Annotated in this window: 51 protein-coding genes (1 of these 51 running past the window's edge); 19 read left to right on the plus strand and 32 right to left on the minus strand. The window is 54.7% G+C overall.

The genetic code is table 11. The annotated features are described in order from the left end of the window. A protein-coding gene (locus tag CIK78_RS17065) for a glucan biosynthesis protein G (RefSeq protein ID WP_096282097.1) crosses the window boundary here: on the minus strand, positions 1–586 show its 5' end (the start). Its footprint begins 998 nt before the window's first position; 586 of the gene's 1,584 nt are visible here — the first part of the coding sequence; the start codon lies at positions 584–586; the stop codon falls past the left edge of the window. Between the two features lie 377 nt (positions 587–963). On the opposite strand from CIK78_RS17065, the gene CIK78_RS17070 reads away from it, so the two are divergent. Next, positions 964–1,596, plus strand: coding sequence for a class I SAM-dependent methyltransferase (locus CIK78_RS17070; protein WP_096282098.1), 633 nt, complete (start codon positions 964–966; stop codon positions 1,594–1,596). Positions 1,597–1,690: 94 nt separating this feature from the next. Continuing rightward, positions 1,691–3,058, plus strand: a complete 1,368-nt coding sequence (locus CIK78_RS17075) for a PepSY-associated TM helix domain-containing protein (protein ID WP_096282099.1) — start codon at positions 1,691–1,693, stop codon at positions 3,056–3,058. Positions 3,059–3,092: 34 nt separating this feature from the next. On the opposite strand, the gene CIK78_RS17080 is transcribed toward CIK78_RS17075, so the two are convergent. The 8 genes from CIK78_RS17080 to CIK78_RS17115 all read right to left on the minus strand — a co-directional run bounded on the left by CIK78_RS17080 (position 3,093) and on the right by CIK78_RS17115 (position 12,784). Then, the gene (locus tag CIK78_RS17080) at positions 3,093–3,296 is read right to left on the minus strand and encodes a hypothetical protein (RefSeq protein ID WP_096282100.1); all 204 of its coding nucleotides are present in this window, start codon (positions 3,294–3,296) and stop codon (positions 3,093–3,095) included. Between the two features lie 123 nt (positions 3,297–3,419). Continuing rightward, positions 3,420–3,977, minus strand: a complete 558-nt coding sequence (locus CIK78_RS17085; RefSeq protein ID WP_096282101.1) for a histidine phosphatase family protein — start codon at positions 3,975–3,977, stop codon at positions 3,420–3,422. 3 nt (positions 3,978–3,980) lie between these two features. Then, positions 3,981–5,030 (minus strand): ABC transporter ATP-binding protein, encoded by a 1,050-nt coding sequence (locus CIK78_RS17090; protein ID WP_096282102.1) that lies wholly within the window; start codon positions 5,028–5,030, stop codon positions 3,981–3,983. A gap of 16 nt (positions 5,031–5,046) precedes the next feature. After that, positions 5,047–6,777 (minus strand): iron ABC transporter permease, encoded by a 1,731-nt coding sequence (locus CIK78_RS17095; RefSeq protein ID WP_096282103.1) that lies wholly within the window; start codon positions 6,775–6,777, stop codon positions 5,047–5,049. 69 nt (positions 6,778–6,846) lie between these two features. Then, positions 6,847–8,169 (minus strand): extracellular solute-binding protein, encoded by a 1,323-nt coding sequence (locus CIK78_RS17100; protein WP_096282104.1) that lies wholly within the window; start codon positions 8,167–8,169, stop codon positions 6,847–6,849. A gap of 162 nt (positions 8,170–8,331) precedes the next feature. Further along, positions 8,332–9,606 carry a sigma-54 dependent transcriptional regulator gene (locus tag CIK78_RS17105; RefSeq protein ID WP_096282105.1) on the minus strand — a complete coding sequence of 425 codons (1,275 nt, stop codon included), beginning with the start codon at positions 9,604–9,606 and terminating at the stop codon, positions 8,332–8,334. Continuing rightward, positions 9,594–11,552, minus strand: a complete 1,959-nt coding sequence (locus tag CIK78_RS17110) for an ATP-binding protein (protein ID WP_217990298.1) — start codon at positions 11,550–11,552, stop codon at positions 9,594–9,596. The genes CIK78_RS17105 and CIK78_RS17110 overlap by 13 nt, the downstream gene beginning before the upstream one ends. A 38-nt stretch (positions 11,553–11,590) precedes the next feature. Further along, the gene (locus tag CIK78_RS17115) at positions 11,591–12,784 is read right to left on the minus strand and encodes an ABC transporter substrate-binding protein (protein ID WP_096282106.1); all 1,194 of its coding nucleotides are present in this window, start codon (positions 12,782–12,784) and stop codon (positions 11,591–11,593) included. 450 nt (positions 12,785–13,234) lie between these two features. On the opposite strand from CIK78_RS17115, the gene zigA reads away from it, so the two are divergent. Further along, the gene (gene zigA / locus CIK78_RS17120; protein WP_096282107.1) at positions 13,235–14,461 is read left to right on the plus strand and encodes a zinc metallochaperone GTPase ZigA; all 1,227 of its coding nucleotides are present in this window, start codon (positions 13,235–13,237) and stop codon (positions 14,459–14,461) included. Positions 14,462–14,531: 70 nt separating this feature from the next. On the opposite strand, the gene CIK78_RS17125 is transcribed toward zigA, so the two are convergent. The 6 genes from CIK78_RS17125 to CIK78_RS17150 form a co-directional block, all read right to left on the minus strand. Further along, entirely contained in the window at positions 14,532–15,845 is a 1,314-nt protein-coding gene (locus CIK78_RS17125) for a TRAP transporter large permease (RefSeq protein WP_096282108.1), read from the minus strand. Continuing rightward, positions 15,845–16,351 (minus strand): TRAP transporter small permease, encoded by a 507-nt coding sequence (locus CIK78_RS17130; protein ID WP_096282109.1) that lies wholly within the window; start codon positions 16,349–16,351, stop codon positions 15,845–15,847. The genes CIK78_RS17125 and CIK78_RS17130 overlap by 1 nt, the downstream gene beginning before the upstream one ends. A 65-nt stretch (positions 16,352–16,416) precedes the next feature. Next, a complete protein-coding gene (gene dctP / locus CIK78_RS17135; protein ID WP_096282110.1) occupies positions 16,417–17,415 on the minus strand; it encodes a TRAP transporter substrate-binding protein DctP in 999 nt (332 codons plus the stop codon). A 247-nt stretch (positions 17,416–17,662) separates the two neighbouring features. Further along, complete coding sequence (gene leuD, locus CIK78_RS17140; protein WP_096282111.1) at positions 17,663–18,301, minus strand: 3-isopropylmalate dehydratase small subunit; 639 nt, start codon at positions 18,299–18,301, stop codon at positions 17,663–17,665. After that, complete coding sequence (leuC, locus tag CIK78_RS17145) at positions 18,301–19,740, minus strand: 3-isopropylmalate dehydratase large subunit (protein ID WP_096282112.1); 1,440 nt, start codon at positions 19,738–19,740, stop codon at positions 18,301–18,303. Before leuC ends, leuD begins: the two co-directional genes overlap by 1 nt. Positions 19,741–19,884: 144 nt before the next feature. Beyond that, entirely contained in the window at positions 19,885–20,691 is an 807-nt protein-coding gene (locus CIK78_RS17150) for a GntR family transcriptional regulator (protein ID WP_096282113.1), read from the minus strand. 226 nt (positions 20,692–20,917) lie between these two features. On the opposite strand from CIK78_RS17150, the gene CIK78_RS17155 reads away from it, so the two are divergent. From CIK78_RS17155 to CIK78_RS17175, 5 genes are read left to right on the plus strand one after another with little or no spacing between them, the layout of a single operon-like run. Then, positions 20,918–21,835, plus strand: coding sequence for an oxaloacetate decarboxylase (locus CIK78_RS17155; RefSeq protein ID WP_096282114.1), 918 nt, complete (start codon positions 20,918–20,920; stop codon positions 21,833–21,835). A gap of 26 nt (positions 21,836–21,861) precedes the next feature. After that, a complete protein-coding gene (locus CIK78_RS17160; protein ID WP_096282115.1) occupies positions 21,862–22,530 on the plus strand; it encodes an isochorismatase family protein in 669 nt (222 codons plus the stop codon). A 12-nt stretch (positions 22,531–22,542) separates the two neighbouring features. Beyond that, entirely contained in the window at positions 22,543–23,496 is a 954-nt protein-coding gene (locus CIK78_RS17165; protein WP_096282116.1) for a polysaccharide deacetylase family protein, read from the plus strand. 4 nt (positions 23,497–23,500) lie between these two features. Then, positions 23,501–24,463: a polysaccharide deacetylase family protein gene (locus CIK78_RS17170; protein WP_096282117.1), complete on the plus strand. Its 963-nt coding sequence runs from the start codon at positions 23,501–23,503 to the stop codon at positions 24,461–24,463. Further along, positions 24,463–25,884 carry an FAD-dependent oxidoreductase gene (locus CIK78_RS17175; protein ID WP_096282118.1) on the plus strand — a complete coding sequence of 474 codons (1,422 nt, stop codon included), beginning with the start codon at positions 24,463–24,465 and terminating at the stop codon, positions 25,882–25,884. The genes CIK78_RS17170 and CIK78_RS17175 overlap by 1 nt, the downstream gene beginning before the upstream one ends. Here CIK78_RS17175 and CIK78_RS17180 read toward each other — a convergent pair. The 5 genes from CIK78_RS17180 to CIK78_RS17200 all read right to left on the minus strand — a co-directional run bounded on the left by CIK78_RS17180 (position 25,881) and on the right by CIK78_RS17200 (position 30,956). Next, positions 25,881–27,914, minus strand: a complete 2,034-nt coding sequence (locus CIK78_RS17180; protein WP_096282119.1) for a RecQ family ATP-dependent DNA helicase — start codon at positions 27,912–27,914, stop codon at positions 25,881–25,883. The two genes, CIK78_RS17175 and CIK78_RS17180, sit on opposite strands and share 4 nt — an antisense overlap. Before the next feature lie 116 nt (positions 27,915–28,030). Continuing rightward, positions 28,031–28,939: an MBL fold metallo-hydrolase gene (locus tag CIK78_RS17185; RefSeq protein ID WP_096282120.1), complete on the minus strand. Its 909-nt coding sequence runs from the start codon at positions 28,937–28,939 to the stop codon at positions 28,031–28,033. A 177-nt stretch (positions 28,940–29,116) separates the two neighbouring features. Then, positions 29,117–29,335, minus strand: a complete 219-nt coding sequence (locus CIK78_RS17190; protein ID WP_096282121.1) for a DUF1653 domain-containing protein — start codon at positions 29,333–29,335, stop codon at positions 29,117–29,119. Next, positions 29,332–30,171 carry a tRNA cyclic N6-threonylcarbamoyladenosine(37) synthase TcdA gene (gene tcdA, locus CIK78_RS17195; protein WP_096282122.1) on the minus strand — a complete coding sequence of 280 codons (840 nt, stop codon included), beginning with the start codon at positions 30,169–30,171 and terminating at the stop codon, positions 29,332–29,334. The genes CIK78_RS17190 and tcdA overlap by 4 nt, the downstream gene beginning before the upstream one ends. 11 nt (positions 30,172–30,182) lie before the next feature. Beyond that, positions 30,183–30,956, minus strand: a complete 774-nt coding sequence (locus CIK78_RS17200; RefSeq protein WP_096282123.1) for a pseudouridine synthase — start codon at positions 30,954–30,956, stop codon at positions 30,183–30,185. Between the two features lie 406 nt (positions 30,957–31,362). Between CIK78_RS17200 and sodC the strand changes: the two genes are divergently transcribed. The 6 genes from sodC (at position 31,363) to CIK78_RS17230 (ending at position 38,918) form a co-directional block, all read left to right on the plus strand. Next, a complete protein-coding gene (gene sodC / locus CIK78_RS17205; RefSeq protein WP_096282124.1) occupies positions 31,363–31,899 on the plus strand; it encodes a superoxide dismutase family protein in 537 nt (178 codons plus the stop codon). A gap of 212 nt (positions 31,900–32,111) precedes the next feature. Beyond that, on the plus strand, positions 32,112–33,581 hold the full coding sequence (locus CIK78_RS17210; protein WP_096282125.1) for a carbon starvation protein A: 1,470 nt from the start codon (positions 32,112–32,114) through the stop codon (positions 33,579–33,581). 198 nt (positions 33,582–33,779) lie between these two features. After that, a complete protein-coding gene (locus tag CIK78_RS17215; protein ID WP_096282126.1) occupies positions 33,780–34,610 on the plus strand; it encodes an ABC transporter ATP-binding protein in 831 nt (276 codons plus the stop codon). Beyond that, positions 34,611–35,504, plus strand: a complete 894-nt coding sequence (locus tag CIK78_RS17220; RefSeq protein ID WP_096282127.1) for an ABC transporter ATP-binding protein — start codon at positions 34,611–34,613, stop codon at positions 35,502–35,504. 122 nt (positions 35,505–35,626) lie between these two features. Further along, positions 35,627–37,141, plus strand: coding sequence for an ABC transporter substrate-binding protein (locus tag CIK78_RS17225; protein ID WP_096282128.1), 1,515 nt, complete (start codon positions 35,627–35,629; stop codon positions 37,139–37,141). A 13-nt stretch (positions 37,142–37,154) separates the two neighbouring features. Continuing rightward, on the plus strand, positions 37,155–38,918 hold the full coding sequence (locus tag CIK78_RS17230) for an ABC transporter permease subunit (RefSeq protein ID WP_096282129.1): 1,764 nt from the start codon (positions 37,155–37,157) through the stop codon (positions 38,916–38,918). A gap of 214 nt (positions 38,919–39,132) precedes the next feature. Here CIK78_RS17230 and CIK78_RS17235 read toward each other — a convergent pair whose 3' ends face one another. From CIK78_RS17235 to lptF, 10 genes are all read right to left on the minus strand, one after another. Next, positions 39,133–40,080: a 2-hydroxyacid dehydrogenase gene (locus tag CIK78_RS17235; protein WP_096282436.1), complete on the minus strand. Its 948-nt coding sequence runs from the start codon at positions 40,078–40,080 to the stop codon at positions 39,133–39,135. A 60-nt stretch (positions 40,081–40,140) separates the two neighbouring features. After that, complete coding sequence (locus CIK78_RS17240; protein WP_096282130.1) at positions 40,141–40,836, minus strand: GntR family transcriptional regulator; 696 nt, start codon at positions 40,834–40,836, stop codon at positions 40,141–40,143. Then, positions 40,833–42,326, minus strand: coding sequence for a tripartite tricarboxylate transporter permease (locus CIK78_RS17245; protein WP_096282131.1), 1,494 nt, complete (start codon positions 42,324–42,326; stop codon positions 40,833–40,835). The genes CIK78_RS17240 and CIK78_RS17245 overlap by 4 nt, the downstream gene beginning before the upstream one ends. Continuing rightward, positions 42,320–42,811, minus strand: coding sequence for a tripartite tricarboxylate transporter TctB family protein (locus CIK78_RS17250; protein WP_096282132.1), 492 nt, complete (start codon positions 42,809–42,811; stop codon positions 42,320–42,322). Before CIK78_RS17250 ends, CIK78_RS17245 begins: the two co-directional genes overlap by 7 nt. A 74-nt stretch (positions 42,812–42,885) precedes the next feature. Continuing rightward, a complete protein-coding gene (locus CIK78_RS17255; RefSeq protein WP_096282133.1) occupies positions 42,886–43,860 on the minus strand; it encodes a tripartite tricarboxylate transporter substrate binding protein in 975 nt (324 codons plus the stop codon). 394 nt (positions 43,861–44,254) lie between these two features. Beyond that, on the minus strand, positions 44,255–44,737 hold the full coding sequence (gene bfr / locus CIK78_RS17260; protein ID WP_096282134.1) for a bacterioferritin: 483 nt from the start codon (positions 44,735–44,737) through the stop codon (positions 44,255–44,257). Between the two features lie 204 nt (positions 44,738–44,941). Next, positions 44,942–45,148 (minus strand): (2Fe-2S)-binding protein, encoded by a 207-nt coding sequence (locus CIK78_RS17265; RefSeq protein ID WP_096282135.1) that lies wholly within the window; start codon positions 45,146–45,148, stop codon positions 44,942–44,944. Positions 45,149–45,340: 192 nt separating this feature from the next. Then, positions 45,341–45,814 (minus strand): RDD family protein, encoded by a 474-nt coding sequence (locus CIK78_RS17270; RefSeq protein ID WP_096282136.1) that lies wholly within the window; start codon positions 45,812–45,814, stop codon positions 45,341–45,343. A 4-nt stretch (positions 45,815–45,818) separates the two neighbouring features. After that, positions 45,819–46,883: an LPS export ABC transporter permease LptG gene (gene lptG, locus CIK78_RS17275; protein WP_096282437.1), complete on the minus strand. Its 1,065-nt coding sequence runs from the start codon at positions 46,881–46,883 to the stop codon at positions 45,819–45,821. 11 nt (positions 46,884–46,894) lie between these two features. Then, positions 46,895–47,974, minus strand: a complete 1,080-nt coding sequence (lptF, locus tag CIK78_RS17280; protein WP_096282137.1) for an LPS export ABC transporter permease LptF — start codon at positions 47,972–47,974, stop codon at positions 46,895–46,897. A 146-nt stretch (positions 47,975–48,120) separates the two neighbouring features. Here lptF and CIK78_RS17285 point away from each other — a divergent pair, with 146 nt between their 5' ends. The 3 genes from CIK78_RS17285 to CIK78_RS17295 all read left to right on the plus strand — a co-directional run bounded on the left by CIK78_RS17285 (position 48,121) and on the right by CIK78_RS17295 (position 51,462). Beyond that, entirely contained in the window at positions 48,121–49,641 is a 1,521-nt protein-coding gene (locus CIK78_RS17285; RefSeq protein WP_096282138.1) for a leucyl aminopeptidase, read from the plus strand. A gap of 161 nt (positions 49,642–49,802) precedes the next feature. Next, a complete protein-coding gene (locus tag CIK78_RS17290; protein WP_096282139.1) occupies positions 49,803–50,942 on the plus strand; it encodes a branched-chain amino acid aminotransferase in 1,140 nt (379 codons plus the stop codon). An 88-nt stretch (positions 50,943–51,030) separates the two neighbouring features. Continuing rightward, complete coding sequence (locus CIK78_RS17295) at positions 51,031–51,462, plus strand: DNA polymerase III subunit chi (protein ID WP_096282140.1); 432 nt, start codon at positions 51,031–51,033, stop codon at positions 51,460–51,462. An 87-nt stretch (positions 51,463–51,549) separates the two neighbouring features. On the opposite strand, the gene CIK78_RS17300 is transcribed toward CIK78_RS17295, so the two are convergent. After that, positions 51,550–52,005: a Spy/CpxP family protein refolding chaperone gene (locus tag CIK78_RS17300; RefSeq protein ID WP_096282141.1), complete on the minus strand. Its 456-nt coding sequence runs from the start codon at positions 52,003–52,005 to the stop codon at positions 51,550–51,552. Positions 52,006–52,175: 170 nt separating this feature from the next. On the opposite strand from CIK78_RS17300, the gene CIK78_RS17305 reads away from it, so the two are divergent. Both CIK78_RS17305 and CIK78_RS17310 read left to right on the plus strand, forming a co-directional pair. After that, positions 52,176–53,336 (plus strand): MFS transporter, encoded by a 1,161-nt coding sequence (locus tag CIK78_RS17305; protein ID WP_096282142.1) that lies wholly within the window; start codon positions 52,176–52,178, stop codon positions 53,334–53,336. A 61-nt stretch (positions 53,337–53,397) separates the two neighbouring features. Then, on the plus strand, positions 53,398–56,244 hold the full coding sequence (locus CIK78_RS17310; RefSeq protein ID WP_096282143.1) for a valine--tRNA ligase: 2,847 nt from the start codon (positions 53,398–53,400) through the stop codon (positions 56,242–56,244). A gap of 114 nt (positions 56,245–56,358) precedes the next feature. Here the strand turns inward: CIK78_RS17310 and CIK78_RS17315 are convergent, their stop codons facing one another. After that, the gene (locus CIK78_RS17315; protein ID WP_096282144.1) at positions 56,359–57,669 is read right to left on the minus strand and encodes a serine hydrolase; all 1,311 of its coding nucleotides are present in this window, start codon (positions 57,667–57,669) and stop codon (positions 56,359–56,361) included. Between the last annotated feature and the right edge of the window lie 2 nt (positions 57,670–57,671).

The following is a 57,671-nucleotide window of genomic DNA, read 5'->3' on the forward strand; positions in this document are numbered from 1 at the left end:
GCAGCCCCGTATCAACCGCAAGCCCGCGCCCTGAAACACCGTAAACCTGCCCTCTACCTACGGCACGAAAATAGCTTGCGCCTAGAAACACCATGACTTCATCTTTGCGATCAGCATCATTCATCGCATAGTTAATTCTCAAGCCGGCGATACCCAGGTCGTCGCTATTTTTAACGCCGTCAGGGATATTTAAATCACCGTAGGTAAAATCGTCAGCGTTGTAAGCAAAGCCATGAACGTCGCCCTGCTGATCAATACTATTTAACTGGATCGCACTGTTGTAATGCATTCCCTCGTGGAAAAAGCTAAGCGTAAACGGCGAACCAGTACCGCTCCAAACATCGCGATCCCGCTTATATTGGATTTGCGCATACTCCGCATAGCTGAGTTCTTGCAGCTCATTTGGCATGGCCGTTTCTGGCGCGCTGTAACCCTGCTGAGCCAATTCCTCGGCTTGTCTGGCAACATCATCAAAACCGAAGGCGAAAGCTTCAAGAGGAATGCTGCCAATCAGCAGCCCGCCTAGAACGGCGACAGAGCGAAAGCCTTTGCGGCTTAAGATGTTTCGTGGGGTAAATCCTCTCATTTAGCGTATTGCTCCTGGACAATCCTTTGACTAAGTTCAAATTCGCTTATGTGCCGAATTGGCATACCATCATGCTCATTCGATCAGTTGAATGCGCCGTATTCAAGCACAACGAAGGCATCAGTCGCCAGCAGCTTAAATCAGCTACCCACCCCGATATCCTTGTAAGAGAACATTATAGACTGGTTATGGGCTAGGTGGTTCTTAAAGCTTCGGGCCGTAGCGACAGTCTCGATAAAACAGTCTCGACAAAACAGTCATCATAAACCTGTAACGACAAAACAATGCAGTGGGGGTTATTCGCAAACGCTTAGCGCTGCAGCCTGACGTGGTGTACAACAGAGAGTACTCAAAACGGCTCGCTTGGAGTATCTCACGTGTTCAATACTACCGCATGGAATCGCCTACGCTATACCGCCTACGCCCCCTTTTATGACACCGTCGCTAACCGCGCATTTCGTAAACCGCGACGCATTGCGCTCGGCCAAGTGGACTGGGAGCCAGGCATGCGAGCACTCATGGTCGGTGCGGGTACGGGATTGGACCTGCCCTTTCTACCGCATGATATTGAGCTGCACGCCACCGACTTGGCACCCGCTATGGTTAAGCGTACAGCCCAACGCGCTGAAGCACTTCGCCGCGACGTTGAATGCCGCGTTATGAATGCTGAGTCGCTCAACTATCCCGATGAACACTTTGACGTCGTGATCATGCACCTGATCATTGCGGTGATGCCTAACCCGCAGCAAGGGCTTAGCGAAGCGCATCGCGTGTTAAAAACGGGTGGACAGCTGTGCGTGATGGACAAATTCCAACCGGATAGCCAGCCTTCGGGAGCGGGCCGGCGCTTGCTGAATCAACTGACATCGGCCATTGCCACTGATATCACCCGCCAAGCGCAGCCGCTACTCACGACGGCAGGTTTTTCCATTCGTCATGACGAACCCGTGCTGATGAACGGGGTATTTCGCGCCCTGCTCGCCACCAAGCCTATGCACTCAACTGCTTAATTATGCGTCCTTTAACCGCAGCCTGCTGACTAGTGATCGATAACGATACTGTATAATCTGATCAGCTACTTAGTCGATTAAGCTCGGAATAAAAATGACAAAACGCCCATCTGTTCGCACTAGCAAACTACTGTTCACGCTGCTTAGTCGCCTGCACTTATATATTGCCCTCTTCGTTGGGCCGTTTATCCTCATCGCTGCGCTATCCGGAATTGCTTATCTGCTGAGCCCGCCGCTGGAAGAGTGGCTTTATCACGACACGCTATATGGCGTCAGCCAGGGCGAGGCTCAGCCGCTGGCCGCCCAGATTGATACGGCCCAACGCTACTTAGACCAATCGACATTGCCAAACGCCGTGCGCCCCGCACCACAGCTCGGCGACACTACTCGGCTGATGTTTAACGCGCCTGATCTTGGACCCTCGGAACACCGTGCGATCTTTGTTGACCCTATTTCGCTGGTCGTCACGGGTGACACTACGGTTTACGGCACCAGCGGTATCTTACCGTTACGCACCGCTATTGATCACTTTCATCGCCAGCTATTAATGGGCGATGTTGGCCGTCTTTATAGCGAGCTGGCCGCCTCGTGGCTTTGGCTAGCCGCGCTCGGGGGGATTCTGCTATGGGCTTGGCAGCGTCGCTCGCTAAAAATGCTTTCCGGACGCCAGTCAACGCGACGGCGCCATGCAACGCTAGGGGTGATCTTGTCGCTAGGACTGCTCTTCTTTTCGGCAACCGGGCTTACCTGGTCCCAATGGGCGGGCGGCAACATTGGAGAGCTGCGCAATGCCTGGGGCTGGAGCACGCCAAGTGCCTCGACGGCACTAATCGACACCGATAGCCAGCCACACGATGAACACGCAGAGCATCACGGTCATTCGGCTCCCGTTACCACCAGCGTACAGCTGCTGCCCGAGGATTTTGACCGCGCGCTAAATGCCGCTCGGGCAGCCGGCTTAAAGGCCCACCGTATTCAGCTCTCTCCACCGACAAATGAAAACCAAGCGTGGCGGGTAGCGGAAATAGACCGACGCTGGCCAACACAGGTCGATCAAATCGCACTACATCCACACAGCATGGCCGTGACCGATCAAACTGATTTTTCTACCTTTCCCTTAGCCGCCAAGCTCACTCGCTGGGGCGTTGATCTGCATATGGGGGTACTGTTTGGTATCGCCAATCAGCTAGTGCTAGCGCTAATCGCCGCGGGGCTGGTCGCACTGATCGCACTGGGCTATGTAACGGCATGGCGACGGCTGCGCGCAGCGAGCGGCCAGCGCTTTCCCACCATTGCAGAACCCTGGCTCATGCTACCGCTCACTGCCAAACTCAGTGTGAGCGTGATCGCTATCGCTCTAGGCTTAGCGCTACCGGTGCTTGGCGTGAGTCTGGCGGTCTTTATCGTGATTGATGCGCTGCGCTGGTGCATAGCCACTAAGAGGCATGCGCGTAATCGCTGAGCGCTGGGTCGCTATAGTGTTCTCACCATAACGCTTACGCCAAGGCGATATACAAGTCTTCCAGAAAGTCGGCCACTCCTTTAGGCAGCGTACGCCCAGCTAACGTTTGCACCTCAATAGTGCGGGCACTCATCTCATGATCGCGAATAGGTAAGGAAACCAGCTCGGCGTGAGTGGGGCCATAATTCGCATTTCCACTTTGATATTCTGTTTCGGTGGGGGCAAGATCGTCAAACAAAGGATTACCCCTTAGCAGAAACTAGCCTATATGGCCTTAGCTATATTTTTGAAGCCCTCTAAAAATGTGGGCATTATCCTACCACCACCGCTACATTCAACAATGATGATGACATTTATATTGCTACCGCATTTTTTGGTTGGATGCCAGATTCAACCTGAGGAGCGCTCCATTACCTAACAGTTGCCGCGATAGTCCTTTCTCAGAATCTTCGTTGAGAAGCCGCTGTAAGCCTCCTAGCCAAGCGCCATGGCCAAAGGCCAATACCGGACCGGGCGTTGCAAGCACTCGCTCATAAAACCGCATGATCCGAGCATTGAATGCCTCGAACGGTTCCCCCAGCACCAACCTATGCGGTGCGCTTTGCCAGATACCGGGATGTTCAGATTCGAGATCATCCCATGTACAACCTTCCCATGAGCCAAAAGCTATCTCGACTAAGTCGGGATCTGGCTCAGCCTCTGGAAACCCGTGCAACGCTGCCGTTTGCCACGCCCGTTGCAATGGAGAGGTCACTACCAGTGCGAACTCTTGGCCCATTATTCTTTCAAGGTTACCCTGCAATGTCTTTGTATCCTGATCGCTTAGAGGGTCATCTAGCGCAATGTCCCGCTGGCCCTGTAAACGGCCAGCACTGTTCCATGATGTACGAAAATGGCGGATAAACCACAGCTCTTCCATAGTTTAATCCACTAGCAGCGGTGCGGTGCGACTATCGATAGACATCGAAATCGACGCCCCGGGCTCAAACGGTGGCTGTCCAAAGGAGTGAAGCATGTCTATAACGATACAACCATCAGGCGTGTCGACTAAATAGCGAATCTGACTACCTAGAAACTCTCGATGTGCCACTTGACCAACAATGTCACCATCTGCCCCAGCGTCGGCTAAGCGAATGTTCTGCGGGCGCAATACAATGCGGTTGGCTCCCAGCACATTCTCGCTCGTAGGTAGACGCTGCCCAGCTTCAGTGACAAACGTGCCCTCCTGCATGGTGCCTTTAAGGATATTCGCAGTACCGAGAAACCCAGCTACGAAGGCATTTTCAGGGTAATCGTAAAGCTGCTGGGGCGTACCAATCTGCTGGATCACGCCTCGATCAAGCACTGCCATGCGATCAGAAGTGGTATTGGCTTCCTCCTGGTCGTGTGTCACGAAAATCGTAGTTAGGCCTAGCTTTCGCTGTAGGGCTAGCAATTCACGTCGCATCTGAACACGTAGTGCAGCATCCAGGTTCGAGAGCGGTTCATCAAGCAGCAACACCTGCGGCTCAATGGCGATGGTACGAGCTAGTGCGACGCGCTGCTGCTGCCCACCCGACAGTTGTGCGGGCATACGGTCAGCCAGGTGCAATAGGCCTACAGTTTCGAGGGCTTGTTCAACCTTAGTACCAATCTCGCGTTTGGGAATACGGCGTTCCTCCAGTCCAAAAGCTACGTTTCTGCGTACCGACATATGTGGCCACAACGCATAGGACTGAAACACCATCCCCACGTTACGTTTCCATGGTGGCAGGCTGGCGATATCGTGCCCACCAATAAGGATGCGGCCACGCGGCGTTGGACCAAATCCTGCAATCGCGCGTAAGAGCGTTGACTTCCCCGAACCGGAGGGGCCTAAAAAGGCAAAGAACTCCCCCGGCTCAATCACCATGTTAATACCTTCCAGCACCTTGGTTTCGCCAAAGGACAGGTGCAAGTCCTCGATCTGTATACCGGCTTTGGTCTGGCTCATCTATACTCTCCGAATCTTAATGCTGGTCGTTGGACATGGTCTGACGGACACGCTCACGCTCAATGATGCGTTGCGACAGGTAGGTACCCAGCGCTACGATCACGACCGCCAGAATACCAAGCGCGGCACCTGCTCCACGTCCAGCGGGCGACTGCATGTATAAGTAGATTCCATAGGCAAGTGGTGCATCCGAAGCGCGCCCAACTAGCATGATCGTCGCAGAGAGTTCTACTGCGGCGGTGGCAAAGCTAGTGACAAATCCGGCCAGGATGCCTCCAGTCATCAGCGGCACGACAATGCGCCGGATTGTGCTGGTACGCGAGGCGCCAAGACTGGCAGCCGCCTCCTCTAGCGATAGGGAGACTTGCTGCAACGCCGCCATGCAAGCACGTAGCGCATAGGGAAGGCGTCGTACTGCAAGCGCGATGATGATAATGCCCCAGAAACTCGAGAGTTGGCCAAGCCCAAACGGTAATTGGACACCGTGGAACATACGCAGGTAACCAATACCCAGCACCACCCCCGGTACCGCCAATGCAGCGGTGGCCATGTAGTCCAGCCATTTGCGGCCCGGCAATCCTGTACGGATCACAATATAGGCGATCGCAGTACCCAGCAGCACGTCGATCAGGGCTGCTGACCCAGCATAGATTAGCGTGTTCCATACATATTGTGAGGACTGGGTAAAGATCGTGACGAAGTGCTCCATTGTGAAGCCATCAGGCAGCGGAGAGAACGACCAAATCGTACCAAAGGCTAGTAGCAGCAGCCCTAAGTGGGGGGATAGCACCAATGCCAGAATCAACAGAATCACGCCCCAGGCCAGCCATTTCTCACGTGGTTTAAGGTCGCGGCGCGATAGACCTCCGCCGCCTTTTTGAACGGTGGCATAGTCCTTTCCGCGCATGAACAAAAACGATGCCCATAGAGAGAAGATCGAGAAAACCACCAAAATGAACGAGATCACGTAACCCATCGGGTCGTTAATCCCTACTCCGGTGATACGCAGATAAGCCTGCGGCGCCAACATATTGTTGACGTTAAGCAGTAATGGCGTTCCCAGGTCGTCGAATACTTTGATGAATACCAGCGCTGCACCGGCCAAATATCCGGGCATTGCCAGCGGGAACACAATGCGCCGAAACATTCGCATTCCGTGCGAACCCAGGTTCTGCGCTGCTTCTTCCATCGAGCGGTCAATATTTCGAAGGCTCGCCGACAGGTTGATCAAGATGAAAGGGAAATAGTGTATAGATTGAACGAGTATGACCCCGTTGAGCCCCTCCATAAACGGTATGCGGAAGCCGAAATACTGGTTCAAAAGCAGGTTGACAGAACCATTGCGGCCAAATAACAGCGACATGGCAACCGCTCCTACGAACGGTGGCATGATCAAGGGAATAATGCCCAATGCCTGAATCGCCGCAGTGCCAGCAAAGTTGAACCGCGTGGTGATATAGGCCAGTGGTAGCGCAATCAATGTTGCAAACACGACTGACATGACCGAAACGTAAAGCGAGTTAACGAAACTTTCGCGAAAAAGGCTGGTATTAAAGAAATCTTGAAAGTTCTGTAATGTAAAGCCCCCAGTGCGTGAGTCCAAAAAGGCCACATAGAGCACTTGCGCAACTGGCAAAATCAGAAAGGCCATAAGGAAAATGGCGATCAGAATTCCTGAGATGGCAGCACCTGACAGACGGGGAAACAGGGTGAACCCGCGTGAAGCGGTCTGATATGAATCAGGCATTATAACCTCGGAGTGTCGTCAATTACCGCGCTGACGAGGCAGCGCGGAACTCTACTTGTTTCAGAGCACTCAGTTCAGCGCGATTGCTTGATCGGCGAGCTCTTTTGCCTGGCGATAGTTCTGGACAGCAAAACTGTCCCAGGACTGCTCTATCTCGGACTGACGCCCTACAACTTCAGTGTCAGCATCGGCACTTGAGGAAGTAAAAACGTTCGTTAAGGAAGGGTTGAGTGCCTCTTCCTCGGTCACTGGCATCGCTTCGATCAATGCACGTGCTTCAGCGATAAGAGCCAGGGCTTCCTCGTTACCACTTTCTGCATGCGCTGCCTCGGCTTGCTGGACGGCAGCTACTGCGGCTCGCAAGTCATTGAGGCGGTAGGTTATTAGCACATCAAAGAGAGAGTTCACCAGGTTATAACGCTCTCCGGATACATCGACATCAAACTCGATTGCATTAGGAGCAAACTCTTCCGAGAACGGATTGGGGAAATCCTCAGGCGCGTTAGCATAAGCATCTGGATTGACCGGCAAGCGCATGATGGCGGGACTCAGTAGGACTTCCTGCCCCTCAAGTGAGAGTAGAAACTCTACAAACTGCTTGGCCCCCTCCTGATTGGGAGCATTCTCGATGATACCGATATTAGCAGGAACGATGGCTGTCACACTTGGATAGGCTAATTCGACGGGGAAGCCAGATGCCTTGGACGCCAAGCCGAAGAAGTCGATGACGATTCCGAAACCAGTGGCCCCTGAATTAACTGCATCAGGCACCCCAAAGCTACGCTCGGTAACCGTATTCATATTACCCGCGATCCATTTCCATGTTGCCCAACCCTCTTGCCAACCTTCGCCCTGAAGCACGGTTTCGACCGTCAGGTGAGTAGTGCCAGAACGCGAGGGGGCAGACATCGCTACGTGCCCATTGTATTCGGCACGCTTGAGATCTTCCCATTCTTCAGCCACAGGTAAGTCGTTGGCCTGAATATAACGAGTGTTGTACATGATCCCGTATCCCGAGGCTGCAAAACCATAGTAGGTGCCATCGGGGTCATGAATCGGATAGCCACCGATTTCATCAGGGATACCTTCATACTGTACATCTACGGCAGCCAGTAGCCCTTCCTCTTTGAGTACTTCGAAGGCATCAGGCGCCGACGCCCACATAAGGTCGATACTATTGGCACTGCGGGTTTCTTGTAGATACGAAACGGCGGCATTCGTATTACGGCTGACTACTTCTAACGTCGTGTCGGGGTAGGCGGATTCAAAGGCAGCCTTGAAGGGATCAGTCAAATCGCGCGGGAATGAAGTCACTACAGTCACCGTATCGGCAAAGGCAGCGGAGGAAGTCATTATTAGTGCAAGTGCACTAATCGTCATGGTTTTGTTCATTTTATACTCCCATGGTCGTCAGACGAGCACCGGTAAAAGCTCGGCGTGCTTTAACACACAGGAACTATGCAAGATAGAAAAAAACCTTTCAACCTATTGTTTTATTTAATTTTTAGGGTCAAAACCGACACACCAAATGGGTCATAAATGTCCCATTTTTCATTACAGCAAATCGTGGTGGCGCAGGCGCAAATAAAGACGTTTTCGGGGAATATCCAAAAGAGCAGCGGCTTCGGCTTTTCGGCCTCCAGACTGAAGCAGAGTAGAACGCAGTAGACGGGCCTCAAACTCTTCCATCGCCGCGTCGTACCCCTGGCCCTTTCCCTTACCGGCATAGCTAGTCATACACAAGCTAGTATCCAGACCGATGACTAGCCGCTCAGCCAGATTGCGGGCCTCTCGAACATTGCCTGGCCAGTCGTAGTAGGCAATGCGGCGACTTAGGGCACTATCTATATGCATCTTCGGCAAGTTATGGCGGGCCGCAGCCTCTACAACAAAATGGTTGACCAGCAACAACGCATCATCTTCGCGCTCGCGTAGTGACGGTAAAAAAAGCGTTCCTGCGTTAAAGCGATGCAATAGGTCAGCACGTAGTCTGCCTTCGGCCACTAGCTGCTCGGTTGGGTGTTTAACACTACCCAAAATACGCAGATCGACCGACCGGGGTGCTGCTCCCAGCGGCGTAATTTCGCGCGTATCAACCACGCGCAGCAAACGCACCTGCAAGTTATCAGGCATTGACTCAAGCTCGTCCAGGTAAAGCACGCCGCCTTGCGCTCGCGCGATGAGCCCAGGTGAATCGCTGGTACCGAATAGTTCGCGATCTACATCAGCCTCGCTCAACGCACCGCAGTTTATGGCTACAAAGGGAGAAGCGCCCCGCGCCGATAGATGATGTAGTACCCGTGCAACCAGCTCTTTGCCGGTACCGGTCTCTCCGGCAATCAGCAGGTCGACATCAAGGCACGCTAGGCGTCGCAGTTTTTCTCGTAACTGCCGTATGATGGCAGAACCTCCGATTAATCGATCCTCAATGCCCGTTTGACGCAGTCGTTCGTTCTCCAGATACAAATCACGCATGGCCTGAGCCCGCTTTAGCACGTCCAGCATCAACTCTGGAGAGCAAGGCTTTTCCAAAAAATCATGCGCGCCATTGCGCATGGCGCGCATAGCGGCGGGCACATCGCCATGGGCCGTGATCAAAATGAAGGGGACTTCCGGCGCGAGTTCCCGCACGCAATCGAGAAAATCCAGCCCGGATAAGCCAGGCATGCGCATATCAGACAGGATCACACCTGGAAAATCTGCCGTCAGCTCGTTCAACGCCTCTTGGGCAGCCATATATCCATGAACCTGGAACCCTGCTCGTTCCAACGTTTCGGTGGTCGCCTGGCGAAGGTCCTCGTCATCCTCGACCAGCATCACTTCGGGCATTTCATCACCTCTTTTTCTTTATCCTGCCAACGGTTCAGGCGTAGTTTTACCTCGGCTCCACCCTGCGAGTTCTGCTCAATTTGCAAGTGTCCGCCCATGTCCTGCATAACATTGAATGCAATGGAAAGACCCAAACCTAGCCCTTTACCTGGTTCTTTGGTGGTTACGAAAGGATCGGTCAACGCTAGTCCACTTTGCCCCCCTAGGCCTACACCGTTGTCACAAATCACCAGAAGAACGGGGTTGTGCTGAGTCAGCTCGATACGGATAAGGCCTGGTTCGGCCACGTTTTCCCGCGATTCAATTGCATCTAGTGCGTTGCCCAAAATATTGAGCAGCACTTGCTCTAATAAAATATCGTCACCAGAAACATCTATTCCTGCCAGATCATCACACTCTACATGCACACTCTCGCTACGCAGGCGATGATCCAGCAGCTCCAATGCGGCCTGGATGGGGTCAGCCAGTATGACGCGGACATTCCGATGAGCCGAGCGACGTGCGATACGACGCAGATGGCCGATAGTGCGGGTAATACGTTCCAGCAGCGCTTCAATACGTGCAATAGCGGGATGCGTCTCGGGGTGGGCCATACCTAAGTTGTGCAGGCGATGCCCAATAGCGGCAAGTGGCTGATTGATTTCATGGCTGATCGCAGCCGACATCTGACCAAGCGCTGCCATTTTACCCGCTTGTACCAGTTCACGCTGAGTCAATTCTAAACGCTCAATTGCCTGCTGACGCTCATGAACTGAAGCGCGAAATACTTTGACCGCACGTGCCATATTGGCGATTTCATCTCCCCTTGCCACATTGCTAGCTTTATCGTGCAAGGGATAATCGCCTTGCGCGATAAGCGTTAAATCAGTGGAGAGCCTTTCAATCCTTAGCAAAATACGCTTGTGAACAAAGATGGCCAAAATAATGGCCGTCGCCACAGCTCCCAACAGCGTTACCATTCCCAGCCATAACGAGCCTTGCATGATCGTCGTCGCGGCGGTGTCAGCGCGCCGCTGGGCACCGATTCGCTCAGCACGCCCTAAATCGGTCAAGCGTGCTTGCATGTCGGCCAGAGCGGCCTGAGCACTATGCAACTCATTTACAGCAGCGTGGTGAAGCGCTAGACGCTGGCGTACCTGCGCGAAAATACTATTGGGCTCCAAAGCAAGCCCCTTCAGCTGTTCTAGCGCTTGTAGCAGTAACGCCACATCAATTCGTTGTGGCAAGTTCAGCTCCGCTAGCTCTAGCCGGTCTAATGTGTCACGCCCTAGTGTGGCCGCCTGCTCTATTGCCTCTAGACGGTCACTTGAACGTGCTTGTAATAGCAGAGCCGTTAGGGTTGCGGCCTCGGAGCCAATTTGCTGTACCCGATCGCGCAGCAGCCAATCTTGAGATAATGCCTGCTTAGCGCCCTCGCGAGCCATCAACCCACCGTTATCCACTAACGTCGCTAACTGCGTGTCCATGTTGAAGGACAGATCACTTAGGATTCCTTGCACCTGGCCCTGCACATCAGCGTGGGCCCAACGCAAGCCCGCACCTGTCCGGGTGTCTTCTTGCCGGAGCATTTCAAGTTCAGCACTAAGACGGCCAAATTCAGCGAGCGCACGACGTAGATTACCTTCAGCGGTCTCGATGGAGGTGCGGACGGCATAGCGCCCAGATGCTGCCAACCAAATTGGCGATCCCAGTACCGCCTCTACCGCTGCAGAAGCATTGTCTATGGACCGCTTCATACTCTCATCATGCATCTCTGGGGCGGCGACCACTTGCATCGTTAGTGCGGCCAACTCGCCAGTGGCCTCAGCCAGCTCACCCGCCAACGCCACAGCGGGAATGCGCTCCTCCGCCAGCACACGAAAGTCATGCTCGGCGCGCAGCATCACCATCATGCCTACTGCCAGCACTCCCGTCGCGACAATAACAACCAATATGAGTACTGCCACCAATTGTCCACGGATTGAGCCCCTATACCGCCAGCCCATCATTGACGCTCCAGTTCACGGATAAGCGCTTCCACATCACGTAATATCCCATAAGATCTCTCGGCCCATTCCAACAGCGTCTCGCGATCCTGAGGGGCAGAGCGCGCCTGATGCTCGGTTATCGGCATCCATGTCAGCAGTTGACGAACTCGGTCAATCTCGAACGCCGGAACATTATTTACCGCGCGCAGCCGTCGCCAGAGCTCTCGGCGTAGCAGTAAATCACGTGCAACAAAGGCCTCAAACAGCTGATTAATCTGCCAGTAGCGGCGCGCAGCCAGCTCAGGATCATAGCGCGACCAACTAAAGTTCAGGGCCGCGCGAATGGATGGGTCCAACGATTCCGATAGCTCGGCTCGGACTTCAGAATTCACAGGAATGCGGCGGATATCGGGATTCAGCAAAATACGCTGTCCTTCGGGAGATAGAATAAACTCCATGAAGGCGTGCGCTGCAACGGGCTGCGCGCCCCCTTGAAGAGCAGCAATACGCGCGGGGATAACGATAACGGGGCGACCATAGCGAAACACCAATCCGCGTTGACTGCGCGTCAACGCCAGGAAGTCGATAGTCAAACCGATAGAAAAGTCACCGTTCTCGATACCTTCTAATACGCCATAGCTACGTGCTGAAATAGTATTTAGCTGGCCTGCTAGCTCAAGAATCCAGGCCCATCCTGCTTGCCAACCACGATCCTGTAAAATCGTCTCTAGCAATGAGTGCGTTGTGCCGGAGCGTAATGGGTGTGATATGGCAATATCTTGCACAAGAACTGGATCTAACAGATCGTTCCACTCTTGAGGTACATATCCATCATATGGGGTACGCCATGTCCACCCTACGGCTGAGTATGCAAAATCCACGAACGCCCCATGCCCTATATCATTAAGCCGCTCGCCTTCATCTAACACTACGAAGGCCTCAGGTGCTGAGGCCCAAATAAGATCAAAGTGGCGCTCATTTCCGGCTAGTACTTCATCAACGGCTGCGTGAGTGTTCTTATTCAAGAGACGAATAGAGAGGTCAGGGTGGCGAAGAACAAATGCTTGGACGATAGGATCGACCATATCAGATTGATAAGAAGTGATAATCCTTAACTCATTTGCCGATGCTGGCGTCATTACTAATGCCGTAGTTACCCACATGACGACCAGTATGTGCTTCAAGTATTTATTCTGCATTCCCCAGTGCATACCCGCCCCCTTACAACAGCCGCTATCTATTTAATTGTTATAAGGCATCATATTGACCCCTCCTGACTTTTTAATAAACAGCTATGGAACTTTGTTTGGGCTTAACCACATCGCCTCATTAAACAGATGCTTACTTTTTTAATCGCTCTCTATATTGGATTGCCGATCGCCAGGAATGGCAATACAACAACGTATGAACGCAATACATTGAGTAATGAAGGCAATGGACTACAAGCGTTAGGAAATACTTACACCAAACGTTAACTGCCTCTAAATCCAGGCAGAGTAATGCACTGCCCCAATGGCTAGAGCCTACCTCACGGTGTTAATTGCGGCAGTAGTACAGTTTCAATATCACCATCTTTAGAAATGAGAATGTGACGTCGATGACATCATGAATTTATTGTTATATTATCACATAACATAAACCCGTTTAGAGGTGATCTAGCAATGACTGCGTTCTCCCCCTTACCCGTCACCGTGCTCTCCGGCTTTCTGGGCGCTGGTAAAACCACTGTGCTCAATCATATTCTTGCCAACCGTGAAGGCCGCCGCGTGGCGGTGATCGTCAACGATATGAGCGAGGTGAATATCGATGCGGCCTTAGTGCGCGGCGGCCCTGGTGAATCGACGCTAGATGGTGAGGTCGTGCTTAACCGGTCAGAAGAGCGCTTGATAGAAATGAGCAACGGCTGCATTTGCTGCACTCTTCGCGAAGATCTTCTTGAAGAAGTCAGCCAGCTGGCAAGGGAAGGCAGATTTGATTACTTGGTCATCGAGTCCACCGGTGTTTCCGAACCGCTGCCCGTGGCGGAAACCTTTACCTTTGAAGATGAAAGCGGCCAGAGCCTTTCCCACGTTGCGCGGCTGGATACGCTGGTCACCGTAGTCGATGGCGCTAATTTCCTTGAGCAGTATCGCGAAGCGCAAAGCCTCGCTGACGCTGGCGAAAGTCTGGGCGAAGACGACGAGCGCAACGTCGCGGACTTACTCGTCGATCAAATCGAGTTCTGCGATGTGCTGCTGATCAGCAAGACCGACCTGATTAGCGATCGAGAGCTGGAAGCCTTAAAGGCCATACTACGTTCGTTAAACCCTGATGCCGAGCTGGTGCCCATCACGCAAGGCGGCGTACCGCTCGATAAAGTGCTCAACACCGGAAAATTCAACTTTGAGCGCGCTCAGCGGGCCCCCGGCTGGCTAAAAGAAATGCGCGGCGAGCACGTGCCTGAAACCGAAGAATACGGGATTGGCAGCTTTGCCTATTACGCCCGCCGCCCTTTCCATCCTCAGAAATTCCACGACCTGCTCAACCAAGAGTGGTTCGGCAAAGGGCTATTACGCTCGAAAGGCTTTTTCTGGCTCGCCACCCGCCCTCAGGCCGCAGGTCAGTGGAGCCAGGCAGGCGGCATCGCTCACCACGGCCCCGCCGGCATGTTTTGGAAAGCCATACCGGAAGCCAACTGGCCGGAAGATCCTGAGACGCGGCACTTCATTATGGAAAAATGGCAGGAGCCGTTTGGCGATATGCGCCAGGAGCTGGTGTTTATCGGCCAGAACCTGGATCAAACCCAAATGCGTGAAGCGCTGGATGCCTGCCTGCTAAGCGAGGCAGAACTGCTGGAAGGTATGGCGGCATGGAAGCAACTGCCCGATCCTTTTCCCGCCTGGGAGTAAGCCACTGCGGCGAGGTACGCATAAAAAAAGAGAGGCAGACGCCTCTCTTTTTTCATTAACCGTAACGCCGTTACTGCAGCATGCTGGGCAACCAGGTCGCCAGGCTGGGGAATACAATCAGCAGGGCCACTAGCAGCATCGAACACAGAATGTAAGGAATAGCGGCCGAGTAAATCTCACTCATGGTTGTGCCGGGAGGCGCCACCCCTTTCATAACAAACAGCAGCAGTCCTAAAGGCGGCGTTGAGAAGCTGATTTCCAGTGCCAGCAGGACAATGATCCCGAACCACACCAGATCAAATCCTAACGCCTGTGCTAATGGGAAGAAGATCGGCACCGTTAGCATCATGATGGAAATCTGCTCCATAAACGTGCCCAGCACCAGCAGCACCGCAAACATTGCCAGCAGCATCAAGATCGGCGACAGGTCAAAACCGGTTGCCCAGCCGATCAAACCGCCGGAAGCGCCGGAAAAGCCCAGCAGCTGGCTAAAGGTAGCCGAGCCAAACACGATTAAATAAGCCATCAGCGTGACCTTCAACGCGCCGGTCACCGAAAGCTTAAACGCTTCCCAGGTCATGCAACGGAAGATAAACGCCAAAATAATCACACCCAACGCGCCAAAGGCGGCGGCCTCTGAGGGCGTAGCAAAACCGATCAACATCAGCGCCACAATAATGACCATAACGCTAAGCATGGGCAAAATATCGGTAATGATCAGGCGGAGCTTAGCTTTAAGCGAAACTGGTTCCAGCTCATAGGCCGGTGCAGCTTCAGGGTCCAGCTTGGTTTGGATAAAGATGGTGGCGATATAAAACCCCGCCAGCGTCAGTCCCGGCAAAATACCGGCAATCAGCAGCGCGCCAATATCCACTTTCGCTAGCGTCGCCAGCAGCACCGCCAGCGCAGAGGGCGGAATAATAATCGCCAGGCCGCCGGTGCCAAGGATGGGGCCAATCGCCATTTTCTTCTTATAGCCGCGACGCTCCATTTCAGGCACCAGCAGCGACCCCATCAGCGCAGTGGAGCCCATCGAAGAGCCGCTCAGCGTGGAAAATGCCGTTCCACCCACCACCGTCACATAAGACAAACGCCCGGGCAGCTTACCCATTAGCTGGTCAACGGCATTGAACATCTTCATACCCAGCCCGGTGCGAAAAAATAGCTCCCCCATCAACAGGAACAGCGGAATAGGCACCAGATTAAAGCTGGAAAGCGCGCCAAAACCGTTGTTGAGCATCTGCAAAATGCCGGTTTGGCCGCCCATAAAGTGCCACGCACCAATCACGTTGGCGGCCAAAAACGCTAGGGCGATAGGGGTGCCAATCGCCATAAAGATAAGAATCAGCGAGAGCAGAAACGCGAGCGCAAAGTACCATTCCATTATTCTTTAATCCCCGCTTCGCCGCTGTGAAGAATTTCATGGCCCACTACAAAGCGGCCAAACTCGATCGCCATTAAGGTAAAGCTGATCGGAAACACAATGGTCAGCATCCATTTCGGCACAAAGAAGGCACGCACGTCATAGTCGGTGCGTTCTATATTGAGCAGTAATAAATCCAGCCCTTTCCACGCCAATACGCCGCACACCACGACACATAGCAGCGACACGCCTCGGCTAAGAATATTAAGCACGGGCAGCGGCAGCACAGAGGTCAGCAGTTCAATATGTACGTGCCCTTTTTGGCGCACCAGCCAGGGCGCACCCAGCAGGGTGAGATAAAACATGGCGTATTCGGTGGAAAGGAAAAACCACGCCGAGGGCTGCAGGCCCAAATTTCGAATAACCACCGAGAGCACCACTGCCACCATCAGCCAGACCAGCATGATAGCGGCCAGCAAAGCCATGCCATTAAGTAGCAGCAAGTAGCCGCGTTGTGCGTAGCGCATAAGAGACCCTGAAAAAGAATCACACCAAAGGGGCGCTTGATCGCTCAACGCCCCCCTTTACGTTTCTATAAGTCGTTAAACTTCTCGATCAGCTCGTCATAGTGCTCAAGACCAGAAGGATGACGCTCCATCTGACGACGCATACGCTCCCACGTCGAGTCACGGGCAGCCTCTGAAAAGCGCTGTGCGGCCTCACCTTCTAGCGTCACGACCTGCATGCCGTCTGCTTCAAGCTGAGCCTGCTGTTCTTGGGCTAAGTCGGCCAGCTTCTCGGCGCTTTCGCGCTCATGCTCAATGGCAACTTCCTGAAGGATTTGCTGTGACTCTTCGCTGAGCTGGTTCCACTTATCCAGATTAACGATCACGCCCATATCGGTAGAAAAGAAGGCAGGATCAACGCGGTAGTTAAGAAAGCGATCCCAGTTGAGATCTTTCAGGCCAATTTGGGTCCAGCCGGTAGCGTTCACCACGCTGCGCTCAAGGGCGGCGTATACGTCGGTGGTCGGCAAGCTGATCGGCTGTGCACCCAGATAATCTTGGAAGAAGGCGTCATATACCGGGTTGCTGCGCAGGCGCAGGCCCGAAACGCTCAGATTACCTGCTTCATCAATGCTAGGCTCTTCAATCGTATAGAAGTTGTAGCTGACGCCGCTGTCGAACCAGCCTAGGTAGTAGGTGCCCATCTTTTCCTGATGGATTTCATTGAGCAGGTCGATACCGCCATTTTCACGCGCATAGATAGCGTTGGTATTTGACGCCACCATGGCATCGCGCTCAGGCACGGTACCGGCATAAAAGCTTGCCGCGGTATAGGCCATATCCACTACGCCGTTGCGCACGGCATCGGGCTGCTCGGAAAGGCCGATTACCTCAGGGCCGCCGCGCACGTTGATTTTCACAACGCCTTCACCGCGCTCATTCACCTTATCGACAAACTCGAGGAAACTTTGGGTATAAATCAGCGAAGGAGGAAACGCGTGTACCGCATTAATCTGATCTACTGCCAGCGCTTGCCCTGACGCTAAGGCCGTGAGCAAGCCTAGGGTTATGGTTACTTTTTTCATCGTTCTCTCCTGCACAAGATAGTCTGCTTTTATAGCGGTTGTTATGTCTGATCTACTGTTCATAAACGCTGTCGGATGTTCATAAACCTATGTTCATAAACCTATGTTCATAAAACTATGTTTATAAAACCGTGTTTATAAAACCGTGCTCATGAACCGTTGGTGCAAGCGTGCGTGCTGTTTTTATAGATATGGCCGATTTAACGATGGCTAAGATGCCGGCTTGAGCCGCTATCTTTTACTAACCCTATCCTTTACTAATCAGTGATGCGCTCGGCGGCGTCGCGATTACCCACGGAAACTGCTTAACGTAATCGCTCGAAAATTGCGTAATGGCTTCTGCATGCTGGCGGGTCATATCAATATCATCCCACCCATTGAGCAACTTGATCCGCCACACGGGGCTAATTGAAAAACTAACCTCTACCTCGGCAACGCGGATGATCTGTTTCTCCAGGTCGACGTTGATGGCGGCTGTTGTATCGCCCAACGCTGATAACAGGCGCTCGGCGTCATCTTCTTCCACAACGGCGGGCAGCAAGCCATTATTAACGGCGTTGGATGAAAAGATATCGCCAAAGCTCGGCGCTATTACGCAGCGGAATCCGTAATCCACCAGGGCATACACTGCGGCCTCCCGGGACGAGCCCGCACCGAAGTTACGGCGGCTCACCATCACCTGGGCATCACCGGCGTGAGGGCGATGTAAAATAAATTCAGGGTCGGGGTTATCGCGTTCATCGTGACGAATGTCATAAAGCAAAAACTGCCCATAGCCGACGCTGCGCGGCTCTTTCATAAAGCGCGCAGGAATCAGTTGATCGGTATCCACGTTAGCGGCAGCCAGGGCAACACCAAGGGTGTCTAATACGGTAATCGGTTGCATTAATACGCTCCTGAAGCCTGAACGTTTGAACCAGTGCCAGCAGGCAGCGCACGTATATCGGCTAGCCGCCCACTGACGGCCGCCGCCGCCACCATCGCAGGCGACATCAAGTGCGTGCGCGCGCCAGGCCCCTGGCGACCTTTAAAGTTACGGTTGGTCGTCGAGGCACAGCGCTCACCGCTGGCCACCAAATCACCGTTCATACCCACGCACATGGAACAGCCCGAATGGCGCCACTCAAGCCCTGCATCGATAAAAATTCGGTCTAACCCTTCAGCTTCAGCCTGGATTTTGACTAGCGTTGAGCCCGGCGACACCATGCCCGGCACGAGGCTTTTATGGCCGGCGAGAACCGCCGCCGCTGCGCGCAGGTCTTCAATACGCGCATTGGTGCATGAGCCAATAAAGATTCGGTCAATCGTGATATCAGTCAGCTTTTGCCCTGGCGTTAACCCCATGTAGGCTAAGCTTTCGCGAGCTTGGCGTGCTTTTGCCGGGTCGCTAAGCTGCTCAGGATCCGGCACCGAGTGATCAATTGGCAGCGCCTCTTCGGGCGAAACGCCCCAGGTGACGGTCGGTGCGATGTCATCGGCGTGTAGCGTTACTTCAAGATCAAAGTGAGCATCTGAGTCGCTATAAAGCGTTGACCAATAAGCGCAGGCCTGGTCGAAAGTGTCGCCTTGTGGGCTCCACGGACGATCGCGCAGATAGTCGAATGTCGTTTGGTCCGGAGCAATCATGCCGCAGCGGCCACCGCCCTCAATGGAAAGGTTGCACAGCGTCAGACGCGCTTCCATTGAAAGCGAGCGGATCGCTTCGCCCGCGTACTCAATGGCATAGCCGCGGGCGCCGTCAGCGCCCAGGCGCGCAATCCAGGTCAGCGCGATATCTTTGGCGGTGATGCCCTCTGCTAATTGACCTTCAACGGTAATCCGCATCACCTTGGGCTTACTTTGCCACAGGGTTTGCGTCGCCAGTACATGGGCCACTTCCGAGGCACCAATGCCAAACGCGATGCTGCCAAAGGCGCCATGGGTGGCGGTGTGGCTGTCACCGCAGACCATCACCATGCCCGGCTGGGTAAGCCCTTGCTCGGGGCCCAGCACGTGCACAATCCCCTGGCGCGGGTCGTCCAGGCCGAACAGCGTCACCCCATGCTGCTGAGTATTGTGAGACAGCTGCTCAATCATTGAGCGCACTTTGGGATCGGCAACCCCGGCCAGATCGCGAGCCAGCGTTGGCACATAGTGATCCGCAATACCAAAGGTTAAATCGGGCCGCGCAACGGGTAGCTGGCGCTCAGCGAGCTTATTGAAGGCGTGAAAGGAGCCCTCATGAACAAAGTGGCGGTCGATCCACAGCAGGCTTTGACCGCTTTCACTGCAGTGCACCTCGTGGGCGCGCCAAACTTTGTCAAACAGCGTTGTTGGGGTACTCATTATCGTCGCTCGTTGCCTCGGCCTTCGTTGGACTTATCTTAACCACCCCAATACAACTAGCGCAATTCAATAACACTGGTCAAATGTATTTTTTACAATTTTAAATCTGTATTAATTTTAATACATTAAAATTAAACCGCTTCTTTACTCATCTTTTCCGCCCGTTGGCATCCCACCCACCTTTGGCTCCCAGTAGCGAGAGTTATCGTCACCGTTACGCTCTAGATCAATCTGGAAGCGATAGCGATCTGGACGATACAGCGCATCCAAGTGCTCCACACCCTGCCCCTGCTCATCGTAAACCACGCGGGTGAGCGCGATCAGCGGCGAGCCCACGGCTACGTCCAGCGCCTCTGCGACTTCGTGGCTGGCCAGCGTCGCGGAAATAGACTGGGAAGCGTGATCAACCTTCACACCGCTGCGCTCTAACAGCACAAACAGCGGCGTATGGGCTAAGTCCATTTCGTTGTAGTGCAGGGCAATAGCTTCTGGCACATGGGTCACCAGGTGCGAAAACGGCTTGCCGTCAACCATGCGTACACGTACCGAGCGCTGTACTTTGCCGCTCTGCGCCATACCCAGGCGTTCACGCACCGCCTCAGGCGGCAGCACATAGGCAAACTCCAGCAGCCGCACTTGGGAGGCCTGGCTCATCTTGACCATGTTGGGCATCAGGTTAGACACGCTGGCGGTCATCACCGTGGCATCCAGCGGCTGCTCCAACACCACCGTACCCACCCCTGCCTTACGCTCGACTAATCCCATCGCCTGCAGCGCCTCCATCGCTCGCCGCACGGTTACCCGCGAAACGCCATGCTGCTCGGCCAGCTTGTTTTCACCCGGCAACTTACTGCCCGCTGACAGCCGACCGCTCAAAATTGTGTCTTTCAACAGCAAGTAAATTCGGTGTGATTTAGTGCCGCCCACCGCAGAGGGTTGTGTCTCACTCATCCACGCCTCTCCTCAGTATATTGTTCAAAAAAATCATATTAGGCTTGACGCAGGGATAATAATAGACATAAAAGTGTATTACATATAATACATATCAAAAGATGATCAGTAACACCTTTTCGGTCGTTTGAACGCTATTATTACAGAATCTGCGACCGTAAGTATCGCTAGCCATGTGATCTTAAATAGGCCGAGCTGACGCTTATCCAACAACCACGAGACCGCTATGACACGCCAACCCAGCTCTTCAAGTCAGGCTCCACAACAAGCTTCACGCCAACCAGCTAAGCTTAAACAGCAGCTGCAAGATACCCCGATTGTGGTCGCCCCTGGCGTGTTTGATGCGCTCGGCGCGTCTCTCGCCGAGCAGGCAGGCTTCGAGAGCGTTTATCTCTCTGGCGCCAGCCTGGCCTATACCCAGCTGGGACGCCCGGATATTGGCCTGCTCAGCATTACCGAAATTTGCGCGGCGATGTCGCATATCCGCGAACGGACCAATCTTTCGGTAGTGGTCGATTGTGATACCGGCTTTGGCAACGCTATGAATGTGATGCGCAGCGTGCGCTTGTTGGAGCGCTCGGGCGCCAATGCCATTCAGCTTGAGGATCAAACGTACCCGAAACGCTGTGGCCACTTGCGCGGTAAAACGCTGGTCTCCAAAAGCGAAATGGTCGGCAAATTGCATGCAGCGCTAGATGCCCGTGAAAGCGATAAAACGCTGATCATCGGGCGTACCGATGCGCTGGGCGTAGAGGGTACCGACAGCGCCATTGAGCGCGCTCAGGCCTATTATGAAGCGGGCGTCGATATGCTATTTATCGAAGGCATCCGCAGCGATGAAGACATCAGCAAGATCATGGCGCGGTTCAAAGGCAAAGTGCCGATTATGGCCAATATGGTGGAAGGCGGGGATACGCCGCTGCAGAACGCCCAGGCACTCGAAGCACTCGGCTTTTCGCTGGTGATTTTCCCTGGCGCATTAGTCCGGGCAATTACACACATGGCTAGCCGCTTCTTCGCCACGCTTAAGCAGGATGGCACTACCGACGCCTTTCGCGACCAAATGCTGGATTTCAAACAGCTTAACGATTATTTAGGCACCGAGGCGATGCTCGAACTTGGCCAGCAATACGATAATCGCTAAACGCTAATAATTAACAGGAAACGACGATGCAGACCACCGACAAAACGGCGAAAGAAATTTTTAACGACGTCATGGCCAACCCACAGCGAGTACCGTTTGGCTTTGGTAACAAAGCGGTACTGGTGAACGTCGATCCGCAAAAAGCCTACACACGCACGGACCTGTTCAAAACCGCTTACGAAACCGACCCCAAGCAGCTGGAATACACTAACCAGCTTGCCAACGGCTTCCGGGCAAGGGGTTGGCCGGTGGTCTGGACCCACGTCGCGTTTTTGGATTCTGCTGACGATGCGGGCGTGTGGGGCACACGTACCGACACGCCGGATTCGCTGCAGAATATCAAATACGATTCTGAGCGCGCCGAGTTTGACGAGCGCTGCGAGATCGACCGCAGCCGCGACGTGATCTACACCAAACGCATGCCGTCGGCCTTTTTCGAAACGCCGCTGCAGTCACTGCTAGTGTGGCATCAAGTTGATACCGTGATTATCACCGGCGGATCCACCTCTGGCTGTATTCGTGCCACAGCGGTGGAAAGCTTATCGCGGGGCTATCGCACCATCGTGCCAATGGAGTGCGTATCCGATAAACACGAAAGCTACCACTACGCCAACCTGACCGACCTGCACCTTAAATATGCCGACGTACTGCCCGTCGCTGAGGTATTAGCGTGGCTGGAAGGTAATGAGCAATAAGAGGAGCCGGTTATGAAAGAGTCATTAGGCGTTTACGATTACTGGGCCTACGACCAGCGACCCAAAATCGAGTGGCCGGGAGGCGCCAAGGTGGCCTTCTGGGTAGCCCCTAATATTGAATATTACGAGCTTGATCCGCCACTGAATCCGCAGCGTAATCCTTGGCCGCACCCGCATCCATCGGTGCCTGGCTACAGCATTCGCGATTACGGCAACCGGGTGGGCCATCAGCGCCAAATGGCGCTGCTTGAGAAATACGGCATTCGCGGCTCGGTGTCACTTTCCGTGGCGCTATGTGAGCACCATCCTGAAATTATCCAGATGTGCAAAGAGCGTGACTGGGAGTTCTTCAGCCACGGCATTTACAACACCCGCTACACCTACGGCCTCAGCGAAGACCAAGAGCGGGCAATGATCCGCGACAGTATGGAAACGATTCATCGCCATACCGGCCAGGCCTGCGCAGGGTATCTGGCACCGGCACTCTCCCACTCGGAACGCACCCTGGACCTGTTTGCCGAAGTGGGCGAAGAGCTCTTCGGCGACAAAGGTGGGATTTACACCTGCGACTTGTTTCACGACGACCAGCCGACGCCGGTCAGCGTTCGCTCCGGCAAGCGGTTTATCTCCATGCCCTACTCGCTGGAGATGAACGACACCATCGTCTATGCGGTGAATAAAGTAGAGCCGCGCCAGTATGCCACCATGCTCAAGCGCCACTTTGATCGCTTGTACGCCGAGGGCGCGGAGTCCGGCACGGTGATGTGCATTCCCACCCACAACTACCAAGTGAGCTGCCCGCACCGAATCAAGGCGTTTGAAGAGGCGCTTGAATACATCACCGGCCACCCGGATGTGTGGGTTGCCACCGGGCGCGAGATTGCCGATTACTATCTAGCCAATTATTACGACGCCGCCCTCGACAGCATGAAGGCCCAGGCCGCCACCGCACGCAAACAGGGGTAACGCTATGGCGCTTAACAACGACTATCTCGACTACCCTCTGCGCCGCCACGGCTACGACCACGAGCACTATGCGTGGTCGATGCTGAGCGACCGCGCGCCGGTCACTTGGCCCGAGGGCAAAACCCTTGCGGTGTGGATCAACATTTCACTGCAGTTCTACCCGTTAAATCAGCGCGGCAAACCGTTCAAAGTCCCCAACGGCATGACCATGCCCTACCCGGACCTACGCCATTTTTCACTGCGCGATTACGGCAACCGCGTGGGGATCTATCGCGTTCTCAAGGCGCTGGCAGCGCACAACATCACACCGACTTTTGCGATGAATGCGCAGTTGGCCGAGCAGACGCCCTATTTAGTGCAGCGTCTAAAAGAGCACGGCGGTGAATTTATTGCCCACGGCTGGAACATGGATCATCTGCACTACGGCGGCTTACCGATTGAAGAAGAGGCCGAGCTGGTCAAGCGCTCGGTTGAGACGCTGCAGCGTGTGACCGGCCAACCTGTACGCGGCTGGCTGAGCCCTGCCAAGCACCAGAGCTTCAACACGCTCGACCTGCTGGCCGAAAACGGCATTGAGTACTGCGCCGACTGGGTCAACGACGATATGCCCTATGTTTGTCACCAACAGCCTGGCCATAACAGCGCGGGCAGCGTGACCATGATGCCGCTGGCCACCGAAATCGAAGACCAGTTTGTGATGAGCCAGAACCTGCACTCAGAAGATGCCTGGGTGACGCAGGTCAAAGATGCGTTTGACTTTCTGCTGGAAGAATCTCAGCAGCAGGGTGGGCGCTTATTTGCCCTCAATCTTCATCCTTGGCTTGTTGGCCAACCCCACCGCATTGCCTGTTTAGAAGAAGTGCTGGCCCATATCAGCGGGCATTCAGCGGTGTGGCAAGCACCGGCGGGCGACATTCTCGATGCGTTTAACGCCGCTCAATGCCACGCAAAGGGAGCAACCCGCTGATGGCGATCCTTCCTTACGCCCACGATACGTTTGACGCCCACCTGCCGCTGGTCATTATTGGCGCAGGCGCCTGCGGCCTAGTCGCAGCGCTGGCGGCGCAAGAGGCGGGCGTGGAGCTGATGGTATTGGAGCGCGACCCGCTCCCACGTGGCAGCACCGCGATGTCATCAGGCTTTATTCCCGCTGCTGATACGCACTTTCAGCACGCACTCGGGGTAAGTGACTCGCCCGACGTGATGGCGGAGGATATTCAGAAGAAGAATGGCTTCGAAGCAGACCCTGCCATTGTCGAGCTGCTCGCCCACCAATCCGGCCCCACCATCGAGTGGCTCGCCGACCAGCACCATATACCGTTCGAGCTGGTGGACGGTTTTCTCTACCCAGGCCATAGCCAGCTGCGCATGCACGCCACGCCACGGCGCACAGGCGAAGAGCTGATGGGCGCGCTGCTCAACGCCAGCGAGGCGGCGGGCATTGATATTGTTACCCAGGCACGCGTGGTCGATCTGCACGTTGATAGCACTCAACGGGTGCGCGGCATAACGTTAGAACGCCCGGACGGCAGTCGTGAAAGCATCGGCTGCGACGCGTTAATTTTGGCCTGCAATGGCTATGGTGGGAATGTGGAGCTCGTGGAGCGCTACCTCCCGACGCTCAAGAATGCACTTTACTACGGCCATGAAGGCAACCAGGGCGATGCACTGCTGTGGGGCCAGGCGATGAGCGCCAGCACCAAAGACCTAGGCGCTTGCCAAGGGCATGGATCGCTGGCAACGCCCCATCAGATTTTGATTAGCTGGGCACTCATGATGCAGGGTGGTATCCAGGTTAATATAAACGGAGAGCGCTTCTCCAATGAGCACGGCGGCTACTCCGAACAGGCCGCCAAGGTCTTGGCGCAGCCCGAGAAAATAGCCTGGAACCTGTTTGATGCGCGCATTGACGAATCTGCCCAGGCCTTCGAGGACTATCGCAACGCGCTTGAAAGCGGCGCGGTCAGACGCTTTGCAAGCCTGGAAGAGCTAGCAGAAGATCTCAAGCTGCCCCTCAATGCGCTCCAAGCGACGTTTGCTGACATGCACCAACTGGCGAAACAGCAAAGCTCTGATAGGTTTGGCCGCCGCTTTGAGCCTACCCACTTGCTCAAGCCACCCTACTACGCCATCCGCGTCACCGGGGCGCTGTTTCATACTCAAGGAGGGTTAGAAGTCAATTCCACCGCACGGGTGCTCAATACCCAAGGCCAAGCGCTTCCCAACCTATTCGCCGCCGGCGGTGCCGCTCGCGGTGTTTCAGGTTCAAACGACAGCGGCTACCTTTCCGGCAATGGGCTGCTTAGTGCGGTGGTGCTGGGTGCAGTGGCGGGTAAAAGTGCCGCTGAATTGCTGCGCTTAAAGCTAAGCTCGGCCGTCTTGCCCTAGAGGCCATGCCCTAGCCGCCCGCCCAGCCTCTGCTCTGCCCACTGACGCACATCAGGATAACCACGCTGCTCAAAGACCGCGAAGCCGTTAAGACTTCGTGCTTTGAGCGGTGTAAAAATCGGCATGGTTAGCCCGCACAAAAAATGCGCCAGCCGCTGTGCATTTGGCGGTTGGCCGAACTGTTCGGCGTGTCGCTCAATGAAGGGCACGGCGTAGCGTGTGAAGTCGTTATCCGACAGCGCCGGCTGCGGCGATGAGTCCGGTAGGCGCACAGGGTTGCCGTAGCACACCGAACAGTGCCCGCAGCGATCCTGCCCAGTAAAGGTGCTGTCTTCAAGAGAGCTATCGCCAAAGGTGCTATCTCCAAAATGCTGCGCCAGCCGCCGGGTTAAGCAGCTTTGCGATTCAAATAGCGCCAGCATTGAATGCAGCCGCTCAATCTCCGTGCGTTCTCGCGTTAGGCATTCGTCATACAGCTGGCGGGCCAATGCTTCAATCGCGATCTCTGGCTGGCAAATCTCATACACGTCGGTCATTCGCTTGCCTTCCAGCGACAGCCAACCTTTGTCCTGGAAGTACTCAAGGGCCGTAATGACCCGGGCGCGCGAGGCGTCAATCTGCTGCGCCTGCCCTGCGCTGTGCAGGCGTTCAAAATCGACCGTGCCCCATGTCCGCGCCACAGGAACATTGTCGATGATAAGCCGCACAAAAGCCGCGCGTTCGCCTTCAAAACGGCTAGCCAGAGCACCCGGCTCACTGTGGTAGCGAAGCCGATAGTCAGCTAAGAAGGCAAAGCGCGGCGCAATAATGCCGTGCATTTCTAGCCGCACCAGCAGCGTTTTCAGCGGTAATAAGCGGATATTGGCATCACGAGAAAGCGTATTAAGCAGCACTTCCCACTGACGGTCTGGCGAGCTTCCAGCCGCCACAATCTCTTCCAGCAAACGGTAGATACCGGCATATTCAGGGGTATCACCGTAAACGAAGTTTTCTAGTACCTGCAGGCCATCGCGCCCGGCCATGGTCAGGCAGGTGGAGGGCTGGCCGTCGCGGCCAGCCCGGCCAATTTCTTGGCTATAATTTTCAATCGATTTGGGTAAGTCAAAGTGCACCACGTTGCGAATATTGCCCTTATCGATCCCCATACCAAAAGCAATCGTGGCGACGATACAGGGCGATTCGCCGCCCATAAACTGGCGCTGAATCTCATCGCGACGCTGTGAATCCAGCCCCGCATGATAGGCCTGCGCCGCGATGCCCTGGGCCGCCAGCGCTTTCGCCACGCGCTCGGCAGTCTGTTGAAGAGTGACGTAAATGATCGTCGGCGCCTCGCTGCCCGGCTGCATCTGTGGCTTCAGCCAGCTAATCAACTGCTGCTCGCGGTCTTGCAGGGCGGGCGCTACCAGAAGCTCAAGATTAGGGCGATAAAAGCCGGTAGTAATGACGTTGTCTGGCGCGATGGCGAACTTATCGCGCATATCGGCAATCACCACAGGTGTTGCGGTAGCGGTCAGCAGCAGCACCTGGGGAATAGCAAAGTCGCGCTGATAATCCGGCAGCTTAAGGTAGTCCGGCCGAAAATTATGCCCCCACTCAGACAGGCAGTGGGCTTCATCAACCACTAACAGCGAGATCTGAACCTGGCGCAAAAAGTGCCGAAAGCGCTCATTTTTAAGCCGCTCTACCGAGATCATGAGGATTTTTAACTCACCGCATTTAGCGCGCTCCATTATATCGCGCGCAGTCTCGCGGTCTTGAGTGGAATCAATGCTGGCCGCTGCCACGCCGTGGCGCGTTAGAAACGCCAGCTGATCCTGCATGAGCGCCAGCAGCGGCGATACCACCAGGGTTAAGTGCGGCAAGTGCAGCGCCGGCAGCTGATAGCAAAGCGACTTGCCCGCACCGGTGGCGAAAATCGCCGCGGTAGAGTGCCCCTCCAGTACGCGTGACACCACCGCCTGCTGGCCGCCCCGAAAGTCGTCAAACCCAAATACGGCTTTCAGCGTTTGTTGCGGAGAAGTTGAAGTCATGCATCTTCCTAAAGTGGGGTGACGTCTTGGGGTAACACGCTACCGGGTTCAAGACGCTTTCACCAACGAAAGACACGACCCTAAAAATAATAAGTACCCATGCAGTTGCGCTGACGCTAGCCCCAATTCACGCCATCTAGGGCATCCAAGGGGATTTTAAGATAGCGCTTGCCGTTGGCCTCAGGCTCCGGCAAACGGCCACCCAGCGTATTCACCTGCAGCGCGTGAAGAATAAGCTTGGGCATTGGCAGTTCACTATCGCGCTTATGACGCAGAGCAATGTAGTCGTCGGCGCTTTTGCCCACTACGTGTGGGTTATGAGCGCGCTGCTCCGCGACACTGCTTTCCCATTCAGGGTCGCGCTCGCCCGGCATATAATCGTGGCCGGTGAAAAGGCGCGTTTTACTGGGCAGTGCAAGAATTTGCTGGATAGAGTCCCACAACGACTTTGCATCGCCGCCAGGAAAGTCAGCCCGCGCGGTACCGAAATCAGGCTGAAACAGGGTGTCGTGAACAAACGCAGTGTCGCCAATCACGTAAGTAATCGATGCCAGCGTATGGCCCGGAGAATGCAGTACTTGGGCGCTTAGCTCGCCAATGTGAAACGTGTCGCCTGCGGCAAACAGCGTGTCCCACTGGCGGCCATCGGTAGGCATTTCAGGCCAGTGATAGATGTCCTTCCACAACGCCTGCACGCTGGTAATGTGCTGACCAATGGCCGTCGGCGCGCCGGTTTTGTGTCTTAAATACTGCGCGGCAGAAAAGTGGTCGGCGTGAGGGTGAGTATCTAAAATCCATGTGACCGTGAGCTGCTGCTCTTCTATATAGGCTAATAACGCGTCAGCACAGAAAGTCGCTGTCGCGCCAGATTTCTCATCAAAATCCAACACCGGGTCAATAATCGCGCACTGCCGGGTGGCCGGATCGCTCACGATGTATTGAACGCTAAAAGTACGGGAATCAAAAAACCCCGCCACATCGGGTGTGCCTGCACCTGTGCTTTGAGAAAGTGCAAAGGTCTTCATGCTTGCCTCCTAAATGCGTGTACCACTGCGCGGTGAAACCTAGCGTCCGCGCAAAAATATTCGTTATAAACATATCTAATTATGGAATATAAGCAATAGCACGTATAAAAATGCCGCCTACCTGACGTCAGGTGGCGGCGACAAAATAGCGGACTTAGAGAATTGAACTCACGCAGACTAAAACGCTTTTTCCAGCGCGAAGCGTGGCTGCGTGCGGCCTTCTTTAGTGACGGTTTCAGTGAACATCTCAAGCGGGCGCACCCACAGGCCGTAGTCGCCGTAAAGGGCGCGGTAAACCACCTGCCACTCTTCGCTTTCGCTATGCTGGCCGGTGCCGATGACTTCGTAAAGGCTGCCTTTGTAATGGCGATAGATGCCGGGAACGGGAGCGGTCATGGTAATTCCTTATGGGCGGCATGGGCTTTTTTAGCGAGGCGTTCGAGCACTTTTGAGGCGGCGACAAAGCCAAAGGTGCCGGTCAAAAAGGTGGCGGCGCCAAAGCCTGACGCGCAATCTAATCGCGTCGCTTCACCACTGCCGGGCTTTTGCAGGCATACCTCACCGTCACCGCTGGGATACACCAATTGCTCGTCGGAGTAGACACACTCTACCGAGAAGCGCCGCTTGGGATTGCGGGAGAAACCGTAGTCACGGCGCAGTCGTGAACGCACTTTAGATAACAGCGGGTCGTGCTCGGTGCGGGTAAGGTCAGCGACCTGAATGCGCGTTGGGTCGGTTTGCCCGCCGGCGGCGCCGGTCACGGTAATCGGAATCTTGCGGCGCTTGCACCAGGCGATGAGCGCGGCCTTGGCGATCACGCTGTCGATGGCATCTACCACATGGTCGGCGTCATCCGGGATACGCTCGGCGAGATTGGTGGGCGTTACAAAAGCGCTGTCGGCAACGATCTCGATCTCAGGCGCAATCAGACGGCACCGGCTTGCCAGCACGTCTACCTTGGGTTGGCCAATGGTGCCATCCAGCGCGTGGAGTTGGCGGTTAACGTTGGAAACACACACATCGTCTAGGTCGATCAACGTAAGCTTGCCAATCCCGGAGCGCGCCAGCGCCTCAACGGCCCAGCTGCCCACCCCGCCGACACCCACCACCACCACGTGAGCATGACGAAACACGTCAACAGCGCGCTGGCCGTAAAGACGACGAATCCCGCCAAAGCGAGCGTCGTAATCGGCAGAGGCTGGCAGGTTGGTAGCTGAAATCGCGGAGAACATAGCGGGATCACTCATAGCGCTTGGAGGGCGGAAAGCGGTGTGTGAGGTGGCGTACGCACACTATCCAGCGGTAAGTGTCCGGCCCAGCCAAGATGATTAAACAGCGCGACCATGGTGTCGTCCACGGCGCAACTTAACTGTACGCGTTTATCCAACATCGGATGATCGAAGGCTAAATAAGTGGCGGCTAGCAGTAAACGTGGTGCGCCCAGCTGCTCGGCAAAAAAACGATTGTGGACACTTTTGCCATGTTTGGCATCGCCAATAATGGGATAGCCTCGCCGAGAAAGATGGCGGCGAATCTGATGGCGACGTCCGGTCAGCGGCCTCGCCTCCACCAGCGAGTAACGCGCCACCGAATAGCGGTCGACCTGAACAGGCAGTTCGACACTATCCAGGCGGCGAATATCAGTCATCGCGGGCATTGCGGGCATTTCCGCCTTAGGCCGCGTGCCGTCCTCTTCACGCAGTGGATAGTCTAAACGCTCGCTTTCAGGGGCATTGCCACGTACCACGGCGAGGTAGCGTTTCTCGACTTGGCGCTCGCTAAAGGCCTCGCTGAGCAGCCCCGCCACTGCTGATGAAAGCGCAAATACGATGACGCCTGAGGTAGGCCGATCCAACCGATGAACGGGATACACCCGCTTGCCAAGCTGGTCGCGCAACCGCTGAAGCAGGAACTCTGTTTCGCCACGCGCTAGCGCCGAGCGATGCACTAAAAGCCCCGATGGCTTATGCACCGCAACGAGATACTCATCCTGATAGAGGATAGTGAGTGGCGTCATAACGCTCCCCGGTAAAAGCTAGCGACAAAAACGGTCTAGAACGGTTATCTAAGAACTATTTACACAAACTATTTACACAAACTGTTTATAAAAACTGCTTATAAAAATAGGACGCCATTGTCGCGGCTTGGCAGCGAGATGTCATCCGCTCGATACGATAAACCTTTTAGCTATTTATCGTTATGTTATATGACTACATAAATGATCAATAAAGAGTCCCTGATGAGACGCTCTTCTGTGGCATGGCTGGCTAGCTGAGCACAGGCTGAGCCATCGCCTGGCAGACATCAGGTAACGGCCCTGAGTAGCGCTTTACATCGTTCGTTGGCATAGTGGTGGTGTGGCAGCTACCTTAAATGGGCAACGCTGTCACAGCGTTTCCATGGATTAGGAAGGAGAAATTACTATGCGCTATATAGCTTCGCTTACCGGCATTGCCGCCTCATTACTGCTCGCAAGTACAGCGGCGCAGGCTAACGAAACGCTTGACGTTGAGATGCATAAAGTCAGCGTTGACGGTGTTGAAGAGTCGATTGGCACCGTTTCACTCGAAAGCACCGAGCACGGTTTATTGCTAACCCCGTCACTCACGGATATGGAGCCCGGTGTTTACGGTTTCCACGTTCACCAGAACGCCAGCTGCGATCCTGCCGAGAATGACGACGGCGAAATGACCGCAGCGCAAGCCGCCGGCGGCCACTATGATCCGGAAGAAACGGATACTCACCTAGGCCCCTACGGCGAAGGCCATTTGGGTGATCTACCGGTGCTAACGGTCAATGAGGACGGCGAAGCCAACCTCCCCGTGCTGGCACCACGCCTGAGCATGGAAGATATGCCGGGCCGTAGCATAATGATCCACGCAGGCGGCGATACCTATAAGGATGAGCCCCACCTGGGTGGTGGCGGCGCTCGCATGGCCTGCGGTGTCGTTGAGTCTTAAGACAAGCGTTCACTTCGGCATCAAAAACGGGCAGCCACTGGCTGCCCGTTTTATTGACGGTTTATCGAAAATCACCAACTAAAGTCTAGCTGTGATCTACGGGCCTTATCTGTACATTCATCCCGGTTTAAACGCACCTGCTGGTGTGCCAGCGTGCTAGTAAGCGTCTTGCCGACTCCGGCTAATCCCTCTAACTGCTCTAGGTACCTTAGATGATCACCTTTATTGTATCGATCCTGCTGCTAATTGCAGGCTACTTTACCTACGGGAAGTTCGTTGAGCGCGTGTTCGTGACCGACCGCAAACGACGCACACCAGCCTTCACCATGCGCGATGACATCGACTACGTGCCGATGAATACCACGCGTAACTCACTCATTCAGCTATTAAACATTGCCGGCGTAGGGCCGATTTTTGGACCGATTCTTGGCGCGCTTTACGGCCCGGTTGCCTTTGTATGGATTGTGGTCGGCTGCATCTTTGCCGGTGCCGTGCACGATTATCTAACCGGCATGATCTCAATTCGTAACCACGGTGCTCATTTACCACAGCTAGCGGGCAAATTTCTCGGCAAAGCGATGAAGCACGTCGTTAATGCTTTTGCCATTTTGCTACTGCTGCTGGTCGGCACGGTCTTTGTCACCTCTCCCGCTGCGCTGCTGGCGAATATGACCTCACTGTCGATGACGCTGATTATCGTCGCCATCTTTATTTACTACTTAATCGCGACACTGCTGCCGATCGATAAAGTCATCGGCCGTATTTATCCTTACTTTGGTGCGCTACTGCTGTTCAGTGCGGCCGGTATCGGCATTGGCTTGATTGTCACCGGCGCGCCCATTCCTGAGCTATCTTTCGAGAACATGCATCCTGAAGCAGCTCCTATCTTCCCGCTGCTGTTTTTAACGATCTCCTGTGGTGCACTTTCCGGCTTTCATGCTACTCAAACACCGATCATTTCGCGCACCACGCAAAACGAAACGAATGGACGCAAAATTTTCTACGGCATGATGATCACTGAAGGCGTGATCGCGATGATTTGGGCCGCCGCCGCTATGAGCCTGTTCTACGGCGACCAAACGCTGTCCGACGTACTTGCCGCCGGTGGCCCTGCCGCTGTCGTTAGCGAAGTTTCTACCACCATGCTCGGCGCTGTAGGCGGTACGCTGGCCATACTCGGCGTTATCGTGCTGCCGATCACCTCTGGTGACACCGCTTTCCGCAGCGCGCGGATGATTATCGCCGACTACGTTAAAGTCGATCAAAAGCCGATGATTAAGCGCATTCTGGTGGCTCTACCGCTGTTTGTTGTCTCCTATGCACTAACGCATATGGACTTCACGCTGCTATGGCGCTACTTCTCCTGGGCGAACCAAACCACCGCGGTTATTGCCCTGTGGGTAGGCACCATGTACTTAGTGCTGTCGCGTAAGCCCCATTTGATCACGTCGATTCCAGCCACCTTTATGACCATGGCGACCTTCACCTACCTAGCCTACGCGCCGATTGGCTTTGGCCTGCCGCTAAATACCAGCTACTTTGTGGCGGCGTTAGGAACATTGCTCTGCATTGCGCTATTTATGAAACGTGTTCGTCGCTTAAGCCGCACCACGTTTGCGGTTGATGAGCCAGCAGAGAAATTTGGTACGGGTGACGAAGGTTTCGCTACCGCCACAAAATAACTGCCTATAGATAGACGGCAAACAGCCGACTAATAACGATTAAGCGCTGATTTTTCAGCGCTTTTTTTATGTCTTCTTACGGTCCATTTGGCACTGCCCTATAATTTTTTGTATTGAGACTAATATTGCCGCAGCAACAAGAAATGATATACCATAACAATCACTAATAGCTTAGCCGCTTTACTAGAGATGTTATCAATGTGCAGCGATCCTGTTTTATCCGTGCGTGACCTGCGCATTCAAATTGGCCGACACCCGGTGGTTGATGGCCTCTCGTTTGACGTATTACCTGGCGAGCGTGTTTGCCTGCTAGGCGCATCCGGGTCGGGTAAATCGTTCACTGCTAAAGCGGTGCTGGGTCTCTTACCTCCCAACGCCCAGGTGCAGGGCAGCATCCGCATTCAGGGCCGTGAGGTTATTCAAACGCCCGCCGCGCGGCGTCGAAAAGATACTCGGGTGTCGATGGTATTTCAGGACTCGCTCTCGGCGCTCAACCCCTTGGTCTCGGTAGGCTCTCAGTTACGTGAGCCGTTTTCGCGCCATCATGGCCTATCGCGCAAAGCTGCCGATCAAGCCGCCGTGGCCCTGCTGGGGGCCATGGGCTTGGATGACCCTCAGCGGTTGATCAAGCGCACCCCAGCTGAGCTTTCCGGCGGCCAGCGCCAGCGTGTCTGCATTGCGCTGGCGATGGCCTGTAAAACCTCGCTGATGGTCGCCGATGAGCCCACCACCGCGCTAGATGTGGTCACCCAGGCCCAGGTACTGCGGGCGTTACGTGAACATACGGACACCGCACATAGCGCGCTGCTATTTATTACCCACGACCTTCACGCTGCAGCGCAGCTTTGCAAGCGAGCCGTAATTATTGAGCGTGGTGTCATGATCGAAAGCGGCGCGCTGGACACTCTGATTACAGCTCCTCAGCATCGTTTCACTCAGCAACTGGTAGCCGCCGCCCACAGCGTATATCCGACCGAACTAACGAATGCGGCCGAGCTAATGCCCGTTGACTACTTAAAGAGTGCCTAGATGCAGCGCGCAACCCTTTTTAATGGCCGAGTCGTTTTAAATGACCTCGCGGTAGTGAGCGAAAAAACTGCTTTCCTCTCGGCACGTGGGCTCAATAAGAGCGTTTCACTGCCTCGCGAGGTGTTCTGGCGGGCAGGCGAGCGCAAGCAGGTAATGAGCGATATCGACCTGGCGCTGTATCCCGGCGAACGCGTGGGATTGGTGGGCCTATCCGGCTCGGGTAAAACCACGTTATTGCGCTCACTTTTAGCAATTGAAGCCCCCGATACCGGCTCGGTTACCTGTCAGCAGAAAGCTGTACGCCCCGCCTCTACGGCCAAGCTCAGGTGGTACCGTCAAGCGGTTCAATATATCCCTCAGGACCCGGCTTCCTCGCTTGACCCGCGGATGAGCGTTCGCGCCTTGGTCGCCGAGCCGCTGATTAGACTCAAGGTTGATTGCGATCCGGTTGAACGCGCTTGCGAAGCGTTAGAGCAGGTTGGTCTGGATGCGCATTTTCTGGATCGCAAGCCTCATGAGTTGTCTGGTGGTCAGGCTCAGCGAGTAGCGATTGCCCGCGCCATTGCTACTCGCCCGCGCTTTTTATTGGCCGATGAGCCGCTCAGCGGCCTCGACCTGCCGGTTCGCACCCAGGTTATCAACGTACTCAAACAGCTTTGCGATGAGAACGGCACTGGACTGTTGATGGTGTCGCATGACTTATCAGTCGTTGCCAAGCTGTGCCAGCGCACGCTGGTGATGGATGACGGCAGCATTGTTGAAGACCGCCCCACCGCTGAGCTATGGCGTAACCCTCACCATCCGGTCACGCGGGACTTGATTAATGCCGTCTCCCAACTGCCTACCTGTGCTTATCCAGACTGCAACGCCGCTGAGGTAGAAGCACTCTTATAAACGTGCGAGGTAAACCGCCAGACACTTTTTAACCCCATTCGCCCGGCACAGCGCTTAGGCATTGACCTAGCGCGTTTGGGCAATCGCTTGCCTGTTAGTCACTTTACTTAGGAGAGTTTTCAATGTTACGCCGCCCGCTTCGTCTTTCCCTACCCTTTGCCCTGGCTGCTCCTTTACTGCTTGCCGGTTGTTTTGAAGAACAGCGCGACACCATCTCATCGGATGTTGGCCCGCGTATTAATGTGGCCATGCTTCAGCCACCCCGCTCGGGGTTAACGCCGCTATCCGACGATGCGTTTAAGCTGTCGCGCTGGAGCAATGCAGAAACCCTCATTCGCCTGGATGCCAACAGCGACCCCCAGCCATTTCTGGCCACCGAGTGGCAACAACTTGACCCGAAAACCTGGCGGTTTCTCATTCGCGACGGCGTAGCGTTTCACGATGGCACAGCGCTAACAGCCAATGCCGTGGTGAATTCGCTCACCGCAGCCACTCAGGCAACCCCGAAGCCGCGCATTCTAGACGGGGTCACTATGACCATCGAAACCGATGGCGATAACGCGGTGATTGTGCACACAGAAGAAGACGATCCGCTGATTCCTAACCGGCTTTCCAGCCCACAGCTGGCGATTTTAGCCGCCAAAGCCTACGGGGATGATGGCCGGGTCAATCCTATCGAAGCAGGCACTGGCCCGTTCGTTTTGAAAGAGATCAACGGTACCACCAGCGCCAAGCTTGACCGCTTTGAGGGTTACTGGGGCGAGCCTGCGGCAGCGGCCGGTATTGATGCCGACTACGTACCCGATGGTACCGCGCGGGCAGCGTCATTAAGAACCGGCGTGGCGGATGTGGTTGAAGCTATCCCGGTATCGCAGGCCGCTCTTCTCGACCCTGAGCGTGTTCATGAAGTGCCTATGCCGCGTACCAATACGCTCTATCTCAACACTCAGTCTGGTCCGCTGGCTGACCCGGCTCTGCGCGCGGCGATACGTGAAGCGATTGATCGCCCGTCGATTGTAAACACCGTCTATGAAGGCCGTGCCGATATTGCCGAGGGCTTGCTAGGCCCGGCGCTTGCCTGGGCGAGCGGTATTCGCACGCCGATAGAGGATCTTACAGCGCCCACCGCGCCGAACGGTACCGAGATTACCCTAGCCACCTTTACCGACCGCGCAGAGCTTCCCGAAGTCGCCGTTCTGCTGGAACAGCAGCTAACCCGCGCCGGCTTTAACGTTCGCCAGGAAGTGCGTGAGTACGCGCATATCGAAGCAGACGCACTGGCGGGTGAATTCGATGCGTTTATTCTCTCTCGGGCGACGGTACTCGACTCCGGCGATCCGGTGGCCTACATGTTTAGCGACTTCGCCTGTGCGGGCTCTTTTAATATCGCCCAACTGTGCGACCCAGCCGTAGATGAGGCGCTAGCCACCGCTGCCGTTCTGCCCACTGGCGAAGCACGACGCCAAGCGATTATCGATGCAGAAACGGCCATTTTGCGTACCGATGCGGCGATTCCCATGCTGCATGAGCGCGTTATTCAGGGCGAATCGGCACGCGTTGCCAATGCCGAACGCGATCCGCGCGAGCGTATGCTGATCACCGAAAAAACCATGTTCAACAACGATAGCGAGTCCTAAGGGCACATCACGAATGACGACCGCGATACCGTTGCGCTTGTGGCGCCGCCTGCGCATTGAACCCTTTATCCCGCTGATCTCGCGCCTGGTAACATTGGCGGGCGTGGTGGTTCTGGTCGGGCTGCTGCCGTGGCTATCAGGACGGGACCCGGCGCTGAGTATTCTGCGAGCGCGTTCTGCCGAACAAGAGGCAACGCCCGAAGCTTTGGCAGCCATTCGTGCCCAGCTTGGCCTTGAGCTTGGCCCGCTTGAACAGCTGCAAAGCTGGCTGATAGGGTTAATGCGTGGCGATGCGGGCAACTCCTGGATATCTGGCGCGCCCGTACTGCCGGGCATGTTAAAAAGCGCGCAGGTATCGGTCACGTTAATGGCGTTTGGCATGCTGGTAGCAGTTATCACGGCCACTCTTATTTGCGTGCCGGTGGTTCGTCGCGGCCTTAACGGCCGGGTCAGCCGCTCATCCGGCGCGGTTGGCGCAACGCTGACAGCTCTGCCTGAGTTTTTGCTCGCGTCCATACTGCTGGTCATTTTTGCCGCCTGGCTCAACTGGCTGCCACCTTACGGCTGGCGCGGTTTAAGCTATGCCGTACTGCCTGCCTTGGCGCTAGGCTTACCGGCAGGCGGCTTGCTGGGTCGGCTGTTTAGCGATGGCCTGGCGACGACGTTTACCGAGCGCTGGGTGGCCACCTGGAGCGTGGCGGGTTTTTCACGCAGCCGGATTACCTTGGCAACACTGCGACGAACCCTACCTAGCCTTATGCCTCAGGTGGGCATGGTGATGGTAGGCTTAACCGGTGGTGCGATTGCCGTCGAGCAGGTGTTTTCTATTCCAGGGCTTGGTCGGGCAACGCTGGGAGCAGCAGCGGCGCAGGACATGCCTGCGCTTCAAACCGGGATTCTTATTCTACTGGTGATTGCGATTGTGCTGGGCAGCTTGGCCAACATTGGCCGCGCGCTGCTGCTAGGGCGTGCGTTTCGGCTGGGCGCACTGCCGGTGGCGCATAGCGAGCGACATGCCCAGCGAGGGGCATGGGTAGTACCCTCGGTGGCCATCGCCCTGCTATGTGTGCTGGTGGTTGCAGGGATGACACGTGACCCGTTTAGCTCATTGTTTATGCGTCTTGAGCCGCCAAGCTGGGCACTGCCACTAGGCGCGGACGGAACGGGACGGGATATTCTGGCACGCGTTGCTCACGGGGCGCTTTCCACCATGGGGATGGCCGTTGCCGTTGTCTGCTTGTCGCTGGTGCTCGGGCTTCTCATGGGCTTGGCGCCAAGGCTTGCAACCGGTCCGATTGAAATCACCAAGGCTACTCCGCCCACGATTGCGGGGCTTATCGTGGCGGGGCTGGCAGGGCCTAGCGCCAGCGGCGCCATTATTGCCGTAACAGCGGTTGCCTGGGCACCGCTGGCGGCCCATACGGCAGCGCTGGTTGCCGAAGTCAAAGCCCAACCCCACGTGCGGATTACGCCTATTTTAGGCGTCGGCCATTTTCGCTTGATGAGCCGTTATGTGTTGCCAGCAGTACTTGGCCCGGTGTTTCGCCATGCCATGCTGCGCTTACCAGGAGTGGCGCTCGCCCTTGCGGCATTGGGCTTTCTGGGCCTTGGCCCACGCCCGCCGTCACCTGAGTGGGGGCTAATACTGGCCGAAGGCATGCCCTATATCGAGCGTGGGCCCTGGACGGTGCTTATCCCTGCGCTGGCGCTGATTCTGCTTTCCATCCTCGCCGTATCGCTTTCAAGCATTGTCGGCGTCAGGAAAGTATCACGTTGACTATATGGAGCAACCATCAGTGGAATTAGCCTGTAATCCCGTTTTGCTTTTAGCACGTTTTATATAACAATCTGGATTGCTGTAAATAGCAGGCTATTCGACACAAAAACAGGCGCCTCCTGCATCCTATGACTAGCCCACGCTCGAGCGAATGCTCCGTTGTTGTGCTGCTGTTGTTATTACCGTTGGTAGGTAATTAGCGCAATTTTGCATATCAATTAACAGGCGTTATTAGCTCATTACCTTCTGTGAAGGCAAGAATATTGGCGTACTGCAAGTCCCCCATGGATTCGCGCGTATTAATAGTACCCGAACCTTGATGGGGCTGAAGCAAGACATTTTCTTGATCGCACAACCGCGGATCTACATGCGGCTCAGTTGCAAAGACATCAAGCGCAGCGCCCGCTAAAAATCCGCCTTGCAGACGCTGAATTAGCGCATCCTCATCAATCACCGTGCCTCTGGAAACATTGATCACAACGGCATCGCTAGGTAATGCACTGAGTACCTCAGCCGATACGAAATGGCGAGTTTCATCTCCACCCACTATCGTTACAAACAGAACATCCACCGAGCGTGCTAGATCGATGGCATCGGCATGATAAACCCAATCAGAAGGTACTTGTTTGGCCTGACGTGATTGGTAATGCACGGTGGTTTTGAACGCTACCATGCGGTCAGCAATTTCCTTACCTATCCGCCCCATTCCTAATATGCCAACACGCAGACCGCTGGTATGTGCATTCAGCGGAAATGAGCCAATACGCGCCCAGTCTCCGCTGCGCACCCAGCGATCACCAGCAATAAGGCGACGCTTGAGGGCCAAATACATTCCGACGGCCAAATCAGCGACATCATCATTTAGCACGTTGGGCGTATTAGTCACCGTGATACCGCGGCTCGTAGCCGCGTCGATATCGATATCGTCGTAACCCACACCAAAGTTGGCAATCAGACGCAAGCTGGGAAGCGCATCCATTTCAGCAGCACCAAAAGGTGAGTGACCATGACAGGCAACTGCTGCACAGGCCTTCCGCTCGTCGCTAGCGAGCCTCATCAACTGCTGCGGAGTATCAACAGAGCACGTGGTAAAACGAGTTTCTAGCCGTTCACGCTGTTGGGGAGAATAAGCACCTACTAGGATTATATTAGATCGGGGCATATATACAGTTTCATCCTTCTGAATAAGCATTAACGGGCACCGGCAGCAACAATGATTCGATCACTTGTTAGCTCGATCAAGTAACCCTTCTCGTTCGATAGCAAGAGTCTGCTCGCGCGTACGCCGGTGCAGCACGCCTAGCGAGGTTAGTGCCGTATCCGCATCGGCCTCAGCGATTGCCCGCATGATTTCCACGTGGGGCAGCCCCGTGTCAGCTAGGCCCAAATCCGCGAACTGTGACAAGAAAAAGCCAATTCGGCGTGATACTGCATGCAGTGGCATGATGGTCTTAGCAGCAACAGCGTGCCTGGCTGCTTCACACACTCGTTCGTTAAAACGCTTATCAATCTGTGAGAAAGCTACGTTATCGGCACTTTTTAAGGCCTTTTCGGCCTGATCGGCCATACGCAGGAACTCTTGCCGTTGGCTATCGCTAGCCAGTTGGCTCGCGCGCCTGATAAGCAACCCTTCAACATGCTGGCGAACGTCTAAAGCCTCAAGAGCTGTCGTCGTATCAATCGGCTGGATAAAAATCCCCTGCCTGGGCAGAACGCTAAGCAAATAGTCTTGCTTAAGTCTTAATAGCGCTTCCCGAATGGGTGTTCGACCCATATCGAGCCGCTCGCAGAGTGCCTGCTCCGTCAGAATCTCTCCCGGTACTAGGGTCAATGTAACGATCATCTCTTCGATGATCGTATAGGCCTCCTCTGCACGCGAGAAAAGCGTTGATATAGTAGAACCGTAAGATCCGTTCATGTTGATTTAACTCTGCCTTTATTGCGACGTAGAAGCGCTAGCAAGGGAGGAACCACCCAGATAGCGATAGTGATTACTGCTAGAGCCAAGGCGATAGGACGACTGAAGAAGACCAGCATATCGCCATTTGATTTTACCAATGTATTAAGAAAATTCTCTTCAACGATGGGAGCCAATACGACGCCGAGAATCGCTGGCGCAAGCGGAAAACCATTTTCTTCCATGAAAAAGCCAAGTATACCGGCGCACAGCATTGTCACGACGGCAAACACCGTATTCTCCACCGCGAACGCACCGATAATGCAAGCCGCGATGATTAAGGGCATTAAAATCGTTCGCGGCACGGCTAGAATGTGCCTGAAAATACGGATCGCAAGATAGCCAAACGGTACAATCAGAATATTGGCGAGTAAGAAGGCAAGAAATACTGCGGTGATAAGATCACCTTGCGTCAGAAAAACGGTAGGCCCTGGGTTAAGCCCTTTCATATAAAGGACGCCTATAATCACAGCTGTCAGGCTGTCACCAGGAATACCAAACACTGTGGCCGGGACGAGAGCTCCACCAATCGACGCATTATTGGCAGCACTGGCTGATGCTATGCCATCGACGATTCCAGTGCCGAATTTTTCCGGGTGACGGGATTGTTTCTTCGTGCTGGCATAAGCGATATAAGAGGCAATGTCAGCTCCAGCCCCCGGAATAGCGCCGACCAGAGTCCCAATGCCGCAACCCTGCAGTATCTGAAACCCCATGCGCTTAATCTCAGACAGCACTCCCCGAAAAACATCATCTAACTTGCCTACCGGTGCAAGCTCATCGCCCTTTGGCGACAGCGCAAATCGAAAGACTTCTGATAAGGCAAATAAACCGATGAGCACCGGTATAAAGCCTAGCCCGCCGGAGAGATATTCCGTGCCGAAGGCGAAACGAGGCTGTCCAGATACCGGGTCAAGGCCTACCATTGCAATCAACAAACCAAGGCTTAAGGAAACAACTCCCTTAGCGGTTGAGCCCTGAGAGACGGCAATCGCTGCGGTCAGACCCATGCAAGCCAACCAGAAATACTCAACTGAGCTAAACTGCAGGGCTAAATTCCCTAATGAGGGCGCTGCAAAAATCAATACGATGCTGCCGAATATCCCACCTATTGACGAGCATACTAAGCCTGTTCCCAGAGCGAGCCCTGCCTGCCCCTTCTGAGTCATTCTGTAGGATTCATCAACATAAGCTGCGGAAGCTGGTGTTCCAGGAATACGTAACAGTGCGCCGGGAATATCTCCCGAAAAAATACCCATAGCGCAGAGAGTGACAACGCCTGCTAGCGCGGGCACAGGATCCAAGAAGTAACTGACGGGAACCATTAGGGCGACCGCCATCGCAGCGGAAAACCCGGGAATAGCACCAATCACGAGCCCATAAAGAGCGCACGCGAGCATGACACCAAGTGTTGTGGGCGTGAACAATAACGCTAGAGCATTCATTACCATGTCAGAGTCCCCGCGAATGGTGTTAACAGGCCCCAAGGCAACTGCACCGACATTAACTGATAAAAAAAGCTATGGAAGGCGATGCTACCAATAACAGCAATGCCCAGATCTCGACCAAGACGGCGGTGGAAATAAAACAATAATGAAAAAAGCACCAGCGGCATCGTTACCAAAAAACCCAGAATTTTGACGGTAAAGATATAAAAAAGAATAACGGCAATCACAAAGCCAATGGTTAATAGCGATTTCCATACATCCTGATCACTATCGATGCGCACCCAAGTAGCTATCTTGCCTTGGCTGGAAACAATCCGCTTCGCCAGTACAGACAACCCACATATAACAAGCACAATACCGATCAAGGTAGGAAAGAAGCCCGGCCCATAATCGATAAACTGCAGTGTCGGTAACTGTTGAGCAAAAAAAATGACCATGCTGCCGAAGCAGATAATGAGTAGCCCACTGATACTGTCGTCGAATTTCAAAGCGATGACTCCAAGTACGACTGTCTGAACTGCGGCGGCACTTAGGCATGCCGCCGGCGAATGACAAGCAAGAATCAGTTGCTTTTGACTAAACCGATGGTTTCGATGAGCTCGCGTACCGAGGCCTGTTGCTCGTTCATAAAATCGCTGAACGTAAGGGCATCACGCCACTGAATACCAAAACCGCGATCAGTCATCTGTTGGCGCCATTGATCGTCGTTCACGATTTCATGCATAGCGCTTTCAAGCCGCTCGACGATCTCATCAGGTAACCCTTGGGGAGCCACTAGTCCACGCCAGGCTCCCAGCTGCAAGCCTATGTCGGTAGCTTCGGCCAGCGTAGGAACGTCAGGGAAAGCTTCCAGCCTTTCATCACCCATCACTACTAGCGATTTGATGCGCCCCGCCTGTATCAAGGGACTAGCCTCAGGCAGAGAAGAAGGAACAATATCGACACCGCCAGCAGCAAGATCCTGCAATGCAGCGGCAGCCCCTTGACCTGATACAAAACGCACCTTTGATACGTCAACACCGTACTGATCCATCATTGTTGCAACAGCCATGGGCCAGGAGCCCCCGCACCCACCACCGCAGGCAATAACATAATCCTCTGGAGACTGCTGAATATCATCCAAAGCCTGCTCGATATTCTCCCAAGGACTGTCGTCGCGAACCTGGAAGCCAGCCGGATCAAAGTTGAACTGTGCAATAGCAGTAAAGTCTGCTGCATCAAAGTCGGCCTGCCCCATCGCCGCGTAATGGGCGAAATTATAAAGAACCCCCAGCGTATAGCCGTCGGGATCAGCATTTTTGATTGAGGAAAGACCTATTACACCTCCCCCTTGCCCCTGATTAATTACATTGAAGGGTTGGCCGAAATATTCCTGAAGCCTTTCAGCCAACATTCGCCCGGTCTGATCGGTACCGCCGCCAGCACCCGAAGGAACGACAATATTGACAGGTCGTTCCGGCCATTGAGCCAACGCCAGAGAGGGAATAAGGCCAGCAATAAGTAGCGCCGATGCTGTTAGAAAGGTTGTTTTGCGCATAGTCACACTCCTTTGATATATCACGATATATAAAGCTTTTTAAATGCACTATGTCAAAGCAATGAAGCTTAAACTTTAGTCTTTGAAGCAAATTTCAGTCGTGAAAAAAACATCCATTAAACGGAACAAGCAATTGATTTAGTTAACTATTAATATTATCAATGTGATGGAGGTTTTTTGAAGAATGGCGGCAAATGCTTTGCGGCAGGAATAATATGTAGAGGCTCTATAGCTTCATGGTTATTTTCAGAGAGCGGAAAGTCAGGCAAGACTCTGGCGACTAGCTCATAACTCGCGAGTAGCCTAATAGAAAACGGGCAGCCCATGGGCTGCCCGTTTTGCTTTGCGCATTAACGTGAAACGATCACTTAATACGGTAATACTGCCAGCGTATTTATTCTTCGCCAGCCATCTGCATTTGGCGCTGCAGGTAGTTCTGGATACCCACCTGTTCGATCAATTTCAGCTCAGTTTCGATGTGGTCGATGTGACCTTCTTCATCGGCGAGCAGGTCGCGCAGCATATCGCGAGTAACGTAGTCTTTTACGCTTTCACAGTAGGTGATGGCTTCAATGTAATCGTTGCGGCCATCGTGCTCGATTTTTAGATCGCTTTCGAGCATCTCTTTAACGTTTTCACCAATGTGCAGCTTGCCCAGGTCTTGCAGGTTGGGAATGCCTTCTAGGAATAGGATGCGCTCGATGATCTTGTCAGCGTGCTGCATCTCTTCGATGGATTCTTCGTACTCCCACTTGGCCAGTGCTTTCAGGCCCCAATCTTTGTACATTTTGGAATGCAAAAAATACTGATTAATCGCGACGAGTTCGTTACCAAGCGCCTTGTTGAGATGCTCAAGAACTTTAGTATCACCTTTCATAATGTCACCTTTTCAACGGTAATGCTGATGGTTAAGCCAGTGTTTAAGTGGCCTTTAAATAATGCGATCAAGCAGTTACGTTAGAGAAGGAGTATAGACGCACATAGCTACACTCCCAGCTTTCCTGAGAGTATAGATAAGGTGTTTAAAAGTTCAAGCAAATCATACATTTGCAAACGATAACTCTAACAAGAGTGATTCGCGTCACACGGCGTAAGCAAGTCCCATATCGGCTTCTTGACGCGCTTCTTGTACGGCATCGCGGGTAATAGATTTGGCATAGCACGCGCACTTACCGCACTGCGTTGCGCAGCCGGTTGCTTCGCGTACTTCCCGCCAGCTGCGCGCACCGTCGCTTACCTGCTGACGAATCTGATGATCGGTTACTCCCTTGCACACACAAACGTACATGGTGACACCTCATATAAGCTATGAGATGAATGTAAATGATTCGTATACATCTTATCAAGTAGAAATGACTGCTTTTTGGGAGGCATTCGTCTTAACACACAGCTGCCTCTCGATAACATATTGGCGCCGCGACATTTTTTGCAGGCAATAATTTTCGCCTAATTATTATTTTTCGGCGCAAATTCGACCGCGTTAGCCTTTTGGCAGTACGACGGTTTGCGTTTTAGACACAATATCTGGCCAGCTACGTCGTTGTGGGTCGAACAGCACCCACAGATAGCCTAACCCAAGCGTCAGCAGCGATAGCCACGCAACGCCGCAGCGAATGAGGCACTGCGTCACGCTCAGTGAATAGCCCTCTCGCGTTTGCACACGCAGCCGCCATGCCTGCATTCCCAGAGTCATGCCGCCGCGCGTCCAGGAGAAAACAAAAAACAGGCTGACAAACACGACCAGCATGATTCGCAGGCTCCAAACATCGCAGGCGGTGGCGCCAATGTCTTCAGGCGACTGGCCCAGCATATAGCGGAAAAACATTAGGTGAACCACCGTCACTGCAATCCAGATTGCCGTAACCAAAAAGCCGTCGTAGAGCATGGCGCCTAAGCGGCGGCCTAGGCCTGCTGGCCACGCATCACCCAACTGAGTAAAGCGTCGCGTGCGCATCTTGCTAACCGTTGCGGCGTAAGAAATAGATCCCGACCCCGGCACACACAAGCGTCGGCACTAAGACGGCCCACACGGGTGAGAATCCGAAAATCGTTGATGCAGGCGCCAGTAGGTCTTGCACATATTTAAAGCTGAGGCCGGTAATTACCCCGTAAAACACGCGGGTACCCGCGGCCACGGTGCGCAGCGGGCCAAACACGAACGAGGCCGCAATCAGCACTAATGAGCCCATGGTGAGTGGCATTAGCATTTTCTGCCAAAAATACAGCAGTGCCTGATCATTTTGCAGACCTTGATCAGCGAGAAACTTCGCGTAGTACCAAAGCTCACTGGGCGCCTGGCTTTCTATATCGCGCAGCAAGCGCTCAAGCTGCGTGGGGGTAAAGGACGTTTCCCACCCCATGCTTGCGGCCTGGTCGGACTCAGTGTGATTATCGAAGATGCGCGTCGTAGAGACGTTTTCCAAACGCCAGGCGCCGTCTTCCCAAAGCGCGCGCTGGGCATAGGTGGCTTCCACTAGCTGCCGGTCATCAAAGCGGTAGCGGGTTAAATCAAGCACCACATCATCAGCACGGATCGCCCCGAAGCGGTAGACGCTGTCGCCCTCAATCTGCCAGCCACTGCGGCTAGTCAGCATCGTGCCTTCGCCCTGAATCTTTTCTAAGCGCCACGCCTCAGCGTGTTGTTCGGTGCGCGGGCTGACGTATTCAGCCACCAGCAACACCACGACGATCACCAGCAGCACAGGCTTCATCACGCCCCACACAATACGTGCGAGGGAGCGCCCAGAGGCGCGCATAACGGTGAGCTCGTTATTAGAGGCCATGCTGCCCAAGCCAATTAACGCGCCAATTAACACTGCCACCGGGGCATATTGATAGAAGCGCCACGGCGTACGCATCAGCAAGTAAAACAGCGCATCAAGGGCAGTATAGCCAGCCTGGACGTCGCCTAAGTTATCGATATAGGCAATCGTAATATCCAAGCCCAACAGCACGAACTGAACCACAACAATAGCCGCCAGCACGTTGCGGGCGATATAGCGGTCCAGGCGGTCAACCATCAGCAGATTCACCATCAGCGCATTCCCTTACGTTGCGAGTGCCACAGCAGCAGCAGGCCCAATCCTAAAAACAGCCCATGTACCGGCCATACACCCAGCGTGGCGGACCACGTTTCACTGCCGATGGCGTCGACCACCGCAAGTAAAAGGCTCAGATACGCGACGTATAAAAATACCGCCGGTAGCAGCTTGCCAAAACGCCCCTGACGGGGATTAACACGGGAAAGCGGCTGCGCCATTAGGGCTAATATAAACACCATTAGCGGGAGCCCTGCACGCCACTGCCACTGTGCCTGTGCACGCGGGCTTGGATCATTCCATAGCGCTGGCGTAGTGGCATACTCCAGGGAATCCAGCGACTGCCGATTACTGTTTAGCCCTAAACGCAGCGTATAGCGATCAAAGGTGAGCCGTTCAGCGCTTTGCTGCCCGGGGGTGACGCCATAGCGCTCGCCTCTATCTAGCACCAGAAAACGGCTGCCCGTATCGATCCGGGTTTCCTGATAGCCAGAGGCGGCACGGGTAATATAGTCGTGGGTATTTTCATCGCCGGGCTGATTCTGCTCGTGCACCAATACATCCTGCATCTCAGTGCCATCACTGGTAAAGCTGCCTATGTACGCGGTGCGGCCGCCACCAAACTCCTGAAAGCGCCCCGGTGCGAGCACAGACACATCCAAACGGCTGCGCTGCTCCTCCAGTACGGTTTCCGTTTGCAGCGCGCCATAGGGTGTCAGCCATAGGCTGCACATGCCTACCAGCACCGCGACAACACTGGCCGGCAGCAGCGTTACTTTCAACAATCGCGTCGGGCTCATACCGCAGGCGACCATGACAGTGATCTCACTGTTCATGTAGAGCTGCCCGTAAGCCAGCAAAATGCCTAGAAAAAACGACAGCGGCAGTATCAGTTCCATAAAGCCAGGCAGGTGAAACATCATCAGGCTGCCTAAAATAGTGACGGGAAAGTCACCCTCCGCCGCATCTGCGAAATAACGGATAAAACGGCTGCCCATGATCACCAACAGCAGAATGCCGGCAACCGCCGCCATGGTGAGTAACACTTCGCGAGTTAAATACCGAAATAAAATCAACGCGCTCTCCGGCTAGTCGTGCAGGATGCCATGCAATACCCGCATGGCTTGGGTACACTAATGAAACTATTCTCACTGCCTTTTCAAATTCAAAAGCAACGAGGCATTATCCCGAATCCCTCGATGCTTGTCTTGTTGGAGACGTCATGGAATTTTCCGTTCAAACTGCTAATCCGGCCAAAACCGAAACCGCCTGTCTCTTAGTGCCGGTTTTTAAAGGTAGTGACCTACTGCCCAGCGTCGCCAAACTGGACGACGCTAGCGAGCGTCTGATCGGCCAATTGATGGAGCGCGGCGACTTTGATGCCTCGCTAGGCAGCGTACTCATGATACCGTTTGCGCCAGGCCTCGGGGCACAGCGGCTGTTATTGGTCGGCTTGGGCGAACGCGAAAAATGCCAGGAAGCGGCCTACATTAAGGCGCTGGATGCCGCCATGGCCGCGCTGGTGAAACTGCCCATTGATGAAGCCAGCGTCATTTTTAATGATATACCTTTAACCGACCGCGACGCGGCCTGGAAAGCTCGTAAAGTATTAGAAGCCGCTGAGCGGGCTATTTATCGCTTCGATCAGTTCAAATCGACGCCTGCGCCAGCCCCCAGTCTTACCAAACTCACACTCGTCATTAGTGACGCCAGCACGCAGCCTATCGTTCAGCAAGGTGCTCTAGTAGGCAACGCAATTGGCCAAGGCATCAACTACACCCGCACGCTAGGTAATCTGCCTGCCAATATCTGCACCCCCAGCTACCTAGCCGAGCAGGCGCAGCAGCTAGGCCGCGAGTCAAACAGTGCGCTGGACGTTGAGATTCTCGATGAAGAGGCGCTCGAAGCACTGGGCGCACGCTCATTACTGTCCGTAGGTCGCGGTAGCAAAGAGCCAACCCGCCTGATCGTAATGAAATATACCGGTGCTGAAAACGCTGAAGACGCGCCCCATGTGCTGGTCGGAAAAGGCATTACCTTCGACACCGGCGGCATTTCGCTCAAGCCTGGTGAAGGCATGGACGAAATGAAATTCGATATGTGCGGCGCCGCCAGCGTCTTCGGGACCGTCAAAGCGGTACTGGCGATTAAGCCAAAGCTCAACCTAGTCTTTATCGTTGCCGCCGCGGAAAACATGCCCGACGGCCATGCCACCAAGCCTGGCGATATTATCAAGACGATGAAAGGCTTGACCGTTGAAGTGCTCAACACTGATGCAGAAGGCCGCTTGGTGCTATGCGATGCGCTGACCTATGCCGAGCGCTTTACGCCGGCAAGCGTGGTGGATATCGCCACCCTCACTGGCGCGGTGATTATTGGCCTGGGCCACCACGCCACCGGTCTGCTTTCCAACGACGACGATTTGGCACTCGACTTATTAGATGCAGGTGAAGCCGCGTGGGACCGCGCGTGGCATTTACCGCTGTGGGACGAGTACCAGGAGCAGCTAGACTCTAACTTTGCCGATCTTGCCAATATTGGCGGTCGTCCAGCGGGCACGATCACCGCAGCGTGCTTTTTGTCACGTTTTGCCGATCACTTCCCCTGGGCACACCTAGATATCGCAGGCACCGCGTGGCATTCCGGCAAGCAAAAAGGCGCAACGGGTCGCCCTGTTGGCCTATTAACCCAGTACTTGCTTGATCGTGAAACCGACACTCAGGTCGAAAATAGTGACGCTTAACGCCTCGTTCATGCGTGAAACGGTTGCCTTTCTGCGCCGCAACCGTTAAACCTGGATATATCAAGCAGCACCGAGCCGAGGCTCGGTGCTGCTGTATCGAATTCACCATCGTATCCAACCGTGCCCAACCCTGGGCGTGGTTCTAGCGGAGACAAATAGCCGTGCCCACTGCAAGCTTTGAAACGGGTTTTGAAACGAGTTTTGAAACCCTGCCATCCAATCAGCCGATGGCAGATGATATTCGTGGCAATATCCTAAGTAACCCAGGTTTTGGCAAGTATTTCACTGACCACATGGCCCACGTTCGCTGGACCCAAGACGCCGACTGGCACGGCCATCAGGTGCGTCCGTATGGCCCGTTGATGCTAGATCCTGCAGCGTCAGTGCTGCACTACGGCCAGGAAATTTTTGAAGGCATTAAAGCCTATCGCCATGCTGACGGTTCGATCTGGACGTTTCGTCCTGAGAAAAACGCCGAGCGTTTTCGCCGCAGCGCGCGTCGTTTGGCACTCCCAGAACTCTCCGATGAAGACTTCATTGGTTCGCTAAAAGCGCTGCTGGCCCAAGATCATGCTTGGGTCCCCACGCCCGCCAGCACCTCCGACGAGTGCAGCCTTTACCTACGCCCCTTTATGATCGCTTCTGAAGCGTTTTTAGGCGTTCGCCCGTCTCAAGAGGTCGATTACTACGTGATCGCTTCACCAGCGGCGGCCTACTTTAAAGGCGGCGTTGCGCCGGTATCGATCTGGCTTTCCTCGAACTACAAGCGCGCGGCCGCAGGCGGCACTGGCTTTGCCAAGTGTGGAGGTAACTACGCGGCGTCCTTAGCTGCGCAGAAAGAAGCTGAAGCTCATCAGTGTGGCCAGGTTGCGTTTCTAGATGCTGCTGAAAACAAGTGGGTTGAAGAGCTGGGTGGTATGAACCTGTTCTTCGTGTTTAAAGATGGCCGTTTGGTAACGCCACGTTTAACCGACACTATTTTGGAAGGCGTGACCCGCAACTCGATACTGACGCTGGCCAAAGAGGAAGGCTTAACGCCAGAAGAGCGCCCGATCAGCATTGATGAGTGGCGCGAAGGCGCAGCGTCGGGTGAGATCATCGAAGTCTTTGCCTGCGGTACCGCCGCAGTGATCACCCCGGTGGGCGAGCTGGTTTCCGAAAACGAGCGTATTCGCCTCAAATCTGCCATTGAAGGCGCTGGTGACAGCAACGAAGTCGCTATGCGCATTCGTAGCAAGCTGCTCGATCTGCAGTATGGCCGTAGTGAAGATACGCACGGCTGGCTAACTAAGCTGGTTTAACGCCGAAGCGCTTCTTCTCGCCGCCGCATTCTTTGCGGCGGCGTCGTTTGGAGCCGCTTACTCTAGACCCGACTTATCTGGAATCGCTATGGCGCGCATTGATTTTTACATCCTGCCCGACACGACCCTAGAAGCCCGTTTGCAGTTTGCCTGTAAGCTCGCCGAGACCATCTGGCGTAAGGGCTATCAGCTGCATTTGCACTGCGAGGACAAAGCGCTCGCTGAGCAGGCCGACAGCGCGCTGTGGAATTTTCGCCCCGATGCCTACCTGCCCCACGCGTTGGAAGGTAGCGAAATGGCCGCCAGCGTGCCCATTACGCTTGGCTGGCAACAGCTTCCGGTACCTGCGCAAGAGACTGCGCTGCTTAACCTGCACCCCGACATTCCCGACGGCGTAGAAAACTACGCGCGGATCGCCGAGATCATCAATCAACACCAACAAGTGCTGGTCGCCAAACGCGCCTGCTGGCAGCGCTATAAAGAGCTCGGCCATGAAGTTGTGCCGCATAAATTGGGGTAATGGCTGAACGGCACCCATAAACACGTGACCCCGCACTTGGCGGGGTCATCAGCAGAACCAGGCAATCTCTGTCAGTACGTCGTCGCCTTAGCCTCCCTGTTGCTGCATCTGCTCCTGCATCTGTTGCATTTGCTCCTGCTGCTGAGCCATGGCCTCATCCAGTTGATCGCGCTGCTCCTGAGTGAAAACGCCTTCGATCTGAGACTGTATGATAATGCTATCCGCGGTCATCTCGGCCGTTAGGTCACCAAGACGCTCTGCATCCGCCCGAATGGCAGCTTCGTCGTAATCAGGCTGAACGTGCTCACTGAGTTGCTGTTGCAACTGCTGGGCTTCCTGCTCATTGGCACCAACGTCGTCTTGCATCTGGGTCAAAAGGTTGCTGAGTTCTTCCTTCTGCCCATCATTCAGATCCACCATTTCGTCGAGTTGGTTAACCTGGTCATCGACACTGGGGGCACCACCACCCATTTGCTGAGCCATAGCGGGCACACTGAACACCAGGGCGGCGACTGCTGGAACGAAAAGTTTAGCTAACTGCATAAAAACTCCAATTGCGTACAAAATGAATTTCCTCCCCGGCACAATCCTGGCGGGTCTTGCGGTACTCTCGCTCTCCGACAATGCTGTTTTCAAAAAATTCGTCGCAATGAAAAATTGTTGATTACCATTAGGGGCCTTGCCGCGCCCGTTACACTATTGGAGACTCAAACGTGCTCACGCGCTACCCCTTGGCCGTTATTGTCATCGCCCAGCTATTTGGCACCTCGCTGTGGTTCAGCGTTAACGGCGTTGGCCTGGCGCTCCAGGAGGCCGTAGGCCTGAGCGAAAGTGATCTGGGCCTATTAACCATCGCCGTTCAAGCCGGCTTTATTACCGGCACCCTACTAATGGCCACCACAGGCTTGGCCGATCGTGTCCGCGCCAGCCACCTGTTTGCGATTTCAGCGGTGCTGGGCGCATTGATCAATGCCGCCTTTATTGGCGTCGCCGAGAGCGTGACGCTCGCCGCAGTGGCGCGCTTTGCCACCGGGCTTTGCCTGGCAGGCATCTATCCGCTCGGCATGAAGCTAGTCGTGAGCTGGACGCCAAGCCATGCTGGGGCGGCGTTAGGCTGGCTAGTCGGCATGCTGACCCTAGGCATTGCGTCCCCACACCTGCTGCGCGGTTTAACGCTGCATCTTCCCTGGCAGTGGCCGCTGCTGCTGGCGTCACTGCTGGCACTGGTCGCCGCACTGATGATTGCTCGCTTGGGCGTTGGCCCTCACCTACCGGCCATCGCCAAAAGCGGCCAGCCGTGGGCGGGGTTAGCAGCGTTCAAACAGTCCCGCTTTCGCGCCGCTGCGCTGGGCTACTTCGGCCACTGCTGGGAGCTGTACGCGCTTTGGGCACTGGTGCCGTTTTTAGTCGCCCGGGAGCTAGAGCGCCTAGGCGCCGCCAGCAGTGCCCAGCCGTGGCTGAGCTTTGCCGTTATTGCCTTGGGGCTACCCGGCTGTGTGCTGGCGGGTAAATGGAGCCGTCATATCGGCAGCGACAGAGTGGCCTGTATCGCATTGGCGGTTTCTGGCGCGCTGTGTTTGATATACCCGCTGCTTGGCAACGCCTCGCCCTGGCTGCTTTTAGCGCTGTTAGGCATATGGGGGATTAGCGTGATTGCCGACTCTGCCCAGTTTTCAGCATTGGCCAGCGCCGCCGCGCCGCCTGAACGTTTAGGGGCGGCGCTGGCGATGATGAATGCCATTGGCTTCGGGATTACTATTCCCTCCATTGCGCTGGTCACCGCACTGTGGTCAAGCCAGTCGCTAGCGGTCATTTGGTGGCTGCTGCCAGGCCCGATTCTTGGACTCATCGCGATGCGCACCCGAAGCACCTGACGAGCCAGCACCTCTCGCGCTATACTTGTGCACATTTTTTGCCAGCCGTGAGCCGACTCCCATGGAAAAGACCTACCAACCCGAGCAGATCGAAACCCGCTGGTACGAACGCTGGGAAGCCGACAACCGTTTCGCCCCTTCCGGTAAGGGCGCGCCTTTTTCGATCATGATCCCCCCGCCTAACGTCACCGGCAGCCTGCACATGGGCCACGCGTTCCAGGACACCATTATGGATACCCTGACGCGCTGGAAGCGGATGCAGGGTAACAACACGCTGTGGCAGGTAGGCACCGACCACGCCGGTATCGCCACGCAAATGCTGGTGGAGCGTAAACTCGCCGCGGAAGAGGGCAAAACCCGCCACGACTTAGGCCGTGATGCGTTTATCGATAAAGTGTGGGAATGGAAGGAAGAGTCAGGCGGGCAGATTACCCGCCAGCTGCGCCGCATGGGCGCAAGCGTAGATTGGAGCCGTGAACGCTTCACCATGGACGACGGTTTCTACACAGCAGTACAAGAAGTATTTGTTCGTCTTCACGAAGAAAAGCTGATTTATCGTGGCAAGCGTTTGGTCAACTGGGACCCGACGCTGCACACCGCCATTTCTGATTTAGAAGTAGAAAACAAAGAGCAGCAAGGCAGCTTCTGGCATTTCCGCTACCCGCTGGCAGACGGTGTGCAAACCGCTGATGGCAAAAACTACGTGGTAGTCGCCACCACCCGTCCTGAAACGCTGCTCGGTGATACCGGTGTAGCCGTGAACCCAGACGACGCCCGCTACGCCTCATTGATCGGCACCTTTATTGAGCTGCCGCTGGTTGGTCGGCGTATTCCGATAGTGGCCGACGAACACGCGGATATAGAAAAAGGCTCGGGCTGCGTCAAGATTACCCCCGCCCACGACTTTAACGATTACGAAGTCGGCAAACGGCATAACCACCTGCTGATTAACGTTTTCTCCAAAGATGCGGCGATCCTTGAACGCGCAGAAATCTTTGACCTGAAGGGTCAGCCTCATCCTGACGAAGATGCCAGCCTGCCTGCCAAGTACGCCGGCCTGGATCGCTTCGAAGCGCGTAAGCAAATCGTTGCGGACATGGATGCACTTGGCCTGCTGGAGCAGGTAGAAGCCGTTAACAACACCCTGCCCCATGGCGATCGCTCAGGTGACGTGATTGAACCGCTGCTCACCGACCAATGGTTTGTGGCAGTGGAATCTCTCGCCAAGCCTGCCATTGAAGCGGTGGAAAACGGCGATATTCAGTTCGTACCCAAGAACTACGAAAACATGTACTTCGCCTGGATGCGCGACCTGCAAGACTGGTGTATCTCCCGCCAGCTGTGGTGGGGACACCGCATTCCAGCGTGGTACGACACCGAAGGCAATATCTACGTTGGCCGCAGCGAAGAAGAAGCACGTGAGAAGCACGGCCTTGGTGCCGACGTGACGCTTACCCAAGACGAAGACGTGCTCGACACCTGGTTTAGCTCGGGCCTGTGGACCTTCGGCACTCTCGGCTGGCCAGAACAAACGCCAGAGCTTGAGACGTTTCATCCTTCCAGCGTGCTGGTCACCGGCTTTGACATCATCTTCTTCTGGGTTGCTCGGATGATCATGATGACCCTGAAGTTCACCAAGCAGGTGCCGTTCAAAACGGTGTATGTGCACGGTCTAGTGCGTGATGGTCAGGGTCAGAAAATGTCCAAATCCAAGGGCAACGTACTCGATCCCATCGATTTGATCGACGGCATCACCTTGGATGAACTGCTCGACAAACGCACCGGCAATATGATGCAGCCGAAGCAGGCGAAGGCCATTGCCAAGGCAACTAAGGACGAATTTAAAGACGGCATCGAAGCTCACGGCACCGATGCGCTGCGTTTTACCTTCCTCTCCCAAGCCACCACAGGGCGCGATATCAAGTTTGATATGAACCGCTTGGATGGCTACCGCAATTTCTGCAATAAGCTGTGGAACGCCTCGCGCTATGTGCTGATGAATGCCGAAGGCGAAGATTGCGGGATAGACGGCAGTGACGTTAAGCTCTCTCTGGCTGACCGATGGATTATTTCGCAGCTGCAGAAGGTTGAGTCTCAGGTCACTAAAGCGATGGATGAATATCGTTTCGACCACGCCTCACAAGCGCTGTATGAATTTGTCTGGAACGAGTACTGCGACTGGTATCTGGAGCTTTCCAAACCGGTGATGTGGGACGAAAATGCCACTGCAGAAGCGAAAAGAGGCACCCGCCGCACGCTGGTGCGCGTACTCGAAACGATTCTGCGCCTCGCCCACCCGATGATGCCCTATATCACCGAAGAGATTTGGCAGCGCGTCGCGCCGCTGGCGGGCGTGTTTATGGGTGAAGGTGCGTCGATCATGCTGCAGTCTTGGCCGGAAACCGACGCAAGCAAAATTGACGATCAGGCAAGCCTGGATATCGAGTGGCTGAAAGGCGTCATCATTGCCGTGCGTAATATCCGCGCCGAGATGAACATCTCCCCCGGTAAACTACTCGACGTGATGCTCACCAAAGGCAAGCCCGAGGACATCGAACGTCTGGAAAGCAACCGTCACTTCCTGTCTAAACTCGCCAAGTTGGAAAGCGTTAGCTGGCTTGAAAACCCCAACGACGCACCGCTTTGCGCCACGCAGCTTGTGGGTGATATGGAAGTGCTGGTACCGATGGCAGACTTAATCGATAAAGATACCGAGCTGGCCCGCCTAGCCAAAGAGATCGAAAAGCAGGATAAATTCATCGACGGCATCGAGAAAAAGCTCGGCAACGACGGCTTTATCGCGAAGGCGCCGGTTGCCGTGGTCGACAAAGAGCGCTGCAAACTCGCGGAACTCCAAGCCACCAAGCAGTTGTTGGAAGAGCAAAAGGTGAAGATCGAGGCGTTGTAAGGCTATTCGGGCGCGCTGAAAACGCTAAGCCTAGTATTGAAAACGGCGCGCCCTCTTTGAATGGGCGCGCCGCTTTTTTGGCTTTAGTACTGAGTTACTTTAGCACTGAGTTGCTTACGGTGTTTCTTGCTGGTCATCCAAGTGCTCAACGATAGCGTCGAAAAACACCATGGGGTCAACGACCTCTTTACCCACGGGTTTGGGCTCGGCGGCGTTCTGGGCGATGACTATATTGTGGGCCGGATTGATGTAGACGTACTGGCCTTGAATGCCCACCGCAGAAAATGCCTGGTCTTCTCGAGACTGCGGAGTCCAGCCGGTCCACCACATGTAGCCGTAGTCTAAGTCATCGCCGCCTTCCAATGTTTTGGGCGTAGACGCCTCCTCCACCCACCCCTCAGGCAGTAAGCTCTCGCCATCGATGACACCGTCGTCGAGAATAAACTGGCCGAAGCGGGCATAGTCACGAAGCGTCGCACCAATACCGCTGCCGCCAATTTCTACGCCATCCGGCGACTCAAGCCACCAGGTCGCATCACTTTGCATGCCGTAGGGCTGCCACAGTTTCTCCGAAAGGTATTCCGCCAAGGGCCTGTCGATAGCGCCGCGGATAAACTCGGCAAGAATCTGCGTTTCACCAGTGCTGTAGTTGTTGATCGTGCCGGGCTCAGCGGCTCGTGGCAGCTCTGACATTACCTCCATGGCGCCACCCGGGGTCTGGGCGATCTGGGCACGCAACAATTCCCGGCGGTCCGAACTCACATCGGTATAGGTCTCGTTCCAGGCGACCCCCGATGACATCATAAGGATGTCGCGCAGACTGACGCCGTCATAGGCACTGCCTTCCAGTGCTGGCACGTAGTCCACCACCTGGGCATCGAGGCTCTCGATCAGGCCATCCTTGATTGCCATGCCCGCAAGCGTTGAGGAGATAGATTTGGCCACAGACATCGACATCCAACGCGTATTCTCATCGTTACCCCGTTGGTAAGTCTCATAAACGACGTCGCCATCTTTCATAACCAACAGACCCGCAACGCTGTTCAACGCCAGGTAGTCATAGAGATCATATGTTTTATCATCGCTCTCAACGGAGAGTCCCTCCAAAGAAGCATCAGAGGTCGGCAAAGGGCGAGGAGACTCTCCTGCGGCAATAGTCCGCGAAGGGAACAATCGATCGATATTCCGAAACGTATTGACGGCCATATCCGGCGTTAAGTGGCCACTGTAGACGTCTTCCACGTCGCCAATGGGCTCTTCGGCGTGACGATACTCAGCGCCAATCACGCCGTTGGAAAGTAGCAGGCAGATCGGCAAAACACCCAGCACGCACCAGCGCTTCCGACGTTCTATCGCCCTTTCTTGCAGAGCATTTCGGCAACTACGATTAATGGGCGTGAGCTGTACCCATGTGATATTCAGCATCT

Origin of the sequence: Halomonas sp. JB37 (assembly GCF_002332255.1) — a bacterium.
In the GTDB taxonomy this organism is placed as follows: domain Bacteria; phylum Pseudomonadota; class Gammaproteobacteria; order Pseudomonadales; family Halomonadaceae; genus Vreelandella; species Vreelandella casei.

What these genes read in the sequence shown, in the direction of transcription:
- CIK78_RS17075 (WP_096282099.1), top strand. Translation starts at nt 1,691, where the DNA reads ATGACAAAACGCCCATCTGTTCGCACTAGCAAACTACTGTTCACGCTG.
- CIK78_RS17085 (WP_096282101.1), bottom strand. Translation starts at nt 3,977, where the DNA reads ATGGAAGAGCTGTGGTTTATCCGCCATTTTCGTACATCATGGAACAGT.
- CIK78_RS17090 (WP_096282102.1), bottom strand. Translation starts at nt 5,030, where the DNA reads ATGAGCCAGACCAAAGCCGGTATACAGATCGAGGACTTGCACCTGTCC.
- CIK78_RS17095 (WP_096282103.1), bottom strand. Translation starts at nt 6,777, where the DNA reads ATGCCTGATTCATATCAGACCGCTTCACGCGGGTTCACCCTGTTTCCC.
- CIK78_RS17100 (WP_096282104.1), bottom strand. Translation starts at nt 8,169, where the DNA reads ATGAACAAAACCATGACGATTAGTGCACTTGCACTAATAATGACTTCC.
- CIK78_RS17105 (WP_096282105.1), bottom strand. Translation starts at nt 9,606, where the DNA reads ATGCCCGAAGTGATGCTGGTCGAGGATGACGAGGACCTTCGCCAGGCG.
- CIK78_RS17115 (WP_096282106.1), bottom strand. Translation starts at nt 12,784, where the DNA reads ATGCACTGGGGAATGCAGAATAAATACTTGAAGCACATACTGGTCGTC.
- zigA (WP_096282107.1), top strand. Translation starts at nt 13,235, where the DNA reads ATGACTGCGTTCTCCCCCTTACCCGTCACCGTGCTCTCCGGCTTTCTG.
- CIK78_RS17125 (WP_096282108.1), bottom strand. Translation starts at nt 15,845, where the DNA reads ATGGAATGGTACTTTGCGCTCGCGTTTCTGCTCTCGCTGATTCTTATC.
- CIK78_RS17130 (WP_096282109.1), bottom strand. Translation starts at nt 16,351, where the DNA reads ATGCGCTACGCACAACGCGGCTACTTGCTGCTACTTAATGGCATGGCT.
- dctP (WP_096282110.1), bottom strand. Translation starts at nt 17,415, where the DNA reads ATGAAAAAAGTAACCATAACCCTAGGCTTGCTCACGGCCTTAGCGTCA.
- leuD (WP_096282111.1), bottom strand. Translation starts at nt 18,301, where the DNA reads ATGCAACCGATTACCGTATTAGACACCCTTGGTGTTGCCCTGGCTGCC.
- leuC (WP_096282112.1), bottom strand. Translation starts at nt 19,740, where the DNA reads ATGAGTACCCCAACAACGCTGTTTGACAAAGTTTGGCGCGCCCACGAG.
- CIK78_RS17150 (WP_096282113.1), bottom strand. Translation starts at nt 20,691, where the DNA reads ATGAGTGAGACACAACCCTCTGCGGTGGGCGGCACTAAATCACACCGA.
- CIK78_RS17155 (WP_096282114.1), top strand. Translation starts at nt 20,918, where the DNA reads ATGACACGCCAACCCAGCTCTTCAAGTCAGGCTCCACAACAAGCTTCA.
- CIK78_RS17160 (WP_096282115.1), top strand. Translation starts at nt 21,862, where the DNA reads ATGCAGACCACCGACAAAACGGCGAAAGAAATTTTTAACGACGTCATG.
- CIK78_RS17165 (WP_096282116.1), top strand. Translation starts at nt 22,543, where the DNA reads ATGAAAGAGTCATTAGGCGTTTACGATTACTGGGCCTACGACCAGCGA.
- CIK78_RS17170 (WP_096282117.1), top strand. Translation starts at nt 23,501, where the DNA reads ATGGCGCTTAACAACGACTATCTCGACTACCCTCTGCGCCGCCACGGC.
- CIK78_RS17175 (WP_096282118.1), top strand. Translation starts at nt 24,463, where the DNA reads ATGGCGATCCTTCCTTACGCCCACGATACGTTTGACGCCCACCTGCCG.
- CIK78_RS17180 (WP_096282119.1), bottom strand. Translation starts at nt 27,914, where the DNA reads ATGACTTCAACTTCTCCGCAACAAACGCTGAAAGCCGTATTTGGGTTT.
- CIK78_RS17185 (WP_096282120.1), bottom strand. Translation starts at nt 28,939, where the DNA reads ATGAAGACCTTTGCACTTTCTCAAAGCACAGGTGCAGGCACACCCGAT.
- CIK78_RS17190 (WP_096282121.1), bottom strand. Translation starts at nt 29,335, where the DNA reads ATGACCGCTCCCGTTCCCGGCATCTATCGCCATTACAAAGGCAGCCTT.
- tcdA (WP_096282122.1), bottom strand. Translation starts at nt 30,171, where the DNA reads ATGTTCTCCGCGATTTCAGCTACCAACCTGCCAGCCTCTGCCGATTAC.
- CIK78_RS17200 (WP_096282123.1), bottom strand. Translation starts at nt 30,956, where the DNA reads ATGACGCCACTCACTATCCTCTATCAGGATGAGTATCTCGTTGCGGTG.
- sodC (WP_096282124.1), top strand. Translation starts at nt 31,363, where the DNA reads ATGCGCTATATAGCTTCGCTTACCGGCATTGCCGCCTCATTACTGCTC.
- CIK78_RS17210 (WP_096282125.1), top strand. Translation starts at nt 32,112, where the DNA reads ATGATCACCTTTATTGTATCGATCCTGCTGCTAATTGCAGGCTACTTT.
- CIK78_RS17215 (WP_096282126.1), top strand. Translation starts at nt 33,780, where the DNA reads ATGTGCAGCGATCCTGTTTTATCCGTGCGTGACCTGCGCATTCAAATT.
- CIK78_RS17220 (WP_096282127.1), top strand. Translation starts at nt 34,611, where the DNA reads ATGCAGCGCGCAACCCTTTTTAATGGCCGAGTCGTTTTAAATGACCTC.
- CIK78_RS17225 (WP_096282128.1), top strand. Translation starts at nt 35,627, where the DNA reads ATGTTACGCCGCCCGCTTCGTCTTTCCCTACCCTTTGCCCTGGCTGCT.
- CIK78_RS17230 (WP_096282129.1), top strand. Translation starts at nt 37,155, where the DNA reads ATGACGACCGCGATACCGTTGCGCTTGTGGCGCCGCCTGCGCATTGAA.
- CIK78_RS17235 (WP_096282436.1), bottom strand. Translation starts at nt 40,080, where the DNA reads ATGCCCCGATCTAATATAATCCTAGTAGGTGCTTATTCTCCCCAACAG.
- CIK78_RS17240 (WP_096282130.1), bottom strand. Translation starts at nt 40,836, where the DNA reads ATGAACGGATCTTACGGTTCTACTATATCAACGCTTTTCTCGCGTGCA.
- CIK78_RS17245 (WP_096282131.1), bottom strand. Translation starts at nt 42,326, where the DNA reads ATGGTAATGAATGCTCTAGCGTTATTGTTCACGCCCACAACACTTGGT.
- CIK78_RS17255 (WP_096282133.1), bottom strand. Translation starts at nt 43,860, where the DNA reads ATGCGCAAAACAACCTTTCTAACAGCATCGGCGCTACTTATTGCTGGC.
- bfr (WP_096282134.1), bottom strand. Translation starts at nt 44,737, where the DNA reads ATGAAAGGTGATACTAAAGTTCTTGAGCATCTCAACAAGGCGCTTGGT.
- CIK78_RS17265 (WP_096282135.1), bottom strand. Translation starts at nt 45,148, where the DNA reads ATGTACGTTTGTGTGTGCAAGGGAGTAACCGATCATCAGATTCGTCAG.
- CIK78_RS17270 (WP_096282136.1), bottom strand. Translation starts at nt 45,814, where the DNA reads ATGCGCACGCGACGCTTTACTCAGTTGGGTGATGCGTGGCCAGCAGGC.
- CIK78_RS17285 (WP_096282138.1), top strand. Translation starts at nt 48,121, where the DNA reads ATGGAATTTTCCGTTCAAACTGCTAATCCGGCCAAAACCGAAACCGCC.
- CIK78_RS17295 (WP_096282140.1), top strand. Translation starts at nt 51,031, where the DNA reads ATGGCGCGCATTGATTTTTACATCCTGCCCGACACGACCCTAGAAGCC.
- CIK78_RS17300 (WP_096282141.1), bottom strand. Translation starts at nt 52,005, where the DNA reads ATGCAGTTAGCTAAACTTTTCGTTCCAGCAGTCGCCGCCCTGGTGTTC.
- CIK78_RS17310 (WP_096282143.1), top strand. Translation starts at nt 53,398, where the DNA reads ATGGAAAAGACCTACCAACCCGAGCAGATCGAAACCCGCTGGTACGAA.
- CIK78_RS17315 (WP_096282144.1), bottom strand. Translation starts at nt 57,669, where the DNA reads ATGCTGAATATCACATGGGTACAGCTCACGCCCATTAATCGTAGTTGC.